This is a genomic window from Dongia sp. agr-C8, from assembly GCF_054658695.1.
The window spans coordinates 773771-829944 of record NZ_BAAGHZ010000003.1; the positions used below are offsets into that span (position 1 = coordinate 773771).

Below are 56174 nucleotides of genomic sequence, written 5' to 3' on the forward strand. Positions count from 1 at the left end.
GGAATTGCCGGTCTGAATGAGGATATGCTTGGCCATGGCGCGGGGCGAGATCAGGGCGGTGATCACGCCGATGATCCGGCCGTCCTTGCGCAGCGGCGCCACGAAGGGCACTCCACTCGAGTGAATGCCCTTGGCGTAAATCGGTGGCGCCCAGCCCGGCTTGTCCATCGACGCCCCGCTGCGGAGTGCCAGGCGGAACATCGGATTGCTGACCTCGTTCTCTACCGCCGTGGCGAAGGCCTCGCCGTTGACGTCCCGCGCGGCCGAAACCACGTGCAGGTCGGCCCGGATGAAGGCCACGGCAAAGATCTGCGGCGCCGAGGCGAGCGACCCCAGCAGCAGGTCAGAGATCCGCTGGTCGTCGTCGATCCGCACCTTGCCGGAGAGGATATACCCCGACAGGAACTCTCCTTGCTCCTCGGCCGGCCGCATCTCCTGGCGCACCGCTTCCTCGATGCCGGTCAGGGCCGCATCGCCGCGGTCGCGCGCATAGGTGTTGGTCGCGCTGAACGCGGAATAGAACAGGCGGAAGCCGATCGCGCCGGCAGTCAGCGTCACCAAGCCGCCGAACACCAGGGCGAACACCAGCCAGATCGGTGCCCGATACCGCTTCACGGAAAAGCCTCAGGGTGCCGCCGCGGCCCACCCTCTCTTCTCGTCAGTCGCGCGCTGCGAAACCGCGCTGCCACTCGTGACCACGATCTTGACCTTCTGCCCGGCCTGCAATTGATCGCTCGGACCGAGATGGTTGAGCACGCGGAACCAGCCCACGGGATCGTCCTCGACCTGCATCTGCTGCGAGAGCGACGCCACCGTGTCGCCTTCCCGGACGGTGATGACGCGGAGTCGCTTCGGCGCATAGCCGGAAGCCTCCTCGGCGCTGATATTGCGGAAGCTCTGCGCCGAGGCGATAAACTGCCGGTCTGCGGCGTTGAAGTTGGCGGGCGGCGTCGCATACATGAACCGGTAGACCGTCTTGGCGCTTTGGCGGATCGCCACCATCCTGATCGCAACCGGCGTGCCGTTGATGCTGCCCTTTGCAATTCCGGTCGCGGCTTCCATGCCGTTCACCTCGAAGGATTGAACGTCGGCGACCGTTGCCCCCTCTTGCCATTGCGATGCGACATACTGCTCGAGCGACCCGCTCGGCGCCGAGGGCGCCAGGTCGAACACCATCGCCGCGCTCTGGCTCTGGCCGACCACCGCCTCGGGCGAGTTCTGCAGCTTCATGCCCGACGGCGCCTCGAAGGCGAATTTTAGCCCCGGATGGATGAAGGTCGTGCCCTCGATCACGCCGTCGCGAGGATCCGGCCCCCAAGCCATGCCGTCGATCTGCTGCAGGAAGCGGTCGCGGTTGATGACGGCGCCTTCGACCGGGACATTGGCCTCAGCAATGGCGCGCTGCACGCGTTCGGGGGTCCGCGGGTGCGACTGCTTCATGCTGTAGGCGTCGGCCGCCGCCTCGTTGCCCGCGATCCGGGCTTCGAGATGGGTCTCGTTGTTGAGGCTTTCGAGGAAGGTGGCCATGGCCTGCGGGTCGTAGCTCGCCCTGGTTAGGTAGCGCACGCCCAGCGAATCCGCCTCGAATTCCTGCTGCTGCGAATAATGCCCGAGATAGTTGGCGCCGATCTCGCCCGCCGCCGCGCCGGCCAGTTGCTGGCCGGTATCGCCGCCGATCCATTGTCCCAGGATCTGCGCAGCGATGGCGCCGTATTGTGCCTTCTGCGCCTGGCCCATGCGTTCGGCAGTGTGCCGGGCGTTGACATGGCCGATCTCATGGCCGAGCACGCCCGCGATCTCCGCCTCGTTGTTGGCGAGCGTCAGCAGGCCACGGGTGATGTAGACATAGCCGCCCGGCAGCGCGAAGGCGTTGATCTGCTCGCTGTTGAGCACCGTGAAGGTATACTGCACGTCCTTGCGCTCGGCATTCGCGGCCACGGCATTGCCCAGCTGGGTCACATAGGCGTTGAGGTTCGGCTTCTCGCTATAGGCGCCGCCGAACTCCGCCAGGATCTTGGGATGCTCCTCGGCGCCGATCTGGTTCTCCTGCGCTTCCGAAATCGGCGACAGGAACTGCCGGCCGGTCGCCGGGCTGGTTGCGGTGGCGCAGCCGGCGAGGGCGACCGATGCCGTCGCGAGGAGCAGGGCGGCCGAGAGAACCTTGCGGGGATCGGCCATGCGGGTTTCGGAGGAACGGCTCATGGGGGTCAAGTCTCCAGCACTTCGATCTGTTCCGGGTGACTGATATCGATTCTCGGACCGTCAAAGAGGTCGAGCCAGCCCCGGCACCGAATCGGCTTCGAGGTTAACGAAGAGACATCAAACATCGCCCGGTAGAACAGGTCCAGGGCTGGCTTTTTCAGAACCAGGGTCAGATCGGTCTCGCGCGCGGGGCCGAAATTTACGTAACCGATGCCGCCGGCCAGCGCCGCCGCGAAGACCTGGCCCTCGATGATCTGGTAGCTGCCAGCATACTGCTCGAGCTGCGGATCGTCGGCCAGGCGCACCGCGAAAGCCGGATGCCGCCAGATCCCTTGCGCGGCGGCGCGGGCTTTTGCTTCCAGCGCCAGCAGCATCCTGAGCCCCGCCCGGTTGCGGCCGTCGCCCCGCACCCGCGCATGCCCGGCGACGACCAGGGCCGCCTGCAGCCAGTCGCCCTTGCTGTTGAAGACCTGCGCCAGGCGCCGGCCGTAGCGGTCCTGCTTGCCGGCGTCCAGGCGGAGTGCGATCGGTTGTGCTGCGATCAGGGACTTCAGCGCGTCCTCGCTCTGCGCCGCCAGCCCGGCCATGGCCGCGTCACCCGGGGCCAGGCCCGGCTTCGGGGTTTCGATGCCGGCAAGGCGCAGTGTCGTGCCGTCCCCGAGCTGCAGCGTATCCCCATCGATGACGGAGGCGACGGTGGCGGTTTCCGGCGGCGACAGCCCCGTCAGGGCGGGAATGTCTTGGCCACGCGCCGGCCGGTCGGAAAGGACAAGGAGTCCGCCGATAATCAGGTTGAGCAGGCCGCGCCGGGACGTGTAAGAAGGCTGATCCACCCTCAAGTTCCCCCTCAAATCACGCGGAATCATCGCTGATGGCGAGCAAAGACCTGTACCCCGAAATCGAGCCCTTCGACACCGGCATGTTCAAGCTGGATAGCCTGCACCAAATGTATTACGAGCAGTCCGGCAATCCCAAGGGCAAGGCCGTCGTGTTCCTGCATGGCGGGCCGGGGGCGGGGGCCAATGCCACCCATCGCCGCTTCTTCGATCCCAGCTTTTACCGCATCATCATCTTCGACCAGCGCGGCTCCGGCCGCTCGCGCCCTTTGGGTGAGATCCGCGACAACACCACGCCGCTGCTGATCGCCGACATCGAGAAGCTGCGGGAGCATCTCGGCATCGACAAATGGGTGGTGTTCGGCGGCTCGTGGGGCTCGACGCTTGCCATCGCCTATGCCGAGCATCATCCCGACCGGGTGCGAGCCTTGGCGCTGCGCGGCATCTTCCTCTGCCGCAAGTCGGAGATCGACTGGTTCCTCTACGGCCTCAGGGAGTTGGCGCCGGAGGCCTGGCGCAACTTCTCGGGTCATATCCCGGAAGCCGAGCGGGGCGATCTGCTGACCGCCTATCACAAGCGCTTGATGCACCCCGACCCGGCGGTCCATATGCCGGCGGCGCGGGCCTGGAGCGTCTACGAGGGTTCCTGCTCGACCCTGCTGCCGAGCCCGGAAACGGTGCGGGCCTTTGCTGGCGATGTGCTGGCGCTGGGGCTTTCGCGGATGGAGGCGCATTACTTCAAGAACGACATCTTCCTCCCCGAGAACTTCCTGCTTCAGAACGTCGATAAGATCCGCAAGATCCCGACCGTGATCGTCCAGGGCCGCTACGATCTGGTCTGCCCGATCCGTACCGCCGATGAGCTGCACCAAGCCTGGCCGGAAGCCACCTATCAGGTGATCCCCGATGCTGGCCATTCCGCCATGGAGCCCGGTATCCGCGCCGCGCTGTGCTCGGCCATGGACCGCTTCAAGGACGTCGCCTAGGCCCTCGGAGGGCGCCGCGCCGAATGCCGCGACCGGCCGTCGCGGCGCGCCGGCGCCTGGGAACTCGGGCTCATGCCTCGAGTTGTGATCCCAGGCGCGCGCCCGTGATACAGCGAGCGATCAAAGGCCTGTGTCCTGCCTGAAGAAAGCCACCGAGTCCCTTGAAAATGGACCGGAAAAAGCCGAATCTGCTGCGGTGCGGTAACGTGCTCAACCGGCAGACAAGCCGGGGCATCGAAGTCGCAATTGCCGGGAATACAAGATGCGGTTGTCCAATTGGCTGATCGGCCTCGTCGCTGCGGCCATTTTTGCCGCGGCTTGGGTTCTGATGAACCGGCCGGTCGAGCAGGATCCCTGGCAGGGCGACATCGCCGGCTTCTCCTATTCGGCCTGGCGCCAGGACCCGAACACGCTCGCCAAGCGCGAGCCGACCATCGATGAGATCAAGCAGGACCTGCAGCTGATCGCCGGCCGCGCTCGCTCGGTCCGCACCTACGAAGCGACCGGCATCAGCGCGCAGATTCCGGCGCTCGCCAGCCAGTATGGCTTGAGCGTCACCGCGGGCGCCTGGATCGACAAGAACCAGGAAAAGGACGAGGAAGAAGTCCGCAACGTCATCGCGATCGCCAACAAGGTCGGCTCGGTCAACCAGGTGATCGTCGGCAACGAGAGCCTGCTGCACAACCTGGTCGAAAAAGCAGACCTGATCCGCTACATCCGCGAGGTGAAGGCGGGCACCGATCTACCGGTCTCGACCGCGGAGCCGTTCCACGTCTGGCTCGACCCGAAGAACGCCGATCTCGTTAACGAAGTCGACTTCCTCGCGGTGCACATCCTGCCGTTCTGGAACGGCGTCCCGGCCGACAAGGCGGTGGACCAGGTGATGGTGCATTACAACGAGCTCCGCAAGGCCTTCCCAGACAAGCGCATCCTGATCGCCGAAGTGGGCTGGCCGAGCGAGGGCCTGACCCGCGTCGACAAGAGCGGTGCCTATGGCGGCGAAGGCGCAGTCGCGTCGCCGATCGAGCAAGGGCGGTTCCTGCGCCAGTTCCTGGTCGAGGCCAAGAAATCCGACCTCGACTACAACATCATCGAAGCCTTCGACGAGCCCTGGAAAATCAAGACCGAGGGCGGCGTCGGCGCCTATTGGGGCATCTGGAACGCCGACCGCGAGCTGAAGCCGGCGCTGCAGGGCACGCTCGTGAACTACGCCAACTGGCAATGGCTGGCGATCGCCACGCTCGCACTGGGTCTGCCCTTCGCGATCTGGATGATGCGCGGCGAATTAGGCCTGACGCGGATCGGCCGCTTCTTCGTCGCCCTGCTCGGCTGCGGCAGCATCATGATCGGCGTCTGGGTCTATGCCCAGTACAGCCAGCTCTATCTCACTTGGCTCGACATCGTGGCGCTGGTGATGATCGCGCCGGCGATCCTGCTGCTGCTGGTCATCTTTCTGGTCGAGGGCCTGGAGATGGCGGTCAACCTCTGGCTCGGCCAGACCATGCGGCGCCTCGCCCCGCCGCCGGTGCCGCGGCGCTGGAAGACACCGAAGGTCTCGGTGCACGTGCCCTGCTACAACGAGCCGCCGGACATGATGATCGAGACCATCCAGGCGCTGGAGCGGCTCCAGTATCCGGATTTCGAAGTTCTCATCATCGACAACAACACCAAGGACGATGCGGTCTGGAAGCCGGTCGAGGCCTATATCAATTCGCTCGGTCGTCCGAACTTCAAGTTCTTCCACCTGCCGAAATGGCCGGGCTTCAAGGCCGGCGCGCTGAACTACGCGCTGACCCAGACCCATCCCGATGCCGAGGTGATCGCGACCATCGACAGCGACTATATCGTGCGCGCGAACTGGCTCTCCGATCTCGCGCCGCATTTCGCCGACCCCACCGTGGCGCTGGTGCAGGCGCCACAGGACTATCGCGACGCCGCCGGCGATCTCTTCAAGCGCATGTGCTTCTGGGAATATGCCGGCTTCTTCTTCCTCGGCATGAAGACCCGCGACGAGAAGAACGCCATCATCCAGCACGGCACCATGGCGCTCATCCGCAAGTCTGCGCTGGTCCAGGTCGGCGGCTGGGCCGAATGGTGCATCACCGAGGACGCGGAGCTCGGCCTCCGTCTCTTCGAGGCCGGCCACCGCGCGGTCTACACCGAGAAGAGCTACGGCAAGGGCCTGATGCCGGACAGCTTCGTCGCCTATAGGAAGCAGCGCTATCGCTGGGCCTATGGCGCGATGATGATCATGAAGCGGCATTGGCGCGAGCTCCTGCCCTTCGGCCAGTCGAAGCTCCACCCGCAGCAGCGCTACCAGTTCCTGGCGGGCTGGCTGCCCTGGATCGCCGATGGCTTGCAGCTCTCCTTCATCCTGCTGGCGCTCGCCTGGACCGCGGGCATGATCCTTGCCCCCAACATGATGCAGCCGCCGCTGACGCTCTATCTCATCGTCACGCTCGGCATGTTCTTCTTCAAGGTCGGCAAGTCGCTCTGGCTCTATTCCCAGAAGGTGCCTTGCGGCTTCCTCGACAATCTCGGCGCCTCGATCGCGGGCCTTGCGGTTTCCTATTCGGTGGCGAAGGCAGTCTGGCGCGGCACCTTCACCAACAACCTGCCGTTCCACCGCACGCCGAAGATGGAGAACGCGCCCGCCTTCGTGCGCGGCTTCGTCGATGCCTGGGAAGAGACCTTGATCGCCGCCGTGCTGATCGGCAGCGGCGTCTGGGTGGTGATGACCCGCGGCGCCTGGGAGCCGGCCGCCTTCCTCTGGGGCATCCTGCTGTTCGTGCAATCGCTGCCCTTCGTCTCGGCGCTGATCATGTCGATGATCGCCGTCCTGCCGAAGAAGGAAGCGGAACCGCTGCCGGGCATCGCGCTCGGCACCGAACTCGGCCGCGCGAAATAGAGGCGAGGACATGCGGGGTATCTTCCTGTGGCTGCCGCCACTGCTCGTGGCGGTCGCACTGACGGTGGCGGCCTGGGCCTGGCTCGGCCGTCCGGTTGACCTGCCGCCCGCTCCGGAAGCCAAGCTGCATTGCGCCAGCTACACGCCGTTCCGCGGCGACCAGACCCCCTTCGATCCGACCATGATCATCCCGAAGGCGCAGATCGAGGAAGATCTGAAGCAGCTGCAGCCGGTCACGGACTGCATCCGCACCTATGCCGTCAACCAGGGCATCGACCAGGCAGTGCCGGTGGCCGCCGAACTCGGCATGAAGGTGCTGCTGGGCATCTGGATCGGCCGCAACCCGGTCGACAACGAGGCGCAGATCAAGACGGCGATCGAACTCGCCAAGGCGCATCCCGAAACCGTCAAGGCTATCATCGTTGGCAACGAGGTGCTGCTGCGAGGCGAGCAGACCGGCGAGACCCTGGCTGAGATGGCCAAGCGCATTAAGGCCGAGAGCGGCGCCAGGGTCACCTATGCCGACGTCTGGGAATTCTGGCTGCGCGCCCCCGACGTGTTGAAGCAGGCGGTCGATTTCATCACCATCCATATCCTGCCTTATTGGGAGGACGACCCGCTCCCGGTCTCGGCGGCGGTGAAGCATCTCGAAACCATCGTCGCCGAGGTTCAGGAGAAGTTTCCCGGCCGCGAGATCGTGATCGGCGAGACCGGCTGGCCCAGCGCCGGCCGGTGGCGCGAGGATGCCGCGCCCTCGATCGTCAACCAGGCGCGCTACCTGCGCGAGTTCCTGGTCTACGCCAAGGCGCACGACCTCGACTACAATTTCATCGAAGCCTTTGACCAGCCCTGGAAGCGCTACCAGGAAGGCACGGCGGGCGGATTCTGGGGCCTGTTCCACGAGGACCGCACGCCGAAATTCTCCTGGGATCAGCCGGTCAGCAACTATCCCAGCTGGCCCAGTCTCGCCGGCGTCTCGCTGGTGCTCGGTCTCGGCATTCTCGTCGTCGCGCGCTTCTGGCGCCATTCAACCGGCAACGCCGCGCGCTTCCTCAGCGCGATCGGCGCGATGCTCGCCGGTGCCGCGCTCGTGCTGCACTTCCCGCATGCCTGGCTCGCTGCGCGCAGCAATTGGGAATGGCTGCTGGAATGCGCCATCGGCATCCAGACGCTGGCGACCGCCGTGCTGCTGATCGCGGTGACTCTGGCCGGCCGTCTGCGCGACAGCGGCGCTTCGCTGTTGGAAGGCATCGCCTGGATCCGCCGCCCGCTGCGCGGCCCCACGATCCGTGAGAGCCTCGCCGTGCTGCGCCTAGCTGCCTTGCTGGGTGCGGCGACGGTGTCGCTGGGTCTGTCTTTCGACCCGCGCTACAAGGATTTCCCGATCGCGGCCTATCTGGTGCCGGCGCTGTTCTTCCTCGCCGCCGATATCGCGCGCGGCGGTCTGTTCGCTGCGCTGGCCGACCGGCGCGAAGAAGCGGGCTTCGCGCTGCTGCTGGCCGGGACCGCGGTCTATGTCTTCGTCAACGAGACGCCGCTCAACCTGATGTCGGATATCTGGGTGGTGCTGACGTTGCTGCTGGCCGTGCCGGGGATCGGCGCCTGGCGCGGGATCTTTCAGCGCCGGACGATCAGCAGCAATCCCGCCAGCAAGCCGACCGCCGCCAGCCCGGTGTTGTAGAGCACCAGGCCGAGCAGCCCGACCACCAGCGCCACCAGCGCCAGCCAATACCAGCGCGTCACCAGGCTGATCAGCCCGGCGGCCAGGGCGACCAGTCCCCAGACGTCGAGCTGATGGGTGCGGATCACGATATAGCGCGGCTCGCACCACCAGGGTGCAGGCGTGGCCGCGCAGGCGAGGCCGATCTCGGTCGATTCGATCCAGACATAGCGGATGACCAGCGCCAAAGTGAGCGCTGCGGCGCCCAGGATCAGCGGCACCAGCCAGGCCTTTCTGACCGACCCGCGGCGTCGGCTATCCTCGATGAGTGTGGTAGAGTTCGGCATCTGGGTCCCTGCGGGGGGCGGCGCTTGAGCGATACCAGGAATTTCACGGGTTGTTAACCCGGCCGCGTCGAAAAGGGTGCCATGACCACGAACCGGTTCATCGCAGAAGTAGCCGATCCGCGGAGCAGCCTCACCGAGGCGCGGCTCGCCGCCCTGCGCATCGCCGTGCTCGTTCCCTGCTACAACGAGGCCGCCGCGATCGAGCAGGTGATCAGCGGCTTCCGCCAAGCCCTGCCGCAGGCCCGCATCCTGGTCTTCGACAACAACTCGACCGACGACACGGTGGCGATTGCGCGCCGGGCCGGTGCCGAAACTCGACACGTGCACCGCCAGGGCAAGGGCAACGTGGTCCGCCGCATGTTCGCCGATGTCGAGGCCGATCTCTACCTGCTGGTCGATGGCGATGCGACTTATGACGCCGCCAGCGCGCCGCGGCTGATCGGGAAGCTGCTGGCCGAAGAGCTCGACATGGTGGTCGGCGCGCGCAAGGACACGGCGGCCGAGGCCTATCGTCCGGGCCATCGTCTCGGCAACCGCGTCCTCACCGAGTTCGTCGCCCGGATCTTCGGCCGCGCCTTCAACGACATCCTCTCCGGCTATCGCGTCTTTTCGCGGCGCTTCGTGAAATCCTTCCCGGCGCTCTCAATCGGCTTCGAGATTGAGACCGAATTGACCATCCACGCCCTCGAGCTCCGCATGCCGATCGCCGAGGTGGAGACGCCCTATTACGCGCGCCCGGCCGGCTCTGCCAGCAAGCTCAACACCTGGCGCGACGGCTTCCGCATCCTGCGCATGATCCTCAGGCTCTATCAGCTGCAGCGCCCGCTCTCGTTTTTTTCCTCCATCGCCGGCGTGCTGGCGGCACTTGCGATCATCCTGTCTATCCCGGTTCTGATCACATACATCGAGACCGGCCTGGTGCCGCGTCTGCCGACCGCGATTCTATCGACCGGCTTGATGCTGCTCGCTTCCCTCTCGCTTACCTGTGGCCTGATCCTTGACAACGTGACCCGGGGGCGCCAGGAGATGAAGCGACTCTTCTATCTCGGCATCGAGGGTATCCGGCGCGACTAGCTGATCCCCCGCGGCTTTTCTGGGGCGAAAGGATCAGTGCCAATGCAGACACCTCTCATTCTCGACGGCGGCATGGGCCGCGAACTCCACCGCAGCGGGGCGCCCTTCCGCCAACCGGAATGGTCGGCCCTGGCGCTGATCGAAGGCCCGGAATTTGTCCGCCGCGCCCATGACGCTTTCATCGCCGCCGGCGCCAATGCGATCACCACCAATTCCTACGCCATCGTGCCTTTCCATATCGGCGAGGACCGCTTCCGCAAGGACGGCCGCGCGCTCGCCGACCGCGCCGGCCGCATTGCCCGTGAGGCCGCGGACACCGCGCCCTCTAAGGTGACGGTGGCGGGCTCGCTGCCGCCGCTGTTCGGCTCCTACCGCCCTGATCTCTTCATCGAGAAGGAGGCGCAGGGCATCGCCGAAGTCCTGATCGCCGGCCTCGCGCCCCATGTCGATGTCTGGCTCGCCGAGACCCAAGGCTCGATCGCCGAGGCGGCGGCGCTGCGTCGCGCGTTGGGTGATGACAGGCGGCCGTTCTGGGTTTCCTTCACTCTTGAGGACGGCGCCACCGCGATACCGCCGAAGCTGCGCTCGCAGGAGCCGGTCGAGCTGGCGGTCAAGGCCGCGCTCGACTGGAAGGCGGAAGCCTTGCTCTTCAACTGCAGCCAGCCCGAGGTGATGGCGGCGGCGCTCGACGTCGCGCGCAAGGCCTTGGGCAGCAATAGCGGGCTGACGCTCGGCGTCTATGCCAACGCCTTCCCGCCCCAGGACGAGAAGGAATCGGAAGCCAATGTCGGCCTGAGCGACATCCGTGCCGACCTCGATCCGCCGCGCTATTTGAAATTCGTACAGGATTGGCTCGGCCGCGGCGCCGGCATCGTCGGCGGCTGCTGCGGCATCGGACCGGAGCATATCGCCGCGATCCGCAAGGCGGTGGGATAGCGTGATGCTGCCCGATGCCCTTAAGAACCTGGAGCTCCCCGACGCCGCCAAGCTGGCGCTGCGTCAGGGCAACAAGGTCGAGGCGATCAAGATCGTGCGCGAGGCCCGTGGCCTCGGCTTGAAGGAAGCGAAGGACGTGGTGGAGGCTTCGGTCGCCCAGGATCCGATGCTGCGCGCCGAACTCGAAGGCTCGGTCAAGCGCGCGCGGCCCGGCGCAGTGGTCTGGCTCGTGGTCTTGGTGATTGCCGCGGGCGTGGCCGTGTACCTATTGGTGCGCTGACCCGCGTCTAGGCCGCGGCGGCGGCCGGAGGAATTGGCGTCCCCGAGAGGATTCGAACCTCCGACCTACGGTTTAGGAAACCGGCGCTCTATCCTGCTGAGCTACGGGGACGCGGCATGCCTTTGGACGGCGTTTCTATAGCAGAAACGGCCGGTTGAAAACACCGCCTCTACCGGTGCCCGCCGCCGGACAGGGCCTCGTTGGTGAGCTGGGAAAGGCGGGTCCGGGGCTGGCCGTCCTCGGTGAAATTCCCCGGCCGGAGCCAGACTTCGAAGGCGGATTTCAAGGTCGGCCATTCGCGGTCGATGATCGAATACCAAGCGGTGTCGCGGTTGCGGCCCTTGTACATGGTCGCCTGGCGGAAAATGCCCTCGTAGCGGAAGCCGAGCCTCAAGGCCGCCCGCCGCGACGGGGCGTTGAGCGCGTCGCATTTCCACTCGTAGCGCCGGTAGCCCAATTCGTCGAAGGCCCGGCGCATCAGCAGATACATCGCCTCGGTTGCCGCGGAGGTCTTCTGCAGCACGGGCGAGTAATGGATATGCCCGACCTCGATCACGCCGACCTGGGCATCGATCCGCAGGTAGCTCGCGATTCCGACTGCCTTGCCGCTGGCTATATCGACGATCGCGTGGAACAGCGGATCGGAGGATTTTGCCGCGGCATCGGCCCAGGCGCGGTAGTCGGCATAGTTGGCGAAGGGGCCATAGCCGAGATAGGTCCAGGTCCGCCCGTCCTTGTCCTCGACATTGGCCTCGTAGATTTCCGCGGCATGGCGCTCGGGGTCGAGGATCTCGATCCGGCAGAAGCGGCCCTCCATGGGAGTGCGCGGCGGCATGGCCCGCGGGGTCCAGTTCGGCACCGGAAAGCCGATCGGCTGGCCGAGATCGTTATGCAGCAGGTCCATGACAAGCGATTTCCCCGAATCTTCCCCTTCGTTCCGCTTCGACTCTCGTCGGGTAAGGCCCGGAAAAGCAAGCGGAATTGCGCAGCGCCTGTCGGCAGCGCCGCGCTGGATTATCACGTTAATAACTGACTGGTCAGTTAGTTATTGACTCCCGCCGGGCTTAGGCGCTAATTCCCGCCGCTCGAAGGAGAGACCCTTGCGCAAGCCCATCCGCAAGAAAACTGCCGCCCGGAAACCGCCCGCAGCGCCGAGCCCGCGCTGGCGCCGGCGCGCCGAAGCGCGGCCGGCGGAGATTCTTGACGCGGCATTGACCGTGTTCAGCGCGCGCGGCTTCGCGGCGGCCAAGCTCGATGACGTGGCGAAGGAGGCCGGCGTCGCCAAGGGCACGCTTTATCTCTACTTCAAGAGCAAGGAGGCCTTATTTGAGGCGATGGCCCTGGAGCTAATGCGCGTCCCGGTGCTGGCGCAGCTCGATACCATCGCCAAGGCCGAGACCGCGGCCGACGCGTTGCGCCAGTTGATCCGGTTCATGACCCGGATGCTGGACGACCCGCGGCGCTCCGCCTTGCCGAAGTTGATCATCGCCGAATCCGCCGGTTTCCCGGAGCTGGCGAAGATCTGGCTGAAGAGTGTCATCCAGCCGGTACGCCAACGCCTGGTGCAACTGATCGAGGCCGGGATCGCCAGCGGCGAGTTTCGCAAGGTCGACCCCTGGGAGACCGCCAAGCTGGTGATCGCGCCTTTCCTGCTGACCGCGATCTGGCGCCAGACCTTCGAACACATCGACAACCGCCGTTTCGATTTCGCCGCGCTGCTGCGGCAACACAGCGAATTCCTGCTGCGTGGCCTCGCCGCCGAAAGACGAGGGGAGTAAGAACAATGCCCCGCCTGATGATCTTGCTTGCTGCATTTCTGCTGCTCGCTGCCTGCGACCGGCCGTCGAGCACCGGCCTGCTCGGCTATATCGAAGCGGACTATGTCTATGCCGCGCCGGTCTCCGGCGGCCGCATCGCTGAAGTCGCCGTGAAGCGCGGCGACACCGTCACGGCTGGTGCAGAGCTCTTCACTCTCGATGCCACGGAGGAAGCCGCCAAGCGCGACCAGGCCAAGGCCGCGCTCGACAAGGCGAAGGCGGATCTCGCCGATCTCATGACCGGCGATCGCCCGGAAGAGTTGGCGATCATCCAGGCTCAGCTCGACGCGGCGAGGGCCTCGATGACCCTGTCGGTGCCGCGGGTCGAGCGCCGGCGCACCATGGTGAAGACCAACATCGTCGGGCGCGAGGATCTGGACGAGGCGGAATCCGCTCTGCTCACGGATCGCGGCCGGATCGCCGAATACACCGCGCGCCTCGCTGCCGCGAAGCTGCCCGCCCGGGCCGACCAGATCGCCGCGGCCGAGCACGCCGTGACCGAGGCGGAAGCCGCGCTTGCCTCGGCGCAATGGGCGCTCGACCAGCGCACGGTCGTGGCTTCGGCCGATGGCCGGATCGAGGATGTGTTTTTTCGCGCGGGCGAGGAGGCGAATGCCGGCGCCGCCGTGCTGCAACTCCTGTCGCCACCCAATCTGAAGCTGCGTCTGTACGTGCCAGAGCCGCGGCTCGGCAGCTACAAGATCGGCCAGAAGCTCGCCATCACCTGCGATGGCTGCACAGCTGGGCAGACGGCGACCATCAGCTTCATCGCCACCACCGCGGAATTCACCCCGCCGGTGATCTACAGCCGCGAGAGCCGCGCCAAGCTGGTCTACCTGATCGAGGCGCGACCCGACGATACGACCCAGCCCTGGCATCCCGGGCAGCCAGTGGAAGCGAGTCCGTTGTGACCGAAGCCACCATCGACGGTCCCATCATAAATGTTAGAGGCCTGACCAAGAGTTTCGAAGGGCGCAAGGTCGTCTCCGACCTCGACCTCACGGTGAACCGCGGCCAGATCTACGGCTTCCTCGGCCCGAACGGCAGCGGCAAGACCACGACCATCCGCATGCTCTGCGGCCTGCTCACCCCTGATGGGGGAACCGGCACCTGCCTGGGCTATGACATCCGCACCCAGTCCGACCGGATCAAGCGCCAGGTCGGCTACATGACCCAGAAGTTCGGGCTCTACGAAGACCTCACCATCCGCGAGAACCTGGTCTTCGTGGCGCGGGTCTACGGCCTCGACCGCATCGGCGCCCGCGTCGATCAGGCGCTGGAGCGCCTCGGCCTTGCCGAGCGCGCGAACCAGTTGGCCGGCAAGCTCTCCGGCGGTTGGAAGCAGCGCCTCGCGCTGGCCGCCTGCATCCTGCACGAGCCGCAACTGCTGCTCTTGGACGAACCCACCGCCGGCGTCGATCCCAAAGCCCGCCGCGACTTCTGGGACCAGATCCACACGCTTGCCCATCAGGGCCTCACCGTCCTGGTCAGCACCCATTACATGGACGAAGCCGAGCGCTGCCACGAGATCCTCTACATCGCCTACGGCAAGCTGCTCGCGCGCGGCACCGTACCGCAGGTGATCGCCTCCGCGCATCTCTCCGCCTGGTCGGTCGAGCCGGTCGGCAGCGACGGCGCCGAGATCGTGGCGCTCTCTCACGCCCTGCAGAGCCGCACGGGCGTCGACATGGTGGCGCCCTTCGGCGCCGTGCTCCATGTCTGCGGCCGTGACGCCGCGGCGCTCGACGCCGCCACCGCCGCCGAGCGCGGTGATCCGAAGTTCCGCTGGCAGCGCGTGGCGCCCAGCCTCGAGGACGTGTTCATCGACCTGATGGGCCGGGCCCAGGACAATTTCCAATGAGTCACAATTTCCAATGAGCATCTTCTCGCTCAAACGCTTCATCGCCGTCTTCATGAAGGAATTCGTGCAGATGCGGCGCGACCGCATCACCTTCGGCATGATGATCGGCGTGCCGATGATGCAGCTCGTCCTGTTCGGCTACGCGATCAACTCCGATCCGAAGAACCTGCCGGCGGCGCTGGTCATGGGCGAGAGCTCGACCTTCACCCGCTCCATCGTGTCGGCGATCGAGAACACCGACTATTTTCGCTTCCTCGACGCCCCGGTCACCGAACGCGAGGCCGACTGGATGCTGAAGACCGGCGAGATCCAGTTCGCGATCACCATCCCGCTGCATTTCAGCGATGATCTCATTCGCGGCCGCCGGCCGGCCGTCGCGGTCGAGGCCGACGCCACCGATCCGGTCGCGACCGTGAATGCCGTCTCCGCGCTCACCAGCTTGGACCGCAGCGCGCTCCAGCACGATCTCAAAGGTCCGCTGGCGGCCTTGGCGCCCAACCCGACGCCCTTCGAGCTCCGGATCCAGCGCCGCTACAACGAGGAAGGCATCAGCCAGTACAACGTGGTCCCCGGCCTGATCGGCGTCGTCCTCACCATGACCATGATCATGATGACCGGGCTCGCCATGACCCGCGAGCGCGAGCGCGGCACCATGGAGAACCTGCTCGCCATGCCGGTCCGGCCGATCGAGGTGATGCTGGGCAAGATCGTGCCCTTCATCTTCGTCGGCTATGTCCAGGTCGCGATCATCCTGCTGGCGGCGAAATTCCTGTTCCAGGTGCCGTTCGAAGGCTCGCTGACGATCCTGAGCATCGCCGCCATCGCCTTCATCGCCGCCAACCTCGCTGTCGGCTTTACCTTCTCGACGCTCGCGACCAACCAGCTGCAGGCGATGCAGCTCTCGGTCTTCTTCTTCCTGCCCTCGCTGCTGCTCTCGGGCTTTATGTTCCCGTTCCGCGGCATGCCGGTCTGGGCGCAGTGGATCGGCGAAACCCTCCCGCTCTCGCACTTCCTGCGGATCATCCGCGGCGTGCTGCTGAAGGGCAACGGCTGGGTGGAGATCTGGCCGGAACTCTGGCCGATCCTGGTCTTCATGCTGCTGGTCTCGGCGCTGGCGCTGCTGCGCTACCGCCGCACGCTCGACTGACGACCAGGTGAGCCGCTACCCGATGGCGCTAGTCTAAGAGCGCTATCGTCACTTGACCACGGTGACCGGGCAGGATGCGTGCGAGACCACTGCGGTCGCGACCGAGCCCAGGAACAACCGGGCGAGTTCGTTGGTCGTGCCGGTGCCGACGATCACGTGATCGGCCTTCTGCTTTTTGGCATAGGACACCACTGCGTCGGCCACGTTGCTGCCGCTGGCGATGACGCAGTCGAAGTTGCCGAATTTGGCCGCCTTCGCCACCTTGGCCGCCGCGGCCAGCTGGCGGTGCGACTGGGCCTCGGCGGCGGCGACCAGGGTCGCATCCCAGAAATAGGTCTTGCGCGACCGCGTCGGCACCACGTTGATGTTCAGGAAACAGAGTTTCGCGCCGCCCGCCTTGGCGAGATCGACCGCGCAGGCCGCCGCCCGGTCGGCGACCTTCGAGCCATCCACGGCGCAGACAAAAAGCTTACCCATCACACCCACTCCTCTTGCGGCTGCGCGGTTCCAGCCGCGCCGCATCAAGACTAGGGGGAAGCGTCCCGGCCGGCGTTGATTCAAGTCAACAGGGCCGGTCAGCGCGCTGCCTGCACCACCGCGCCACTGACGGCACCGGCTGGTGCGCGGGTCAGCACCGGATCGGGCGCGGCGGTCAGCAGCAGGTTGACCGTGCGGTCATAGGCGTCCAGATCGAGCTTGCCCATCGGCCCCTTCTCGAGATCCAGCAGGTCGTCCACCGTCTCGATCGCCTGCCGCAGCAGCACGGGATCGACCGTGGCGAATTTCGGATCGGCGCGGAGCAGGTCGAAGGCTGCCTTCGGCGAGACATGCGCCAGCTGCCAGCCGCGGCGCGCACCTTCCAGAAAGCGCGCAAAGGCCGCGACCCGCTCCGGCTGTGCCAGATCCGCCTCGCGCGCATAGAGTCCGTCTTCCAGCGTCGCCTGCCCGATCTCCTGGTAGCCGTAGGTCTTCAGGCCATCGAAGGCGATCTTCGCCGCGGCGAAGTCCAGCGGTGCGGCATAGTTGAACGTGGTGATGCAATCCGACTGGAAGCGCTGGAAGGATTGCAGCCCGTAATTCTGCCGCAACACTGTGACACTGCCCGGGCCGCCGAACGGGTTGAGCGCCAGCCCGGCGATCCAGGCGTAGAACGAGCTTTCCAGCCCACCGAACCAGACCCCCACCACGTGATTCTTGAGATCGGCGGGCTCGGCGATCGCCGGCCGGCAGACGACTTCCATGCCGGCCTTGCGGAAAATCTGCGCGACATGGACCAGCTTGTCGCCGGCTTCGCGGCGTTTCAAGGCGATCGGCATCAGCTCAACCGCGACATCGGCCTTCTTCTGCGCCAGGGAATCGATCGACCGGCCGTCTGCGCCGGGCGCGGTCAAGTTCACCGTGACGCCTGCCGCCGCGTAATAGCCCTTCTCCTGGGCGAGATAGAAACCAACGGTGCGCGGCGACAGTCCTTCCGGCAGGGCCACGCTCAGCGCCGGCTCCGCCTGCGCACCGCGTGCCAGAACCGGGGTGGCCAGAACCAGGCTCGCCAGCCCGAACAGGAAAATCCGCCTCAACATGCCGCGCCCTTGCCTTTCGATCCGCGCGAGACTACAGCCGGACCCAGGCAAATCAAGCAGACGGTTTTGAGCATGCAGCGCAGCCCGGACGCGGCAACCCGGATCGAGACGGTGGAGATGCATACCGGCGGCGAGCCGGTCAGGATCGTAACCTCCGGCTATCCGGCGATCGAGGGTGCGACCCTGCTCGACAAGCGCCGCTTCGCCCGCGAGAACCTCGACCGCTTCCGCAGCCTCATCATGTTCGAGCCGCGCGGCCATTACGACATGTACGGCGTGCTGCCGGTGGCGCCCGATCACCCGGAAGCCGACATGGCGGTGCTCTTCATCCACAACGAGGGCTATAGCACGATGTGCGGCCACGCGACCCTCGCGCTCGGCCGCTACGCCTTCGACCGTGGCCTGATCCAGGCCGAAGGCAAGAATGCGCGCCTCAACCTGCAATGCCCCTGCGGCCTCGTGCGCGTGACGGTGGCGTTCGAAGGCGGCAAGCCCGGCGCGGTGAGCTTCGTCAGCGTGCCGGCCTTCGCTTTCGCGCTCGATCATGACGTCGAGGTGCCGGGCTTCGGCAAGGTGACGCTCGACATCGGCTATGGCGGCGCCTTCTACGCCTTCCTGCCGGCATCGCGCTTCGGCCTCGACGTGCGTAAATCGCCGACCCGCGACCTGGTCGATGCCGCCGACCGCGTGACCAAGGCGGTGCAGGCGCAGGTGCAGCTCGACCATCCGGATTCGCCCGATCTCGCCTTCCTCTACGGCACCATCCTGACCGACGGCCGAACTGGCGTCACGCAAGGGGGCGGCGTGTCACAAGAGGGCGCCAGCGCCAACATCTGCGTCTTCGCCGAGCGCGAAGTCGATCGCTCGCCCACGGGCAGCGGCGTCACCGCGCGCATCGCGCTGGCCGTGGCGCGCGACCCAGCGCTGATGCCGGCGGACTTCACCTTCGAGAGTGTCACCGGCAGCCGATTCACCGGCCGCGTCGCCGAGCAAACCAGCGCCGGCCGCTTCGCCGCGATCCGGGCCGAGGTGTCGGGGCGCGCCTATTATACCGGTCGCTCGGTCTTCACCGTCGAGCCCGAAGATCCGCTCGCGGGCGGATTCCTGCTCCGATGAAGATGCAGCGCATTTCCATCATCGGCGCGGGCGCCTGGGGCACTGCGCTGGCAATCCTGGCGCAGCGCGCCGGCTGCGCGACCATGCTCTGGGTCCGCCGCCCCGAGCAGGCCGCCGAGCTGGCGCGAGACCGCGAGAACGCGGCCTATCTTCCGGGCATCGCCCTCGGTCCCGCGATCCGCGTCGAGACCGATCTCGGCCTGGCGCTCGATGCCGATGCCGTGCTCTATGCCCAGCCGGCGCAGCATTTCCGCGACTTCTGCCGCAAGGCTTCGCCGCTCTGGAAGGGCGCCGCCCTGGTCATCACCGCCAAGGGCATCGAATGCGAGACCGGCGCGCTGTTGAACGAGATCGCGGCGGAGGCGCTCGCCGCGGTGCCGACCATCATCCTCTCCGGCCCGAGCTTCGCCGCGGAAGCGGCCCGCGGCCTGCCGACCGCCGTGGTCCTGGCCGGCGAACGCGCCGACCTGGTCGAGGCGCTGATGAATGCCTTGGCGCAGGGCGCCTTCCGTCCCTACGGCTCCGACGATCCGGTCGGCGTCGAAGTCGGCGGGGCGGTCAAGAACGTGCTCGCGATCGCCTGCGGCATCGTGCTCGGCCGGGGCCTGGGCGAGAATGCGCGCGCCGCGCTGATCACCCGCGGCATCGCGGAGGTGGCGCGTCTCGCACTGGCAAAGGGCGGACGCGCCGAGACCTTGATGGGCTTGGCCGGTATCGGCGATCTCATCCTGACCGCCACCAGTCTGAAATCGCGCAACACCTCGCTCGGTTTTGATCTAGGGCAAGGCAAGGCGCTTGCCGACATTCTTGCATCGCGCCGCAGCATCGCCGAAGGCGTCACCACCGCTGCGGCGGTCAGCTTGCTTGCCAAGCAGATCGGCGTCGAGATGCCGATCGCCGATGCCGTGAATCGAATCCTCCAAGATGCAACGGCGATCGATGATGCGATCCGCGCCCTGCTCTCGCGACCGTTGAAGCACGAATCCTGAGCCCGCTTCGCGTGCCGGCGTGTTTCTTTAGAGGAAAATTGATTTCAGGCTAGTAAACTTCCTTTCGCGGTGATAAAAGGCTTTTCCCAAGTCCAGTTCTGCGAATCGCGAATTGGACCGGGCAAGAAATTCGTTCGACCGGAATACCGGCGGGCGGCGCGCGGAAGAGAATCCGCGCGGGAGGAAAGAGGGGAGAGCAAATGGCGAACGACCTCGAGTCGCGCATCGACGCGATGTATTCCAGAGACCGTATCTTTGCTTGGGGCTTCGTGATCGCGCTGTGGGCGACCGTGCTCTTCGTGTTGCTGGCGGTCCGAGCCCACATCCCGAATCCCGCGGTCGAGACCGTCTGTTGGATCGCAGCGGCCGTGCTGCTGCTGTTCAACACCGCGTCGATCGGCGCCATGGTGCGCCATTACGGCCACGACAAGACCCACATCTACGGCACCGACATCAAGCATCTCGACGCCGGTCGCTGACGCGGCTTTCAGGGGAGAGAGAGACCATGGCGCAGCGCTACAACCCGCCTCAGCAGAGCCGCGGCGGGCAGATTTTTGACGTCATCCTTCTGCTGATTCTTGTCTTCGCGGCGCTCTGGCTGCCGCTCTGGCTGCAGATCGCGGTGCCGTCGCGCGTCGAAAAGCTGCCGGACGGCGTCACCTACCAGACCGCGACCGATGCCGCCGGCGCCGAGACCAAGACCTGGACCGGGTTGAGCTGGGAATCGCTGGGGCAGAACCCGACCATGGCCCAGCAATGGGAAAAGCTCGGCTACACGCCGGAGAGCGCCGCGGAAATCATCACCCATCCCTTCGAATACGACATTGACGTGATGGGCCTGGTCCTGACCGCGGTCGTGATTCTCGGCTACTACGTCTTCGTGCTCTGGGCCTCGAAGAAAGAATACCGCGAAGTCATTCGCGAAAAGTTCGAATAGGGGACGGAAGCCATGTGGCAGATCTTGGAATACATCGCCTGGGCGCTGTCGGCGATCATGCTGCTCTGGATGGTGGCCGACGCCTGGAAGGTCGGGACGCAATATTCCGAAGAGCAGTTGCTGAGTTCGAAGGAAGGCGTGGACGAGCTCTTCGCCGCCGAGCAGAAGCGGGGGCATTGACATGGCCGATATCGCATCGACACAGCCGAAAGGCGCCAGCCTCAACCTCTTGAAGGTGCTGGGCCCGGTCCATGTCTGGGCCCTGGGCGTCGGCATCGTCCTGGTCGGCGAGTTCATGGGCTGGAACTACGCGGTCGGCAAGGGCGGCGCCTTCGGCGCGCTGATCGCCGCCTGGGTGATCGGCCTGCTCTATACCTGCGTCGCCATGATCGATTCTGAGGTGACCTCGACCGTCGCCGCAGCCGGCGGCCAGTATGCCCAGGCCAAGCACACGATCGGGCCCTTGATGGCCTTCAACGTCGGCCTCTACCTGGTGCTGGCCTATACCATGCTGGAAGCGGCCGACGTCCAGGTCGCAGGCCTCCTGGTGCAGATCGGCGTCAACCGCCTCAATCCCGCGGAGCCGCTCGGGATATACGGGCCCGATACCGATCACTTCTGGTGGGCCTTCACCGTCTTCACCCTGGTCGCCCTGGCCTGGCTGAACTATCGCGGCGTCTTCATGACCCTGACGGTAAACTTCATCATCACCGCGGCGGCGTTTGCGTCGATCCTGATCCTGTTCTTCGGCACCCTGTTCTCGACCGCGCTCGGCCATGCCGATGCCACGCTGCTGCACCACGATCTGCTGACGCCCCTACCTTACGGCTGGATCGGCGTGATCGCGGCGCTGCATTTCGGCATCTGGTACTATCTCGGCATCGAGGGCACCTGCCAGGCGGCGGAGGAAGTCCGCTCACCGGGCCGCGCTTTGCCGCTCGGCACCATGACCGGCATCATCACCCTGCTGATCGCCGCGGCGCTCACTTGGTACATCGCCTGCGGCCTGTTGCCCTGGGAATATGTCGGCTGGGATCTCGAGCTGGCGCCGCTCTACGACGCCGCGAAGATCATCAATTGGCCGACCATGGAGGTCATTCTCTTCATCGGCACCTTGTTCTCTGCTATTGCCTCGGCCAACGGCTGCATCAACGACGCGGCGCGCGCATGGTTCTCCATGGGCCGCGACCGCTACCTGCCGGCCTGGTTCGGCGCGGTGCACCCGAGATACCGTACACCGTTCCGGGCGATCATCTTCCTGATCCCGATCGCGGCGATCTTCGCGCTCAAGGTTCCGCTGGCCCAGATCATCACCTTCTCCATCCTCTCCGGTCTGCTGAACTACACCTTCATGCCGATCAACATCTATCTGTTCCGCAAATATTGGCCGGTCGGCACCATCCGCCGCGGCTTCGAGCACCCGTTCCACCCGATCCCGGCGATCGTGCTCCTGGTGCTCTGCGTGACGACGATGTTTGCGGTCTACCTCGGCTATGGCCGCCAGCTGCTGGCGATGATGGCCTTCTACTGGATCGTCTCGCTGTGGTTCCACCTGTTCCGCTACAAATACGTCCGGCGCGCAGACCAGTTCACCATGAACTGGCCGAAGCCCCAGGGCTATTGATCGCAGTCTGGTTCGCAACGAAGGCCGGGCATTTGCCCGGCCTTTTGTTATGATGGAGCCATGCGCATCGACATCCTCATAGCCTGCCTCGCGGCGATCGCGGTCCTGGTCTGGATCTACCGCCGCGATAAGCGCCGCCTGGAGCGCGAGCGGGCGCAGCTGTTCGAGGATGTGCGAGGTCTACTGGGCGAGGCCGAGATCAGCCGTGCCGCCAACGAATACCCGAAGCTGCGCGGCCGTTATTGCGGCCACGAAGTGGCGGTCGATGCCATCATCGACCACATCGCCGTGCGCAAGCTGCCTTCGCTCTGGCTGCGGGTGACCGTGATGGCCGATCTTCCGGTGCCCGGCGCCTGCGATGTCATGGCCCGCGCCCATAACGTCGAATTCTTCTCGCCGCACGGCGACTTCGATCACGTCCTGAAGCTGCCTGCCGGCTGGCCCGATCACCTGACGGTGAAATGCGAGGATCCCGACGCGATCCCGCCCGAGGAAATCCTCACCCGGCATATCAGCGTCTTCGACGACCTGCGGATGAAGGAGCTGCTGGTGACCCAGCGTGGTGTCCGCCTGGTCCGCCAGGCGGCCCAGGGCGCGCGCGCCGAATACATGGTGCTGCGCCAGGCGCTGTTCGGGCCGGTGCGCATCCCACGCGAGCAGCTCGCCGCCATGCTCGACGCCGCGATCGCCCTTGTGGAAGATCTGAAGCAACCTGCCGCGCCGCACAGCAACGGAGCCGCCGCATGAGCGAATCCACGCAGTCCAGGGCGCCGTTGCATCCCTACCTGGTGATGCTGATCGCGGTCCTGGCGCCGGGCAGCGGGCATTGGGCGGTCGGCAACATTCAGCGCGGGATGATGTTCGCCTGGTTCATGTTCATCCTCGGCTGGGTCACCTGGCGGATCACCGGGCCGGAGGTGAGTGCGATCGGCAAGCTCTCCGGCGGCCTCATCGTCTATGCGGTCTCGATCCTGGATGCCTATCGCATCGCGCGCTTCCGCTGGGCGAACTTCAAGTCTGGGCGCGCGGCAGGATAGATATCCGCGCCGGCCGTGAGTTGCCGCGCCGGATCCCGTTTCAAGACAGGAAACTTACCTGCAATCTGGTAAATCGGCGGCGGCTGTGGTAACCAAGCTGTCGCCTGTCAGCCACGCGCGAGTCGCGAAAGGCTGGCCACGCGCGGGGCCCGGCATTGCCGGAGGCGCGGCTGGGGGTGTGTTGATGGCGTGCGTTTTGCAGCCGCGCCTAGATGCGGCTCATGACCTTGACCATGACGATCGGGCGCGGCGCTTCCGGCGCTGCCGTCTCTCTCTGCCATTTCTCATTGGTTTCAACACCCCATCGGCGGCCCCTGCTGCGGCCGGCCGAAGCATGAACACGGGACAATCAGGCATGTGAAAGGACCGGCGCGGGCGCGCCGGTCGCGGGTGACATAGGGGAAAGGAGCCGGTCATGAGTGACCCAATGGTGGCAATGCAGGTACTCTTCACGGAGACCTATTACTGGATCACCGTCGTCATGATGTTCCTCATTCATGTCGGCTTCTGCACCTACGAGGTCGGCGTCTCGCGCCGGAAGAATCACCTCGCGACCCTCCTGAAGAACACCATGGTGATCCCGACCGTGGGCGTCACCTTCTATCTCTTCGGCTGGTGGTTCTATTCCTCCATGGTCAACGGCCCGGGCATCACCGGCGGCCTGGTCGCAGCACCCTTCGCCGAGCCGTGGAACGAGCTGATGGCCGCACATATGGGCGGCAAGCCGGCCGGCACCGACATCACCGAAGCCGACACCGCCCTCTGGGCGCGGCTGAACGGCGTGTTCTGGGCGGCTTTCCTGCTGTTCTCCTGGACCACCGCCTCGATCGTCTCGGGCTCGATCATCGAGCGGATGAAATCCGGTGCGTTCTGGATCATCGCGGTGATGGTCGGCTCCTGCACCTGGATCATCGACGCCGCCTGGGGCTGGCACCCCGCCGGCTGGATGGTCAAGGTGCTCGGCTATCACGACGCCTATGCCTCGGGCGTCGTGCACGCGATCGCCGGCGGCACCTGCCTCGCGGTGCTGATCAACCTCGGGCCACGCATCGGCAAGTTCGCGCCGGACGGCACCCCGCGCAACATCCCGCCGCAGAATCCCTGGCTGGTCTGCATCGGCCTATTCCTGATCTATACCGGCTTCTGGGGCTTCTACGCCGCCTGCAACATCCCGATCTACGACGTCCAGGCGGGCGACGGCGTGTTCTACTCGGCGACCAATATCTACCTGCAGCCGACCACGCTTTCCGCCATCACTTTCAACTTCATCATGGCGCTCTGCGGCGGCCTGATGGCGGGCTATGTCGTTTCCAGGGGCGATGCCTATTGGACCTTCTCCGGTGGCCTCGCCGGCGTCATCGCAACCTCGGCCGGCAACGATCTCTACCATCCGATCCAGGCCATGCTCATCTCGGCAATCATCGTCGCCGTCATCTACAAGATGCACTACTGGGTCGAGCGCCGCTTCAAGATCGACGACGCGGTGGGCGCAGTCGCGGTCCACGGCTATGCCGGCTTCCTCGGCGTGGTGGCCGCGGGCTTTGTGCTCTGGGGCTATCCCTCCTCGCCGGACGCACTGCTCGGGCATACCGAACCCTTCGCCAAGGTGACGCCCTGGGGTCAGTTCATCGGCGCCGTGATCATGTTCTGGGTCCTCGGCTTCATCCCGGGCTACGTCGCGAGCTGGGCCCTGAAACAGCTCAACATGCTGCGTATCCCGCGCGAGGTGGAGCTCGCCGGCCTCGACCACGTGTCGCTGATCAACACAGCGCGCGAGGATGACGAAATTCGGACCATCGGCCTCTCGGAAGCCAACCCGAGGCCCGCGGAATAATCGGATAGGAGCGCGTCATGAATACCGGAAGAATAGAAAGCTGGGACGGCAACATCACTGACATCGGCCCACTGTATCCGTTCGTCGGCACCGAAATGCTGATGGTGATTCTCTGCCTGGTGTTCTGGATCGGCTGGCATGTGCTGCAGATCCGCATGGAGAACCGGCAGTTGGAGGACGAGGCGCGGCGCCTGCGCCAGGGCGATACCCTGCGCAAGGTGCTGGATGCCGAACACTCGCCGGAGCGCATGTAGCGAGAAGCGGCGCGGGGGCGGCATCGCGCCGCCCCGCCTGGCGGGGCCGAGGCCTAGGCCGCGCGCAAGGTGAAGTGGAACGTCGCGCCCTGTTCGGCGCCGTCCTTGTCGACCCAGAGCCGGCCGCCATGGGCCTCGATGATCGTGTGCGACAGAGCGAGTCCCATCCCCATGCCTTCGGCCTTGGTGGTGAATAGTGGGTCGAAGATGCGGTGGACGATGGTGCTGGGAACGCCCGGGCCCGAATCCCGCACGCAGACTTCCACCTCGCCCTTCGCCAGGTCGGCGCGCGCCTCGACGACGATCTGCCTGGCGCCGATCGGGCGGGATTGGACCGCCTGAATGCCGTTCATCAGCAGATTGAGCAGCACCTGCGAGAGATGGATGGAATCGCCGGAGACCGGCGGCATTCCCGGCGGAATGCGCAGCTGCAAGTCTACGTTCTTGGCCTTCGCCTCGGGGTTGGCGAGCGAGACGGCATTTCTCACCGCGTCATCAATCCGGATCGGATTGAGTTCGATGGCCCGCAGCTTGAAGAGCTGCCGCATCCGGTTGATGATCTCGATGGCACGGTCGTTGTCGGCATCGACGTCCCTGAGGATAGCCTCGAGCTCGGCGGCGTCGAGTGGCGCTCGCTTCAACTGCTTCAGCGCCGCGCCCAGGTTCAGGGACATCGCGCTCATCGGCTGGGACAATTCATGGCTCAGCGCCGAGGCCAGCCGTCCCAACAGGTTGACCCGCTCGATCTGCGCCAGCTGGCTGCGCAGCTCCGCCGCCTCCAGCCGCGCCCGCCGGCTCAGCACGAAATCGCGCCCGGAGACATAGCCGATAATCAGCAGCGCGCCCAGGAACCAGGGGATGTTCGAGATCGGTCCGCCCAACACGCCGAAAAAGACCAGTTGGCCGTAGACGATCGTGCAGAGCATCGGCAGACCCTCGGCCAGCCCGACGGCGAGCGCCTTACGCTTCTGCTCGCCACCGCCCTTCCGCCAGCAGCGGACGGCGGCGCTCGCGACGTAGGAGAACAGCAGCACCAGGCTCAGCACGGCGATCCACTGCAGGCCGCGGCGCGGCACGGCGTGTTCGATGGCGGCCACCTGGGTGCCCAGCACCGACACGAAATGCAGGCTTTCGATGCTCGAGAAGTGATAGTTCGGCTGCAGCAGGAAGTTGGCGATGAGGATGAAGCTGCGCGTCAGGATGAAGCTCCACATCAGCCATTTCGTGCTGCTTTCGAGATAGAAATGCACGAAGAACACCTGCGCGACCAGGGCCGGGAACAGCGGCAGGTGGTACCAGCGGATCCAGGCGCCGAATTCCGCCGGCGTGCGTGCATGCATCAGGCCGAGTTCCACATAGGCTGCGGCCGCAGTCGAGATCCCGAGAATGCACAGCATGAGGGTGGCGGTGTCGCGCCGGTCCAGCAGCCACATCAGCCCGCAGAGCACGGCCAGCACCATGGCGGCGGCTACGGCGGCGGACCAGAGGAGGATCACGCTTTCCATCGAAGATGCTTTGCCCCATCCGCAGCTCGGTCTGCTCAGCCGGTTATGCGCAAGCACGGAATGACGGAATGGTGGGAAACAATCCCCCGCCTGTCAATTCGCAAGGACCCCAAGGCCAACCCGGCGCATCCGGGCGGCGCGCGCGGGGCTGCGACAAATCTGCTAGACTCAGGGCCGTCGACTCGCAATCGCACGCCCGTATTGGCATGGCCGATCAGAAAATCCTCTGCGCAACCGACGGCTCGGCGCCTTCCGAGAAAGCGGTGATTCAAGCCATCCAATGGGCGGGACAGCTCAACCAACCTCTTGCCTTCATCACCGTCACCGACGGACCGGACCTGAAATACCTGACCTGGGACGAGGCGAAGATCGCGGCCAAGGATCTGCCGGTCGATAAGCCGCTGCTGATGGCGCTGGAACGCGCGCTGAAAGACGGTCTGAAACGCGTCACCTGCGTTCGCGCGATGAGTTCCGACATCGCGTCGGCCGTCGTGACCTATGCCGAGAAGAACGGCTATCACCACATCATCGCCGGCAGCGTCGGCCGCACCGGGATCGCCCGCCATCTGGTCGGCTCGGTGGCGGAGGACATCGTCACCCGCGCGCACTGCCCGGTCACGATCGTGCGGTGATGCGCGGGGAGGCCGCCTCAGGCTCCCCTGACAGTATCCTGACCAATCTGGATACCGTTCCTAGACTCACAGCAACCAATTCCATACCAAATTATAATCATTGTGCTGGATTGGGCGGTCATTTTGTCGCATCATGGTCATACGTGCTTCGATGACTGGTCGGCGAGGGGGAAGGTCGCTTGGCTGAGTTACCATCGGTGCCTTTGACCGCTTTGTTCGGTCGCCGGCTCTATAAGGGGCCGCGGCAGTGGCCGTGCTGCCTTCTCCATCATTTGGATGAGACGCTGAGTTGATGAGCGACCCCGGGGGCGAGAGCCGTCCCGGGGTTTTCGCTTTCTGCGAAGGTTTGCACCCGGCACGGTTGGTCACCGTCCCGGGCGAGAGACCCAAACAAAGACCATTTGAACGAGGGAGTGTTCGATGACGGCGATTACCGAAGGGTCAGGTGCCAACCTGCACCGCACGATTGATTGGAAGGGGGCATTCTGGGTTGCGAGCGGCGTCCCCGCGCTCGTGCTGTTCTCCATCGGGGGCATCGCCGGCACGGTCGGCAACGTGGCCTTCGCGGTCTGGGCGGCGTCGATGCTGATGGGTTTCATTCAGTCCTTCACCTATGCCGAGATCGCCGGCCTGTTTCCGAACAAGTCGGGCGGCGCCTCGATCTACGGCGCGGCAGCCTGGCTGAAATACGGCAAGTTCATCGCGCCGCTCTCGGTCTGGTGCAACTGGATCGCCTGGACGCCCGTGCTTTCGCTCGGTTCAGCGATCGCCGCCGGCTATATCCTGGCCATGATGGAGCCAACACCGGCCGCCGACGTCATCGCCCAGTACATCACAACGCAGGCCGCGGCCGGCGTAACGCTTGACGAGGCCGGCGCGACCGCCGCCCTGATGCCGATCCACAACTGGTCCCTGTTCACGGTTGATCTCGGCGTGGTGACCATGTCGATCAACTGGACCTTCTTCATCGGCACCTTGCTGATGCTGCTGGCCTTCGCCATCCAGCACCGCGGCATCCTGAGCACCGCGCGGGTTCAGACGGTCGTCGGCGTGATCATTCTCGCGACCTTGCTCATCATCGGCTTGGTGCCGCTGGTCAACGGCAACTTCAACTGGGCCAACTTCTCGCCCTTCGTCCCGTTGGGCGCGGCCTACGTGCCGGAGCCCGGTTCCTGGAACATCCCCGGCTGGACCCTGGTCCTCGGCGGCATGTTCATCGCCGCCTGGTCGACCTATGGGTTCGAGACTGCGATCTGCTACACCAGCGAGTTCAAGAACCCGGCGACCGACACCTTCAAGGCCATCTTCTATTCCGGCCTGATCTGCATCGTGCTCTTCATCCTGGTGCCCTTCACCTTCCAGGGCGTCCTCGGGCTGAACGGCATGCTCGATCCGGGCGTGGTGGCCGGCACCGGCGTCGCCGACGCCATGGCGCGGATGGTGGGCGGCGGCGCGATCATCAACTTCATCTGCGTGTTGCTGATGATTGCATCGCTGATCCTGATCATCATCACCGCAATGGCCGGCTCCTCCCGCACCCTCTACCAGGGCTCGGTGGACGGCTGGCTGCCGAAGTACCTGAGCCGCGTCAACCATCACGGCGCGCCGACGGCGGCGATGTGGACGGACCTGGTGTTCAACCTGTTCCTGCTCTCGATCGCCTCCACCGACGCCACCGCCTACTTCTTCATCCTGGCGGTGTCGAACTGCGGCTACATCATCTTCAACTTCCTGAACCTCAATGCCGGTTGGATCCACCGCATCGACGCCGGTCACGTGAAGCGGCCGTACAAGGCGCCGACCTTCATCCTCGCCTTGGGCGGCATCTTCGCCTTCGTGAACGCCATGTTCATGGGCGCCGGCGCCGAAGTCTGGAACCCGAACGCGCTGATCGCGGGCGTCATTGCCGCGGCGATCAGCGTGCCGGTTTTCGCCTGGCGTCATTACATAGAGGACAAGGGGCAATTCCCGCCGCGGATGCTCTCGGACCTCGGCGTCACGGAAATCGGCGGCCTCGGCGAGAAGAAGGCGGGCATGCTGCCGTACCTGGCGCTCGCCGGCGGCGTCGCCGTGGTGATCGCCTCGGCGCTGGTCTTCCACCAGTAGCCGAACTGTGATCGCTATCTGACTGGCGGGCGGGGTTATTTCTTGACCCCGCCCGCTTTTTCACTATATACCCCAGTCATTGCCAACAGCCGAAAGGCTACAAGGTTGTCCAGTCTGCGCCTCCGACGACGATACATGGCGCCCGTTGCTACGGGCCGCGAAGTCGGGTGCGCGCATGACTGTGGGAGAACCTTGAGCTGACCGCCCTCGGCGGGATCCCACAGCGGCGCACCGGCTCCAAAGCCCGGTCCGATCACCGCTTTAAACCAGAGGATCCCGAGATGAACGCCACCGAAGCCCAGTTCACCATCAAGCCTGAATCCGCCGCGCTGGCCCCGCGCGTCGAGCTGCTGCTCGACCGGGTGTTTGGCGCGGAACGACGCGAGAAGGCCTCCTATCTTTTCCGCCAGGGCGTCGCCCCGGTGGCGGCCCTCAGCTGGGCGGCGTTCGACCACAACAAGAAGCTGGTCGGCTCGATCCGCTACTGGCCGATCCAGGTCGGCGAGACCGGACATCCCGCGCTCCTGCTGGGCCCGCTGGCGATCACGCCGCAGCTCGCCGGCAAGGGCATCGGCCGGGCGCTCACCTTCCGCACGTTGGAGATCGCCGCCGAGATGGGCTACGACCTCGTGCTGCTGGTCGGCGACTATGACTACTACAAGAGATTCGGCTTCGTGCCCGCGACGCCCTACGGCTTCGTCATGCCGACCGAGAAGCGGCCTGAACGCCTGCAGGTGACCGAGCTCCGCCCCGGCGTGCTCGGCCGTGTCAGCGGCGAGATCCGCCACGTGAAGGAAGAGAACGGCTCGGTGGTTGCGATGCCGGTCCAGCCCCGGAGGCGGGTTCGACGAACCGCCGCGCGGGCCTAAGTAGGACGGTGCGGGAGCCGAGCCCGGCTCGGCTCCTAACCGCCTGACACCCCGAACCGCTCCACCCAGCCGGCGACGTCGCTGAAGGCGACGTTGCCGCCGCAGATCACGAGGCCGAGCTTGGCCTCGGGTCCCACGCGTTCGATTACTTGGCGGGCCGCCGGGATCAGACAGCCGGCGGCCGGCTCGGCCCAGAGCTTGGCCTCCTCCGCCAGGGTGATGACGCCGCCGACCGCTTCGGCATCGCTCACGGTGATCACCGTCTCGACCAAAGCCTGCACGTGAGAAAGCGTGCGGTCGGTGACCGAGGGCGCGCCCAAGGTGGTCGCGATCGAGGTTACCTGGATCTTCTCCGGGGCACCCTTCGCCAGCGCCTTGGTCATCGCATCGGCGCCTTCGGTCTCGACGCCCCAGATCCGGATCTGCGGGTTTGCCGCCTTCAAAGCGACGGCGCAGCCGGAGATCAGCCCGCCGCCGCCGATCGAGACCAGCACGTCGGAGAGGTCCGGCTGGTCGGCGATGAACTCCCGCCCCACCGTGCCATGCCCGGCGATGATCTTCGGGTCGTCGTAGGAATGGATATAGGTCATGCCCTTTTCGGCGCATTCCTTCTCCGCCAGCTCGAAGGCGGTGCCGGCATCGGGGGTGAGCAACAGGGTGGCGCCGCTCGCCTTGATCCGCGCCTGGGAGCGCAGCGGCGCCTTCTCCGGCATCACCACCGTGACGGCGATTCCCATCTCCTTGCCGATTGCGGCGATGGCGATGCCGTGGTTCCCGCCGGAGACGGTGATGAGCCCGCGCTTCTTCTCCGCGTCGCTGAGGGAGAGCAGCTTGTTGGTGATGCCGCGCGGCTTGAAGCAGCCCGTTTTCTGCAGCAGCTCCAGTTTCAAGGCGACGCGCGCGCCCAGCCTGGCACCGAGCGCCGGGCTCTTGACGCTCGGCGTGCGCTCGACCCAGCCGTCGATGACGCGCTCCGCCGCCACGATGTCGTCGACCGAAACCAGATGCGTTGCTGACATTCATACCCCCCACCCCGGCCCTCCCCCGAATCGGGGGAGGGGGATTGTAGCGAGCAACTGGCTGGAAGAGAAAACCCTCCGACGCGGCAGGGGTGAACGCGATGCAGTCCCCTCCCCCGATTCGGGGGAGGGCTAGGGTGGGGGTACGAGACAGCAGTCTGTCGCGCTGCTTCTACGCCGCCTGAACCTTGGCCAGGAAGGCTTCGACCGCTTGCTTCAGGTTGGCCTGCTCCTTCAGCATGCTTTCGACCGAGCCCACCAGCTCGGTCGCGGCCCCGCCGGTGCGCTGGCTGGAAGCGGCGACCACGGCGATCGTCGACGTCACTTCCTGCGTGCCGCGGGCGGCCTGCTGGACCGAGTTCGCGATCTCGTGGGTGGCCGCTCCCTGCTCCTCGACCGCGGCCGAGATCGCGATCGTGTCCTCGCTGATCCTGCCGATGGCACTGGAGACGCCCTTGATCGCCGAGACCGCCGACTGCGAGGTCGATTGGATCTCGTTCACCAGCCCGGCGATCTCTTGCGTCGCGGTCGCGGTCTGGTTGGCGAGGTTCTTCACCTCCTGCGCCACCACCGCGAAGCCGCGCCCGGCCTCGCCGGCGCGGGCCGCCTCGATGGTCGCGTTGAGCGCGAGCAGGTTGGTCTGCGAGGCGACCTGCTCGATCAGGCTGACCACATCGCCGATCCGCGAGGCCGCCGAGGCCAGGGCGTCGAAGATCCGGGTGGTCTGCTCGGCCTCGCTCACCGCGTTCTTGGCGCCGTCGGAGCTGGCGGTAACGCGGCGGGTGATCTCGGAGATCGAGGCCGAGAGTTCCTCGGTCGCCGCCGCCACGGTCTGCACGTTGACCGCCGCGTCGTTGGCGGCGGTGGAGACCGCGGTGGCCTGGCTGCTCGATTCCGCGGCCACGGTCTGCAACCCGTCGGCGGTCGATTTCAGCTGGTCGGTGGTGGCGGTGATGGCGGTCAGCGACCGCTTCACCAGCGCGTCGAAGCTCTGGCAGAGCGCCTGCAGCTCGCGACCGCGATGGAGTTCCGCCTCGCGGGTCTTGGCCGCCTCGCCCTCCAGCCGCTCGGCCTCCAGGGCGCCCACGCGCAGCGATTCCAGCGCGGTCGAGAGCTTGCCGAGTTCGTCCGGGTTCTTGGCGGGCGGGACCGGTGTCGCGTAGTCGCGGGCCGAGAGCTTGGCGACGGCGCCCATCAGCACGCCGGTCGGCTTGCTGAAGCGCCGCACCACCGCGGCGATGGCCAGCACTGAGAGCAGCAGCGCCAGCATGAGCGCCATGCCGGACACCATCAGCACGACCAGCGCGCTTTCGCGCTTCGTCGTGGCGTAGGCCACGGCCTCGTCCAGAGCCGCGTAGCCGACCGCCAGGATCTGCGGGAAGGGGCTGTTGCACAGCTTGTTGTAGTCGGCAACCGGCATGGCCGGCTGGCCGCTGCCATTGAAGTCGGCCACCAGCTTGTTGATCTGCCCCTGGACGTCATCGACCGAAGCATGTGCGGCCTTGACGGTCTCGGTGATCTTGGCGGGCTCGCCCGGGCGGTCGATCAGTTCATCCAGCAAGCCGAACCCGCTCTGGTAGGCGCCGTTGCCGGCCTGCCACTTGCCGAGCGCCTCGGGGGTCAGGGCCTCGCTCTTGACGACACTCGGCCGCAGCAACGAGCACTGGTTGCCGAACTGGTCACGGATCAGCCAGGCGATGCGCCGCACCTGGACCATCTCCGCAACGAAAGGATCCTGCATGCGCACGTCGTTGCCGATCCGGACGGAAATCGCCGAGAGCGAGCTGTTGACCTTGTTGATGGCGGCACGCCAGTCCGCCGGCACGACGCTGTCGCGCTGGTCAACCGGCAATGCCAGGGCCTGGTCGGCCAGGCTGTCCTTCGCCTTCATGTCCTTCCAGGCGGCGTCCAGCGCCCCCAGCATCTTCTCCCCGTCAGCCAGCGCGGTGTCGCCCAGCGTCGCCACCGCCGCCTGGTAGTCGGCATCGACCTTGGCGCGCATCTCCTTGACCGCATCCGCTGAATTGCCCTCGGCCAGCATCATCGCTGTCAGCTTCGCCAGCTGGCCGCGCGTGGTCAGAATCGAGGTGAAGATCGCGCGATCGGCCTCGGTCGCCGCCAGCGTCTGGGTCGCCGAGCGGAAGTCGCTGAGACCACCCCAAGCGACGATCGCCGTCACCGTCACCAAGCTGAGGAGGATCAGGCTCTGAATAGAGATGAGGAGTTTGGAAATCGAAGTCCGAAACATGGTGGCCCCGCCGCTGCCGATTGGTGATGGCGCGCCGCCGATCCTGCCCCGTCCCGGCATCGCCCGGGTGGTATCCTGCCCCGGTTCGATTAACAAACCCTCACCGTGCATTGCGGGATATGCAAGGCAAGAATACTGACATATCTGGATCAAGAGCATGAGATGTCACACCCCTGACCGCGCGCTGGCACAGGGATTGGAATCCTGGATAGAATGCACCACGCTCGGGAGGCCAGCCATGTCATGCGCAACTGCTGGGATACCCTCGGCGCCGGGGGATTGAGGTGTCGCGACATCAGGGTGGACGTGAGCCGACGAGCGCAGAGGCTCGGCTCGCCGCGAGCGAGACCTGGCTGTTCCGCGCCATTTTCGAGCAGGCGGCGATCGGCATGTGCTGCTGCGATTTCGAAGGCCGCTTCCTGCTCGCCAATCGCCCCTTCTGCGCGCTGACCGGCTACAGCGAGGCCGAACTGGCAAGCCGCACCTTCGCCGACATCACCCATCCCGACGATCTTCCATCCAATCTCCAGCTGGTCGAAGAACTGCAAGGCGATCGCCGCGAGACGGTGAGCATCCAGAAGCGCTACATCCGCAAGTCGGGCGAGACGGTTTGGTCGCGTACTTCCCTGTCGCTGGCCCGGGTGCCGGGGGAGCGGCCGCGCTACGTGATCGTTACGGCCGAGGATATCACCGCCCAAAAAGCGGTCGAGCAGCGTCTCGCCGCAAACGAGGCCCGGCTGGCCAGCATCCAGCGGATTGCCGCCGTCGGTTCGTGGGACCTGGACCTGGCGACCCGGCGCGTGACGCTCGACGAGATCGGCATGCAGATCTACGACCTCGAGCCGGAAAGCTTCGACGGCAGCTACGAGGCCTTCATCAATCTGGTGGATCCGATCGATCGGGAGCGTATCCGCAGCGCCGACATGCGCGCGATCGAGACCGGGGCGTCGGCGCAGAACGAATACCGCATCACCGACCGGCGGGGACGGACACATTATGTGGTGGAGCGCAGCGGACCGGATTTCGACGCGCAGGGCAGGCGGGTCGCGGTGCGCTGCACGGTTCTGGATGTGACGGAGCTGCACCGCATCGAGGCGGCATTGCGCGAGCGCGAAAGCCTGCTGCGCCAGGGCGCCGCGCTAGCCAGCTTCGGCACCTGGGTGTGGGATACCACCGCGGACCACTGCCTCTATTGCTCGGACGAGCTGGCCGGCCTGTTCGGGATGTCTCCGGGAGAGTTCATGCTGGAACGGGGCAGCAGCCGGCAGATGCAAGCGGCTGCGCCGCCGGAGGACCGCGCCACCTTCGATGCCATCATGGCGATGGATGCCGGGCAGACCTATGACGTCGAGTTCCGGAACCCGACCAAGGACGGCGCGCTCAGGCACTTTCGCGAGGTCGGGCGCACCTATCGCGACGAAGCCACGGGGCATGTCCATAGCCTGGGCGTCACCCAGGACATCACCGCGGCGAAGCAGACCGAGCTCGACCTGCGGCGCGCGCTCAGCGACACCGAAGCGGCAAATCGGGCGAAATCGGAATTCCTGGCGACCATGAGCCATGAGCTGCGCACGCCGCTCAACGCCATCATCGGCTTCTCGGACATGCTGCTGACGCTTGGCGGCGGCCTGGCGCCGGAAAAGCTGCAGGACTACTACCAGAGCATCCACGAGAGCGGGCAGCATCTGCTGGCGGTGATCAACGACATCCTCGACCTCGCGCGGATCGAAGCCGGGCGGATCGAGACCAGCCACGAAGCGGTCGATCTCGCCGCGGTGGTCGGCGAATGCGCCGGCTACCTGGAAGGGCTGGCCGAGGAGCGGCAGGTCGCGATCGAGACCGACATCGATTGCGCGCCGCCGACCAGCGACCGTCGCCTGGTCAAGCAGATCATCCTCAACCTCATGGCCAATGCGGTGAAGTTCAACCGCACGGGCGGCAAGGTCCGCGTTGAGGCGCGGCAGGCCGGGCCGAGTGCGGTCATCACCGTGTCCGATACCGGCATCGGCATGACGGCGGAGGAGATCGCGCGCGCCCGGCAGCCCTTCGTCCAGCTCGATCCCACCTACAACCGGCGCCAGGAGGGCAGCGGGCTCGGCCTCACCCTGGTCGATCGCTTCGCGCGCCTGCTCGGCGGCCAGCTCGATATCCGCTCCGAGAAGGGCGTCGGCACGAGGATGACCGTTACCCTGCCAGTCGGCGCGCCCCAATGAGAACGGGCGGGACCATGGGTCCCGCCCGCTTGCACCAGACTCCGGCCGATCCTAGCCGAGATGCATCCAGACCGACTTGGTCTGGGTGACCGTGGTCAGCGTCTCCAGGCACTTGTCGCGGCCCATGCCGGACTGCTTGAAGCCGCCCCAGATCGAGGTCATGTCGCCGTGGTCGAAGCAGTTGACCCAGACGATGCCGGCCTCGATGTCGCGGGCCGCCTTGTGCGCGGTCGAGACGTCCGAGGTCCAGATCGAGGCCGCCAGGCCGTAGATCGAATCATTGGCGATGGCGATCGCGTCTTCGAGCTTCTTGTACGGAATGACGCCGGTCACCGGGCCGAAGATCTCCTCCTTGGCGATCCGCATGTCGTTCTTCACCCCGGTGAAGAGGGTGGGGGAGACATAGCAGCCGGCATCGAGCCCCTTCGGCTTGCCGCCGCCGAGCGCCACCTTCGCACCTTCCTTCTTGCCGATGTCGATATAGGAGAGCACGCGCTTCTGCTGCTCCTTGGTGACCAGCGGGCCCATGGTGGTCGCGGGGTCCAGCGGGTCGCCCGGGTTGAAGCTGGCCTTGGCCTTCTTCAGGAAGAGATCGACGAAGTCGTCGTGGATCTTCTGATCGACGATCAGCCGCGAGCCCGCGTTGCAGACCTCGCCCTGGTTGCCGTAGATGCCGTTGACCGCGTATTGCACCGCGGTCTCCAGATCGGGCACGTCGCCGGTCACGATCTGCGGGGTCTTGCCGCCGCATTCCGTCGTCACGCGCTTCATGTTGGACTGGCCGGCATAGACCATCATCAGCTTACCGATCTCGGTCGAGCCGGTGAAGCCGATCTTGTCTACGTCCATATGCAACGCCAGCGCCTTACCGGCCTCCTCACCCAAGCCCTGGACCACGTTGAAGACGCCGGCCGGGCCGCCAGCTTCCATGAACAGCTTCGCCATCAAGGCTCCCGAGAGCGGCGACTGCTCGGCGGGCTTCAGGATGACGGAGTTGCCGGCGGCCAGAGCCGGCGCGACCTTCCACGAAGCCATCATCAGTGGATAATTCCAGGGCACAATGCAGCCCACCACACCCAGCGGCTGGCGCAGGATGTAATGGAACTCGCTCGAAGCCGTCGCAGTGACCTGGCCCTCGATCTTGTCGACCGTCTCACCGAAGTAGTTGAAGGTCATCACCGCGCCGGGGATATCGATGTTCAGCATCTCGCTGATCGGCTTGCCCATGTCGGTGGTGTCGAGCAGCGCGAATTGCAGCGCGTTGTCCTCGATCAGCTTGGCGAACCTGTAGATCACGCTCATCCGGTCGCGCGGCGCCATCTTCGACCAGACGCCCGACTTGAACGCCTTGCGCGCGGCCTTGACCGCGGCGTCGACGTCCGAGGCATCGGAACGGGCGACGCTTGCGATGATTTCGCCGGTCGCGGGATTGATGGTCTCGAACTTGCGACCCTTCTTCGCATCGACGAACTTGCCGTCGATGAAGTTGCGGGTCTCCGGCTTCAGCTTGCCGGCGAATTTCTGGAATGCCTTCTTGTCCAAGCCACGCGCTTGTTCAAGGTTCATGATGGTCTCTCCTCTCCGAAAAGCGTCTCCGTTATTCCCAGCCGTACATATTGAAAGTCGGCGGCGGAGATCGCAAGCCTTGGCAGGCGCAGAGCTTATAGCACCCACCCTCGAAGTCGTCATCGCGGCAAAAAGACCGTCATGCCCGGGCTTGACCCGGGCATCTGTCGCCCATTGTCACGAGATCGCCGGGTCAAGCCCGGCGATGACGATTAAGATTTAAGGGCTTTATTTCGCCGCAGCGACGCTGACCCCAAGGCGCTGGTTGGCGACGCTTTCGATCTGCGCCTTCAAGGCCGGGTCCTTGGCCAGCAGGGCGCGGAAATCGGCGGCGCCCAGTTCCAGCAGCTGGCAGAAGCCGAGCGAGACCACGTCGGTGACGCGCGGCCGCCCGGTGATGAGGGCAAGCTCGCCGAAGAAGTCGCCGGAACCGAGCTCGACGTCGCTGCCCTGGATGACGATCCGGACCGCGCCCGAGGCGATGAAGAACATCGACTCGCCGCGCTCGCCTCTGCGCACGATCAGCTCCTCGGGCAAGGTCAGCCGCGGCCGCAGCTGGCGCACGATGCGGTTCGAGGCGTCCTCGGAGAGGTTGGCGAAGAGCGGAACGCGCGCGACCAACTCGCGGGCGCTCATCCGCGTGTCGAGATGCGGCCGGCGGTCAATATCCGGATATCGGTCCTTCGCCTCCTCGGTCAGCGCTTGGGCGACCTCGCCGCTGACGACGCCTTGCGAGAGCAGCGCTTGGTAGCCCCGGTCTTCCCAGACCCGCGCCACGCGTTCGAGATGCTGGCGCTGCAGCGCCTCGGCATAGCTCGGGTATTGCAGCTTCAAGGCCAGCAATGCGTCCTCCACCGCCTTCGCGCGGTCGGCGTTGAGCTGGATCAGCTTCTCGGTCGCCTCCTCGCCCAGCAGCGCACCCAGCCGGTCGCGGGCGAACGGGCCCATCTCGGCCAGCAGCCGGCGCTGGTTGACCAGCAGCTCGAAACGCTCGGCCAGCGCGTTCGCCAGCACGCGGTCGAAGCCGAGCCGGTTCTGCAGCAGCAGTGCCAGCCGGAAATGCCAGCCATAGCGCAGGTTGCGCTTCCAGGTTCGGGCGAAGGCCTTGTCCGCCTCCCAGCGCTTGCGCTCGGTCCCGGCGCTGCCCTGCGGCCGCACCGCGTCGCGCAGCTTCTGCGCATGCGCCAGCATCTGCTCGGCGATCCGCCGGTCGACCACCCGGGCATGCAGGAAGTCGAGACAGCGCGCACTCTCCCGCGCGGTCATGACGGTCAGCCCGACGCGCATGGTCTGGCGCTTCCCCAGCACGCCTTCGGCTGTGCCCCCCTCTGCACTGCCAAGGGGAGCGCAGGTCGAACGCTCGACCGCGAGGCGGGCGTCGAGATCGCCCAGCACCGCATCGGTCACATTGCGATCGAACCGGCCGCTTTCCGCCGCATCCGCCACGTGGTCGCGGACCTCGGCCAGGGTCATCACCGCCGCGCGGTCGCGCACGCCCGCGCCCACCGGCGAAAGCCGATTCAGCTGGAACAGCCGGATCAGCGGCCGCAGTGTGGTGCCGTTGATGAACAGCGTCATCAGCACCAGGCCGGTGACCGAGGCGGCGACGAAGTCGCGGATCGCCTCCGGCAAGGCGCGGTTCTCCGTCACCGCCAGCGCCAGGGCCAGGGAGATCGCGCCCCGCAACCCGCCCCAAAGCATCGCACCCTTGAAGCGCGTGTCGATCTGCTGCGAGAGGCGCAGCCGTTCGAACAGGGGCAGCAGGCCGAACACGGTGGCGGCGCGCGCGGCCATGGTCGCGAAGTAGAGCAGGATCACCAGGCCGATATCGGTCCAGGTCATGTTGCCGACGAAGCGCGGCACGAACATTGCAGCGAGCAGGAAGATTAGGGAATTCGCCCAAAAGCCGATCTGGCCCCAGGCACCTTCGAGCTGCTCGGACGTCTCCTGGGTGAGGCGGGTCTTGCGTGCCGCGCCGATCACCAGACCTGCGGCGACGCAGGCGACCACGCCGGAGAGATGCAGATAGTGCTCCGAGATGAAATAGGAGAGATAGGCGAGCGCGATGGTGAGCGTGATTTCTGCCCGCGGCCAGCCGGAGAGGATGCGGAACAGGCTGGTGGTCGCGAACCCCATGCCGGTGCCGACGACAGCGCCGCCGATCGCACTGATCAGGAAGGAGACCACCGCGCCCGCCGGACCGACCGTGCCGGGATAGAGGATGGCGGCCACCAGCAGGGTGAAGATCGAGATCGCCGCGGCGTCGTTCAGCAGCGATTCACCCTCGACCAGGGTCAAGAGCCGTCGCGGTGCGCCCACCTCCTTGAAAATGCCGATGACCGCGGCGGGATCGGTGGTGGCGACGATGGCGCCCAGCAGCAGGCAGGCCAGCAGACCGTAATCGGAAGCGCCCGCCATCGAGAAGCCGACCACAAGGGTGCAGATCACCACCGCGACCACCGCCATGGTGAGGATCGGCGCGATGTCCTCGAGCAGGCTCCGGAGATCGACCGAGAGCGCCGCCTCGAACAGCAGGGCGGGCAGGAAGATGACGATGATCGCCTCGGCCGAGATCTCGAACTGCTGCAGCGCGGTCATGAGATCGCTGGCGACCGCGGAATGGGATTGCGGCTGGACCTGGATCAGCAGCCCGAGCGCGCAGCCGGCCAGCGCCAGCAGCACCGAATAGGGCAATTTCACCTTGGCCGCGAGTGGCGGCAACAGGCTGACCAGGCCGAGCAGGGTGACCAGGCCAAAGACGATGAGCGCGGCTGAGGACATCTTATCCTTCCTCCCCCGTCCGCGAATGCGGACATGCGTCCGCGGGTTTCGGGGGAAGGCCCTTATCTTCTCCCTCCCCGGTCTTCGGGGGAGGGCTGGGGTGGGGGTGCCACACACTCAATTTCAACAAGCTACCTCACCCGGTCTTCGACTGTGCGACGTAGACGCCATCCCAGCCCGGTCCGGGCGGGTAGAGCTTGAACTCGCCGATCCGCGTGCCGTAGAGCGCGTAGAACGGATGCAGCCGCTCCGGTGCGACCTTCAGGCATTCGTCGCGCGCGGCCTCGGCATCCTCCCAGTCCTGGCGGCGATAGGCTTCCAGCATCCGGTCGTGCTGCGCGCGCAGGGTCCGGTATTCCGGGCGCGCGGCATAGCCTTCGGTGCCGAGACAGGTGAAGATCCGGATCGGGATCGCCTTGCCCTTAACCTTCACCTGGTCGAGCTCGAGCAAAGCAAAGTCCTGGACGTCGGCGGCGGTCTCCTCGCCGAGCACCAGGTCGACGAAATAGGCCGGCGACAGCGATTCCAGGCGGGACGCGGTGTTCACCGTGTCGCCGAGCGCCGAATAGGCCAGCCGTTCCTCCGACCCCATGTTGCCGACGCAGCCGATGCCGGTGTTGAGCCCGACGCCGGCGCGGAGCTTGACCGGCTTGCGTCCGGCAGCGGTGGCTTCCGCCGCGAACTGCTCGTTCAGGCGCTTCAAGGTGCGGCGCATTTCGACCGCGGTCCGCACCGCCTCGCGGGCGTGATGCGGGACGTCGAGCGGCGCGTTCCAGAAGGCCATGATGCAGTCGCCGATATATTTGTCGATCGTGCCTTGATGATCCTTGATCAGCTTGCTCATCGGCGTGAGAAAGCTGTTGATGACGTGGGTCAGTTCCTGCGGGTCGAGCCCTTCCGAGAGCTTGGTGAAGCCGCGGATGTCGGAGAACATGACGGTGAGCTCGCGATTCTCGCCGCCGAGCTTCGCGAGCTCGGGCCGCTCCGCCAGCTGCTCGACCATCGCCGGCGAGAGATACATGGAGAAGGTGCCGCGGATGCGCGCCTTGTCTTGCTCGGTGCGGATGAAGTTGATGGTGGTCGCGGCCATGACCATGACCAGGGCCGTTCCAGCCGGGTAAAGCGGATCCACCAGCCAGCCGCGGGTGTGGAACAGGTACCAGCTCCCGCCGATGGCGACAGCGATGGAGCCCACGGCGACGGCGATGCCGAGAATGGCCCCGGCCCGGAAGGCGAGGCCGATCACCAGCAGACCGAACAGGATCAGCAGGCTCTTCTCGACGAAATCGCTCCAGTAGGGACGCCAGAGGCCCATCCCGCCCCCCATCGCCGTTTCCAGGATCTGCTCGATGGCCTCGGCATGGATCTCGACGCCGGCAATGCGGGCTTCCAGCGGCGACGTCTGGATATCCTTCAGCCCTTCCACCGTCGTGCCGATCAGGATGATCCGCCCTTCAACCTCGCTGCGCGGGAAATCGGCCTTGAACAGGTCGGCGATCGAGATGAAGCGTTGCGCCTGGTGCCCGGTGTCGTGCAGCAACAGTTGCCCGGCGCGGTCGGTCCGGATCACCACCGGCGTGTCCTCGATGCGCAGCGCGCCGATGCCGTTCGCGACGGCGCTGGCCCAGATGTCGCCGCTCGCACTGGACGAGCGGATCGTATAGCCGGACGCCTTGTTGTTCGGATCGACCAGGGCGACGCGGATCGCCTCGAGCGACAGCGCCGGCAACAGGCCGTCGGGCGGGCTGTCCACCTTGTCGCCGTTGTAGTTCAGGATCAGCGGCACGCGGCGGATGACCCCGTCGCGGTCGGGATCCGCGTTGACGGCGCCGTTGCCGAGCGCCGAAGCCTGCAGAACCGGCAAGGCAGCGACCACATAGGGCAGCTTCAGCGTGAAATCGAGCGGGCTGTCCCCGGCCGCGGCGAAGCCGCCGACCGGCTTGGGCCGAGCCTGCGGCCGCTCCGGATCGTAACCCAGCAGGGCGAATCCCAGGACGGTCCGGACGCGCGCAATGGACTCGGCCAGCTGGGCATCCGGATCCGGCAAGGCGGTCATTCGGGCCTTTACATCGGCGAAAGCGGGATCGGCCGGAAGATTGGCGATCAGGGCCTGCGGCGAAGTGCGATCGGGTTCACCGTAGAGAACGTCGAAGGCAATCACTGCCGCGCCGAGTTCGCCCAGCCGGTCCACCACCTTGGCCATGGTCGCGCGTGACCACGGCCATTGGCCGAAGGTCTGCAGGCTCTTCTCGTCGATGTCGGCGATGCGGACCGGCAGATCGGCATTGTAGGGCCGGGGCTCCAGCCGCTGGTAATTGTCGAAGACGAAGTTGCGGACGGCTTGGATCGGCGTCGGATCGGCCTCACGCAGCATCCAGGCGCCGACCAGCAGCAGACCCGGTATCGCAATCCCCCAAGCTTTGTGCATCCGGCCTGATTCGTCTCGCTATTTCAGCTCGCGCCGCAGTCTAGACAGGCCCCGGGGCAAAGGACAGTGGCCCCCATCACTCCGCCGTATTCGCGATCCGGGTGATCGACAGGTATTTGCCGGGGAACAGGTCCAGGGTGGCGCCGGTGATATGGTCCTTGTCGGTGCCATAGAGCTGGCCGCAGGTCACCTGCGCCCGGCCGTCGATCGAATCGACGCAGACCTTGTCGCCCTTCAAGGACCAAGTCGCCTGGTGGAACCCGTCGCCGGTGTCCCAGAGATAGGCCCGGCCGTCGGCCCGGAGGCTGATGATCATCTGCCCGTCGGGCGTCATTGCCGCAAAACGGCCGGGGGCGATCTCCGCCGGATCCTTGACCGCGAGCACCGGCGGGTTGGGGTTCGGCATGTCGAAATCGCCGTCGCTCCAGGTGCGATAGGGCTGGTTGACCTTGCCGTTGCGGTCGAAGACCAGGCAGCGGTTGTTGGGATCCTTCTGCGGCACGCCGAGATTGCAGCGGGAGATCGCCCGTTCCGCGACCTCGTCGTCGGAGAGCAGGCAGTCCGGGTGGCGGCAGAAGCGGTACTCCGCCCGGTTGCCGTTGGGCGAGATCGCGAAGACGCCGGTGACGTCGGGCGTGAGCTGCTCGAGATATCCGGCATAGATACCGGCCACCCGGGGGCTGATCTGGATCGGCGCCGGCGCCTGCCTTGCAATGTCGGCGGGGCTGATCTGCAGCTTCGGGGCGGGCGGCGATCCGCAGCCGGCGAGCAGGAGGGTCGCGAGGAGGCCGAGAGCCGCAATTTTCCTAAGCAATTGAGTGCATTCCTGTTTGTTCTTCCGCCGGGCTGCTTCTGCAGCAGACAGTTCCTGGCCCGGGCGGGGCCCTTGAGAGCCGGTCATACCCATGCCATAACAGCCGCCGCTTTGTCACCGGAAGGCGCTCTAAAGATGGACAAGTTCAAGACCTTGACCGGGGTTGCGGCCCCGCTGCCGATGATGAATGTCGATACCGACATGATCATCCCGAAGCAGTTCCTGAAGACCATCAAGCGGACCGGTCTCGGCAAGAACCTGTTCGACGAGATGCGCTACACGCCGGAGGGCAAGGAGATCCCGGACTTCGTCCTCAACAAGCCGGCCTATCGGCAGGCGAAGATCCTGGTGACCGGCGACAATTTCGGCTGCGGCTCCTCGCGCGAGCACGCGCCCTGGGCGCTGCTGGATTTCGGCATCCGCTGCGTGATCTCCACCAGCTTTGCCGACATCTTCTACAACAACTGCTTCAAGAACGGCATCCTGCCGATCAAGGTCTCCAAGGAAGAGCTCGACAAGCTGATGGACGATGCCTCGCGCGGCTCGAACGCGATCATCAGCATCGACCTCGAGAAGCAGGAGATCACCGGCCCCGACGGCGGCCGCATCCGCTTCGAGATCGACGCCTTCCGCAAGCATTGCCTGCTGAACGGCCTGGACGATATCGGCCTCACGCTGGAGAAGCGCAAGTTCATCGACGGCTTCGAGGAGAAGAACCAGCTCTCCCAGCCCTGGCTCTGGCAAGGCACCGCCGCCTAACCAACCTGTTTGATATCCATCGGCCCGGCGCAATGCCGGGCCTTTTCTTTGAAGATCGGAACAAGATGGCTGCCAACAAGAAACTGTTGATCGTCGCCGGCGACGGCATCGGCCCGGAAGTGATGACCCAGGTGAAGCGGGTCATCCAATGGTTCGACAAGCGCCAGGGCCTCTCCTTCGACGTCGGCGAAGAGCTGGTGGGCGGCATCTCCTACGACAAGCACAAGACTCCGCTGACCGACGAAGTCATGGAGAAGGCGCTGCAGGCCGACGCGGTGCTGCTGGGCGCGGTGGGCGGGCCGAAATGGGACAACCTGCCCTTCGAAGTGAAGCCGGAGCGCGGGCTGCTGCGCTTGCGCAAGGACATGGAGCTCTTCGCCAACCTGCGCCCGGCGCTGGTCTTCGACGCCCTGGCCGAGGCCTCCTCCCTGAAGACCGAGCTGGTCAAGGGCCTAGACATCATGATCGTCCGCGAGCTGACCGGCGGCGTCTATTTCGGCAGCCCGCGCGGCATCGAGACCTTGCCGAACGGCGAGCGCCGCGGCATCAACACCCAGGTCTACACCACTTCGGAGATCGTGCGCGTCGCCCGCGTCGCCTTCGAACTCGCGCAGAAGCGCAGCAAGAAGCTCTGCTCGGTCGAGAAGGCCAATGTGATGGAGAGCGGCGTGCTCTGGCGCGAGGAAGTGACCAAGCTCGCCCCGGAATACAAGGACGTCGCCCTGAGCCACATGTATGCCGACAACTGCGCCATGCAGCTGGTCCGCCAGCCCAAGCAGTTCGACGTCATCGTCACCGACAACCTGTTCGGCGATCTCCTGTCGGATTGCGCCGCGATGCTCACCGGCTCGCTCGGCATGCTGCCTTCGGCGTCCCTGGGCGCCGCCGACCAGCAGGGCCGCCGCCGCGCGCTCTATGAGCCGGTCCATGGCTCGGCGCCGGATATCGCCGGCCAGGGCAAGGCCAATCCACTGGCCGCCCTGCTCTCCTATTCGATGATGCTGCGCTATTCCTTCGATCTCTCGAAGGAAGCCGACCTGCTCGACACCGCCGCCAAGAACGTGGTGGCCAAGGGCTTCCGGACGGGAGACATCATGAGCCCCGGCGCCACCCTGGTCTCGACCGTGGGCATGGGCGACGAGATCCTGAAAGAGCTGGATCGCCTGGGCGCCTGACGGGTTCGGCGTACACTCGCCTCGGCATGTTGATTTATGTCAAGATGCGGGGCGACGGCATTGTCTAAAAAGAATCGGACTCCCGATCCCATTGCCCCGCCCACGTCGGAGGACGAACATGGCTTTCAAGCATATCCTGGTTCCGGTCTTCGGTTATGACGCCGATCGCACCGCGCTCGACGCTGCGCTGACCCTGGCCAAGCGCGGCGGCGCGCATATCTCCGCCCGCCACATCAAGGTGGACCCGATGGAATCGGTGCCGCTGATGGTCGATGTCGGCGTGGCCGCGACCGAGCTGATCGAAGCGGTCGAGCGCCATGCCGAGACCCGCGCCAAGGCGGCTGCTGCGACCTTCGAGGCCTGGCGCAGCGCCAACAACCTGAACGTCGATGACACGCCGAGCCTGCGCACCAACACCATCTCCACCGCCTTCAAGCTGCTGGAAGGCGCGGAAGACGAGCTCATCATCAAATACGGCCGCCTCACCGACATCGTCGTCATGGGGCGCCCCAGCGGCGAGGAGGCCGGCGACCAGGTCCTGAGCCGTATGGAAGACGCGCTGTTCGGCGCCGGCCAGCCGGTTCTGCTGGTGCCGAACGGCATGGCGCAAGGGGCACTCGACAAGCTGGTCACCGGACCCGCGCTGATTTCCTGGAACGGCAGCATCGAGGCGACGCGGGCGATCTCGCAGGCGCTGGATCTCCTGCGCGGCATGAATGACGTGCGCGTGCTCTCGGTGGTCGAGGGCAAGAAGGACCGCCACCCGGCCTCCGATCTCGTCCGCTACCTGGCCTGGGAGGGCGTCACCGCCGCGATGATCGAATCCATACAAAGCACCGGCAGTGCCGCCGAGCAGATCCTGGCGACCGCGAAGGGGCTCGGCGCCGGCTTCGTGCTGATGGGCGGCTACAGCCATGGCCGCCTGCGCCAGCTGATGTTGGGCGGGGTCACCAGCCATATGATGGACCATGCCGATCTACCGGTGCTGATGGCGCATTGAGGACACAGCGATGACCTCGAAGCTGAAGACGGTCCGCCTGGAGCTCGCGCGGACCAAAGAGAATCCGGAAGGTCGGAGCGACACCGGCTATGAGTTCACCGCGCCCTTGACCGCCGACGGCCATCTCGATGCCGAGGCCTGGAAGCAGCATCGCACCGAATGCCGGGTGCGCCGTTTCTTCCCGGGCGAGAAGATCGAGCAGGGTGTGTTGCTGCATCTCGGTCCGGACCGGTGGGTCTTCTCCTATGAGAAGGGTGCGGCGGACGATGAGCCGGCCTTCAAGTTAGACCGCCACCGCTTTCTCGCCGGAGAATATGTCTCGGTCACCGAGCATGACGGGGTGACCCGGACCTTCCGCGTCGCTTCGGTGCGCTGACCGGCGATATTTGCATGGCAAACCCGGCGAATCGCCGGGTTGACCGTCAAAATAACGCTTCTCCCACCGGGCGGCGGGGGCTAGACTGCACGCCCTAAGAGATCAGCCCCTGTAACCAAAGGAGAGGGCCGGATCATGGTGCGTAAACTCGTTCTTGGGCTCGTGACGCTGCTGGCTTTGGCCGGCGCCGCCTCTGCTTGCCCCTACAGCGCGTCGAACACCACCGACGACACGACGTCGACCAGCCAGCTGCCGACCACCACCGACACGGGGACCAAAACCGGAGGGTGACCTGCGGCCTGTCGAGTTTTCGAACGGCCGCACCCTCGTGCGGCCGTTTTGCTTTGCATGAAAATGATCTGAGAGAGATGTGTGAGGAAGAGATGAGTTACCGAGTGGCAGTGGTTGGCGCGACCGGCAATGTGGGTCGCGAAATGCTGAATATCCTGGCCGAGCGCCAGTTTCCGGTGAAGGACGTGATCCCGCTGGCGTCCGAGCGTTCGATCGGTTCGGAGATCTCGTTCGGCGAGGACGATGTCCTCAAGGTCCGGGCGCTGGACAAGTTCGACTTCAAGGGCGTGGACATCGTCCTCTCCTCGGCGGGCGCTAAGATCTCGGCGGATTTCGCGCCGCGCGCGGCGGCGGCCGGTGCGATCGTCATCGACAACACCAGCTACTTCCGGATGGACCCGGACGTGCCGCTGGTGGTGCCCGAGGTCAATCCCGAGGACATCGCGCTCTATCGCAAGAAGGGCATCATCGCCAACCCGAACTGCTCGACCATCCAGATGGTCGTGGCGCTGAAGCCGCTGCATGATCTCGTCAAGATCAAGCGCGTCGTGGTCGCGACCTATCAGTCGGTCTCGGGCGCGGGCAAGGAGGGCATGGACGAGCTCTTCAACCAGACCCGCAACGTCTTCACCAACGGCTCGCTCGAGCACAAGAAGTTCACCAAGCAGATCGCCTTCAACGTGATCCCGCACATCGACGTCTTCATGGAGGACGGCTACACCAAGGAAGAGTGGAAGATGGCGGTCGAGACCCGGAAGATTCTCGATCCCGATATTCCGGTCTCGGCGACCTGCGTGCGGGTGCCGGTCTTCATCGGCCATTCCGAGGCGGTCAATGTCGAGTTCGAGAGCGAGATGTCGGTCGAGCATGCCCGCGCCGCGCTGAAGACCGCGCCGGGAGTGAGCGTCATCGACCACCGCGCGGACGAAGGTTACGTCACCCCGGTCGAGAGCGCCGGCGAGGACAAGGTCTATGTCAGCCGCATCCGCAAGGATGCGACGGTGAAGCACGGCCTCAACCTCTGGGTGGTCTCCGACAACCTCCGCAAGGGCGCGGCCTTGAACGCGGTGCAGATCGCCGAGGTGCTGGTCCGCGACCACCTGAAGAAGGCGGCCTGAGATGACGGGACGGCGCCGGCAGTTCCTGGCCGGCGCCGCCCTTCTTCTTCTCTCGCCGCATGGCGCCGAAGCGGCGCAGCTCTGCAGCGAATCCATCGCCCGTCAGCGTCTGGCCGAGCTGCAGGCGACGCTGATGCGGCCGGAGGCGATGGCGGCGATGGATTCCGCCAAGGCGGATTTCGCGGCGGACGGGGATTTCGACAACCTGCGCAATGCCCGCACCCTCGCTGCGGCCAGGCTCTACTTCAAGGTGGAAGACCGGCTCGACGCCGGTGCCGTGCCGGATGCCTGCCTGTTGCTGGAACAGGGCCGCAAGCTGATCGACCAGGTCATGACCGGCCAATGACCCTCATTGTCATCCGTCCGGCAGCCGCGCCCGATCGCGCATTTCTCGAATCGCTGAATGAGCGACTGATCGCGGAAACCGCGGGGCCGGGCCTCACCCGCGAGAACTTTCAGGCCTTCCAGGCGGGCTACACGAAATCCGCGCTGGACGCGCCTTCGCCCCGCTCGGCGACATTGATTGCAGTCGACGAAGCCGGCGCGCCGCTCGGCTACATCCACCTGGAATCGACCGACGACATTCTGTCGGGCACGACCGCCGGCTATGTCTCGATCCTGGCGGTCACCGCCGCAGCGGAAGGCAAGGGCGTCGCGAGCCGGCTGATGGAAGAAGCCGAAGGCTGGGCGCGGGCCCAAGGCTATCGCTTCCTGCTGCTCGATGTCTTCAGCAGCAATGCGACGGCGCGGCGCTTCTACGAGCGCAAAGGCTATGTCGCGGATTCGCTGCGACTGCGCCGGCCGATTGCTTAGCAGATTCCCCGACTAACCGATCTTGATCGCGACCGCGTTCGGATCCTGCTTCGACCAGGTTTCCTGGCTCTCGACGATTCGAAGTTCGTCGGCATTGGTGGATGCGGTCAGCGCCGCGATCTTGCTCATGCCCTCGACCGCATTGCCGAGTGCCACCGGGAGGTCGCGATGCCCGAGATAGCGGCCGAGAAACAAGGCCGCGAAACAGTCGCCGTTGCCGGAGGCGCCCATCGGATGCCGCTTCGCTTTGGCCTGCCAGAAGCCGCTGTCGTCGAGCGCCAGCGCGGTGATCAGCCCGCGATCCGTCTCGTCGGGAATGCCGGTGGCGATCACCAGCGCGTTGCGGGTCCGCCTGCGCAAGGCCTCCATTGCCGGCCGCACGTCCTTCAGGCCGGTGACAGTCAGCCCGGTCAGGTGCTGCAGCTCGAAGATGTTGGGAAACAGGATGTCGGCCCGCGGCACCAGGTCGCGGGCGATCGATTCCGCCAGCGCCTGTGAGACATAGAGCGCGCCGTCGTCGCCCATCACCGGATCGCAGGCGAACACCACCTCCGGCTTGGCGGCCCGCGCCGCCTCCAGCGCCGCGATCGCCATCGGCACGATCGGCGCGTCGCCGAGATAGCCGGTCAGCACCGCGTCCAATCGCCCCAGCAGGTCGAGCTTCCGCAGGCCCTCCAGCAGCTCGTCAATGAAATGCGCGTCGAGCTTCCGCCCGGTGAAGGAGGGATGCGCCAGGTGGTTGGAATAGAGCACGGTCGGCAGCGACCAGACCTCGTGCCCCAGCCGCTGCAGCGGAAAGGTCGAGGCCTGATGCCCGACATGGCCATAGACCACGTGGGACTGGACGGAGAGGATGTTCATGATCGAGCGGGCGGTCCTTGGGGCGCCTTGGGATGGACGGGCGAGGGCTTGGCGAAACACCCCGCACTGTTTAGAAAGTCCGGGGCGATTTCAAGCGGGCTATTGTCCGCAGACAATGGAGCCTTTGGGGGCGCAGATGGGGCGCGGATGAAGACCAATCCCGGGAACTTCTTCGAGGATTTCAAGCTCGGCCAGGTGATCCGGCATGCGGTGCCGCGCACCGTGACCGCGGGCGATGTGGCGCTCTACATTGGCCTCACCGGCTCGCGTTTCGCGGTGCCGTCGTCCGACAGCTTCGCCCAGTCGATCGGCTATGCCCGGGCGCCGCTCGACGATCTGCTGGTCTTCCACATGGTGTTCGGGCGGACCGTCGCCGACATTTCGCTCAACGCCGTCGCCAATCTCGGCTATGCCGACTGCCGCTTCGGCGCCCCGGTATTTCCCGGCGACAGCCTGACCGCGACCTCGATCGTGATCGGCCTCAAGGAGAATTCCAACAAGGAGACCGGAGTCGTCACCGTCCGCTCGACCGGCGTCAACCAGTGGGACGAGACGGTGCTGGACTACATCCGCTGGGTGATGGTGCGGAAGCGCGACAAGGCGGCAGCCGCGCCGGAGGCGGTGACGCCGGATCTCCCGCCGGAAGTCGGGGTGCAGAATTTCACCCTGCCGGCCGCGCTGGATTTCCAGGATTACGACCTCGACCTCGCGGGCTCGCGGCATCTCTGGGACGATTACGCGATCGGCGAACAGATCGACCATATGGACGGAATGACGCTCGAGGAATCCGACCACATGACCGCGACCCGCCTCTACCAGAACAATGCCAAGGTGCATTTCAACCAGCATTCCGAGGCCAAGGGCCGGTTCGGCAAGCGGCTGATCTACGGCGGCCATATCATCTCGCTGGCCCGGGCGCTCTCCTTCAACGGCCTCGGCAATGCCTTCCGGATCGCGGCGATCCATGGCGGCCGGCATGTCGCCCCGAGCTTTGCCGGCGACACGGTCTATGCCTGGAGCGAGGTCACCGCCAAGACCGAGCTCCCCGGGCGCGGCGACGTTGGCGCGTTGCGGCTGCGGACCATTGCCGCCAAGGACCACCCTTGCACGGATTTTCCGAAACCGGGCAGCGATGGAAAATATCCCGAGCCCGTGGTGCTGGACCTCGACTACAGCGTGCTGATGCCCCGTGGGCGACTGGGGGGCGCAAAGGGCGCTGAGGAAATCGGCGGTTAACCGGAGGTTTACCATCTTCCCCCGTATGATTGACGCTCTGAGGTGAAAGGCGTATCTGTCGTGGGCTTTGCTGCACTGCAATCGCGCCTGTCCGGCGCATCACTGCCTAACCCCCGAATTGCCTTAAAGGGACGAGCAGAAGCACGATCATGGCCGGCCATCCCAGACCGCTGTCGCCGCATCTCCAGATCTATCAGCGCCAGCTCACTTCCGTCACGTCGATCCTGCACCGCTTCACCGGAATCGGTCTCGCGATCGGTTTGCTCTATCTGGTCTGCTGGCTCACCGCCGCGGCGAGCGGGCTCGAGGCCTTCGACAGGCTGCAGAGCTTCAACGGTTCGATCATTGGCCGGCTGCTGCTGCTCGGCTGGACCGTCGCCTTCTTCTATCACCTGCTGAACGGGATCCGGCACCTCGCCTGGGATGCCGGCTGGGGCTTCGAGCTCCCCGCCGCCTACAAGACCGGCTACGCGGTCCTGATCGGCACGGCCGTGCTGACCATCGCCGCCTGGGTCATCGGCTATTACCAGATGGGTGCGTTCTGATGGCCGAGGCATCTCACAAATCTCTCCGTACCCCGATCGCGCGGGTGCGCGGCCTCGGCGCCGCCAAGGAAGGCGTCGGCCATTGGTGGATGCAGCGCATGACCGCCTTGGCGCTGATCCCGCTGGGGCTCTGGTTCGTCGCCTCTGTGGTGTGCCTGGCCGGCGCCGACCACGCGGCGATCACCCAATGGCTGAGTGCGCCGTTCACCTTGGGCGCGCTGGCGCTCACCCTGTTCGCGGCTTTCTATCACGCGGTGCTGGGCTTGCAGGTGGTGGTCGAGGATTACGTCCACGGCAAGTTCGCCAAGCACGCGCTCGTCATCCTGATCCAATTCGCCGGTTTCGGCTTTGCGACCGCGGCGACCATCGCGCTGCTGGTGGCGGCCTTCGCCGGCTGACAACAACGAAGTCCTGACCTGCCATGGCTGACCAAACCCCGATCAACGGCGCACCTAGAATCAACGGCGATGCCTATCCCTTCGTCGATCACCAGTATGACGTGGTGGTCGTGGGCGCCGGCGGCGCCGGCTTGCGCGCGACCTTCGGCATGGCGGAGAAGGGACTGAAGACCGCCTGCATCTCCAAGGTCTACCCGACCCGCAGCCACACCGTCGCCGCCCAGGGCGGCATCTCCGCCTCATTGGGCAACATGGGGCCGGATGACTGGCGCTGGCACATGTACGACACCATCAAGGGCTCGGACTGGCTCGGCGACCAGGACGCGATCGAATATATGGTGCGCGAAGCCGTGCCCGCGATCATCGAGCTCGAGCATTACGGCGTGCCCTTCAGCCGCACCGCGGACGGCAAGATCTACCAGCGCCCGTTCGGCGGCATGACCACCGAGTTCGGCAAGGGCATCGCACAACGAACCTGCGCCGCCGCCGACCGCACCGGCCACGCCATCCTGCACACGCTCTACCAGCAGGCGCTCCGGCACCACGCCGAGTTCTTCGTCGAGTATTTCGCCATCGACCTCATCATGGATGAGAGTGGCGCTTGCGTCGGCGTGGTCGCCTGGAACCTCGACGACGGCTCGATCCACCGCTTCCATGCCAAGCTGGTGGTGCTGGCGACCGGCGGCTACGGCCGCACCTTCTTCTCCTGTACCTCGGCCCATACCTGCACCGGCGACGGCAATGCCATGGCCTTGCGCGCCGGCCTGCCGCTCCAGGACATGGAATTCATCCAGTTCCACCCGACCGGCATCTACGGCGCCGGCTGCCTGATCACCGAAGGGGTGCGCGGCGAGGGTGGCTATCTCACCAATTCCGAGGGCGAGCGCTTCATGGAGCGCTATGCCCCCTCCGCCAAGGACCTTGCCTCGCGCGACGTGGTCAGCCGCTCGATGACCATCGAGATCCGCGAGGGCCGCGGCGTGGGCGAGCACAAGGACCATATCCATCTGCACATCGAGCACTTGGATCCGAAGGTGATCCACGAGCGCCTGCCCGGCATCGCAGAGACCGCGCGGATCTTCGCCGGCGTCGACGTGACCCGCGAGCCGATCCCGGTGCTGCCGACCTGCCACTACAACATGGGCGGCGTGCCCACCAATTATCGCGGCGAGGTCGTGACCAAGGCCGGCGACGATGCCAACGCGATCGTCCCCGGCCTGATGGCGATCGGCGAGGCAGCCTGCGTCTCGGTGCACGGCGCTAACCGCCTCGGCTCCAACTCGCTGCTCGACCTCGTGGTGTTCGGCCGTTCGGCCGCGATCCGCGCCGCCGAGATCCTCTCGAAGAACGAGCCGCACCGGCCGATGCCCAAGGACGGCGGGCAGTATGCGCTGCACCGTTTCGACAAGCTCCGCAATGCCAAGGGCGACATCCCGACCGCGAAGCTCCGGCTCGACATGCAGAAGACCATGCAGAACGACTGCGCGGTGTTCCGCACCGGCGAATCGCTCGGCGTCGGCGTCAAGAAGATGCGCGAGATCTTCGGCATGAAGGACCGGGTCAAGGTCGAGGACCGCTCGCTGATCTGGAACAGCGACCTGATGGAGACCCTGGAACTCGACAACCTGATGGTCCAGGCGGTGGTCTCGATCGAATCGGCGGCGAATCGGGAAGAGAGCCGCGGCGCCCATGCCCGCGAGGACTTCCCGGAGCGCAACGACCAGACCTGGATGAAGCATACGGTGGCCTGGATGGACGAGCAGGGGAAGACCCGTATCGACTATCGCCCGGTCCACCTGCAGCCCTTGTCCAACGACGTGCAATCCTTCCCGCCCAAGGCGCGGGTTTACTGAGTCGAAGATCATGGCCGAACTCCTCCTCCCCGCTGAGAGTCGTCCCAAGCCCGGCAAGACCTTCAAGGCGCCGGCCGGGGCGAAGCGCGTCAAGACCTTCAGGATCTACCGCTGGGATCCCGACCGAGGCGGCAACCCGACGATCGATTCCTACGAGATCGATCTCGACGCCTGCGGCCCGATGGTGTTGGACGCTCTCATCAAGATCAAGAACGAGATCGATTCCACGCTGACCTTCCGCCGCTCCTGCCGCGAGGGTGTCTGCGGCTCCTGCTCGATGAACATCGACGGCGCCAACACGCTCGCCTGCACCAAATTCATCAGCGAGATCAAGGGCGACGTCCGGATCTACCCGCTGCCGCATATGTCGGTGATCAAGGATCTGGTGCCGGACCTGACAACGATCTTCGCCCAGTACCAGTCGATCGAGCCCTGGCTGAAGACCGAGACCCTGCCGCCGGAACGCGAGCGGCTGCAGACCCCGGAGGACCGGGCCAAGCTCGACGGCCTCTGGGAATGCATCCTCTGCTTCTCCTGCTCCACCGCCTGCCCCAGCTACTGGTGGAACGGCGACCGCTATCTCGGCCCCGCGGTCCTGCTGCAGGCCTACCGCTTCATCGCCGATTCCCGCGACGAGGCGACCGGCGAGCGGCTGGACCAGCTCGAGGATCCATTCCGGCTCTACCGCTGCCACACCATCATGAACTGCACCAAGACCTGCCCCAAAGGCCTCAACCCGGCGAAGGCGATCGCCGAGATCAAGAAGCTGATGGTGGAGCGGCGCTGAGCCGCCTCTCGGGATACCGGCACGGTTGCGCCGGCTGAGCCGCGCGGCGTTGACATCGCGGAACGGATGCTTATGTGTAAGCCATCATGTTGCGCATCGCTGCCTTTCACCGAGGCCTGTCTCACGCAGGCAATCTGATCGCGGGCTATTAGCCCCGGGCTCAGCGCGCGCCGTCGCACCCCGAGCTCGGGGGCTCCACGTTCCAGGCTAAGTCTCTCCGGCCGTCTCTGGCGGATCCGGCATGCCTGCACGGCGCAGCATCCAGAAAGACGTGATCGGCTTCGGACCGTGTCCGCCAAGCGGGGGCGCTCCCTCGCGATTCTCAGACGGCGCGAGGAGCGCCGAAGAAAGGAAACGAAATTGATGTCGATGAAGCACAAGGCGACGACGGTCGGCGGCCGGGTCAAGCCGCGGATCCTCCTGACCGCCGAGGATTACGACCGGCTCTCGGATCTCGCGCGCGCCGCAGCCGACGCCATGCCCGACCAAGCCTCGGTGCTGACCGAGGAGTTGGAGCGGGCCGAGATCATTGCGCAGGGCCGCCCGGAACAGACCGTCTGCATGGGGTCCAAGGTCACCTTCCGCGACGATTCCACGGGCAAGATCGAGACCGTGACGCTGGTCTATCCGGGGGACGCGGACATTTCGCGGCACCGGATCTCCGTGATGACGCCGATCGGCACGGCGCTGATCGGACTCGGGACCGGCGACTCCATCACCTGGGCGACACGCAGCGGAGAGGTTCGGCTGCTGACGGTGCTCGATGTCGGGATGCCGCAATCCGCTTGAGAACGCGCGGCGTGCAGATCGCGCCGGCGGGCCGGGCCGTGAACCCTTCGCCCGCCGGCGCGACAATTCTCGAGGCTGGGCGCCAAGTGAGCGCGATTAACCAAGGCTGAGAGTGACGGGCATCGCTAGGATGTGGCGGGGGCTTTGCTATAGTGCCGCCGAATCGATAACGCAGCCTGCGCCTCCGGCTTCAATGGGGACCAGGCTTTTTCTTTGGGGATTTGGAATGCTCTACCTTGAAAGCGGGATCCACCACCGGATCGGCGGCAAAGTCTGGCGCGGCATGGCCGCTGCGAGCCTCGCGGCCCTGCTCCTCGCCGGCTGCGGCGATTCCGGGGCCGAGCGCCAGAAGGAGGCGGCCGAAATCGCCAAGGGCATCGAGGATTACCTGGCCCTGATTGAAGTCCCCAGCCAGCCGATCCGCATCCGCCACGACAAGGTCACCGTCACCCCGACCGTCGAGGGCAAGGGCTTCGACGTGGCGATCACCGGCATCCGCTACGGCTCGGAGAAGCAGGTCCAGGCGACCTTCGGCGAGATCGACTACCGCCTCACTCCCGACGGCGCCGA

The 56174-nt window shown here is 65.7% G+C and carries 54 protein-coding genes and 1 tRNA gene (2 of these 55 running past the window's edge); 39 read left to right on the forward strand and 16 right to left on the reverse strand.

Annotated elements, in window-relative coordinates; translation table 11 throughout:
- The 3 genes in view from ACYQ4T_RS17905 to ACYQ4T_RS17915 are tightly spaced (at most 9 nt apart) and all read right to left on the reverse strand, a layout consistent with a single transcriptional unit that may run on beyond the window.
- On the reverse strand, positions 1 to 615 hold the beginning of the coding sequence (locus ACYQ4T_RS17905) for an adenylate/guanylate cyclase domain-containing protein (RefSeq protein WP_459856958.1). The gene continues 1236 nt to the left of window position 1, outside the view; the window shows 615 of its 1851 coding nt (coding positions 1–615); it begins with the start codon at positions 613 to 615; the stop codon falls past the left edge of the window.
- A gap of 9 nt (positions 616 to 624) precedes the next feature.
- Complete coding sequence (locus ACYQ4T_RS17910; RefSeq protein WP_459856961.1) at positions 625 to 2202, reverse strand: M48 family metalloprotease; 1578 nt, start codon at positions 2200 to 2202, stop codon at positions 625 to 627.
- A gap of 5 nt (positions 2203 to 2207) precedes the next feature.
- A complete protein-coding gene (locus ACYQ4T_RS17915; RefSeq protein ID WP_459856963.1) occupies positions 2208 to 3035 on the reverse strand; it encodes a thermonuclease family protein in 828 nt (275 codons plus the stop codon).
- A gap of 38 nt (positions 3036 to 3073) precedes the next feature.
- On the opposite strand from ACYQ4T_RS17915, the gene pip reads away from it, so the two are divergent.
- The 3 genes from pip to ACYQ4T_RS17930 all read left to right on the forward strand — a co-directional run bounded on the left by pip (position 3074) and on the right by ACYQ4T_RS17930 (position 8613).
- Complete coding sequence (pip, locus tag ACYQ4T_RS17920; protein ID WP_459856966.1) at positions 3074 to 4024, forward strand: prolyl aminopeptidase; 951 nt, start codon at positions 3074 to 3076, stop codon at positions 4022 to 4024.
- Between the two features lie 262 nt (positions 4025 to 4286).
- On the forward strand, positions 4287 to 6932 hold the full coding sequence (locus tag ACYQ4T_RS17925; protein ID WP_459856968.1) for a glycosyltransferase family 2 protein: 2646 nt from the start codon (positions 4287 to 4289) through the stop codon (positions 6930 to 6932).
- Between the two features lie 10 nt (positions 6933 to 6942).
- Complete coding sequence (locus tag ACYQ4T_RS17930) at positions 6943 to 8613, forward strand: glycoside hydrolase family 17 protein (protein ID WP_459856970.1); 1671 nt, start codon at positions 6943 to 6945, stop codon at positions 8611 to 8613.
- On the opposite strand, the gene ACYQ4T_RS17935 is transcribed toward ACYQ4T_RS17930, so the two are convergent.
- A complete protein-coding gene (locus tag ACYQ4T_RS17935; protein ID WP_459856973.1) occupies positions 8550 to 8939 on the reverse strand; it encodes a hypothetical protein in 390 nt (129 codons plus the stop codon). The two genes, ACYQ4T_RS17930 and ACYQ4T_RS17935, sit on opposite strands and share 64 nt — an antisense overlap.
- Before the next feature lie 81 nt (positions 8940 to 9020).
- On the opposite strand from ACYQ4T_RS17935, the gene ACYQ4T_RS17940 reads away from it, so the two are divergent.
- Genes ACYQ4T_RS17940 through ACYQ4T_RS17950 form a run of 3 tightly spaced genes read left to right on the forward strand, consistent with a single transcriptional unit; the run spans position 9021 to position 11229 of the window.
- Positions 9021 to 10013: a glycosyltransferase family 2 protein gene (locus tag ACYQ4T_RS17940; protein WP_459856976.1), complete on the forward strand. Its 993-nt coding sequence runs from the start codon at positions 9021 to 9023 to the stop codon at positions 10011 to 10013.
- 42 nt (positions 10014 to 10055) lie between these two features.
- Positions 10056 to 10949, forward strand: a complete 894-nt coding sequence (locus ACYQ4T_RS17945) for a homocysteine S-methyltransferase family protein (protein WP_459856979.1) — start codon at positions 10056 to 10058, stop codon at positions 10947 to 10949.
- 4 nt (positions 10950 to 10953) lie between these two features.
- Positions 10954 to 11229 (forward strand): ribosomal protein L7/L12, encoded by a 276-nt coding sequence (locus ACYQ4T_RS17950; RefSeq protein WP_459856982.1) that lies wholly within the window; start codon positions 10954 to 10956, stop codon positions 11227 to 11229.
- A 34-nt stretch (positions 11230 to 11263) separates the two neighbouring features.
- Here ACYQ4T_RS17950 and ACYQ4T_RS17955 read toward each other — a convergent pair.
- Positions 11264 to 11340, reverse strand: a tRNA-Arg gene (locus ACYQ4T_RS17955).
- A gap of 58 nt (positions 11341 to 11398) precedes the next feature.
- Positions 11399 to 12133: a GNAT family N-acetyltransferase gene (locus ACYQ4T_RS17960; RefSeq protein WP_459856985.1), complete on the reverse strand. Its 735-nt coding sequence runs from the start codon at positions 12131 to 12133 to the stop codon at positions 11399 to 11401.
- 196 nt (positions 12134 to 12329) lie between these two features.
- Here ACYQ4T_RS17960 and ACYQ4T_RS17965 point away from each other — a divergent pair, with 196 nt between their 5' ends.
- Genes ACYQ4T_RS17965 through ACYQ4T_RS17980 form a run of 4 tightly spaced genes read left to right on the forward strand, consistent with a single transcriptional unit; the run spans position 12330 to position 16054 of the window.
- Entirely contained in the window at positions 12330 to 13007 is a 678-nt protein-coding gene (locus tag ACYQ4T_RS17965; protein ID WP_459856989.1) for a TetR/AcrR family transcriptional regulator, read from the forward strand.
- A gap of 5 nt (positions 13008 to 13012) precedes the next feature.
- A complete protein-coding gene (locus tag ACYQ4T_RS17970; protein WP_459856992.1) occupies positions 13013 to 13957 on the forward strand; it encodes an HlyD family secretion protein in 945 nt (314 codons plus the stop codon).
- Positions 13954 to 14907, forward strand: coding sequence for an ABC transporter ATP-binding protein (locus ACYQ4T_RS17975; RefSeq protein WP_459856995.1), 954 nt, complete (start codon positions 13954 to 13956; stop codon positions 14905 to 14907). The genes ACYQ4T_RS17970 and ACYQ4T_RS17975 overlap by 4 nt, the downstream gene beginning before the upstream one ends.
- A 13-nt stretch (positions 14908 to 14920) precedes the next feature.
- Positions 14921 to 16054, forward strand: a complete 1134-nt coding sequence (locus ACYQ4T_RS17980) for an ABC transporter permease (RefSeq protein WP_459856998.1) — start codon at positions 14921 to 14923, stop codon at positions 16052 to 16054.
- 48 nt (positions 16055 to 16102) lie between these two features.
- Here the strand turns inward: ACYQ4T_RS17980 and ACYQ4T_RS17985 are convergent, their stop codons facing one another.
- Both ACYQ4T_RS17985 and ACYQ4T_RS17990 read right to left on the reverse strand, forming a co-directional pair.
- Positions 16103 to 16531 carry a universal stress protein gene (locus tag ACYQ4T_RS17985; RefSeq protein ID WP_459857001.1) on the reverse strand — a complete coding sequence of 143 codons (429 nt, stop codon included), beginning with the start codon at positions 16529 to 16531 and terminating at the stop codon, positions 16103 to 16105.
- A gap of 98 nt (positions 16532 to 16629) precedes the next feature.
- Positions 16630 to 17631 carry an ABC transporter substrate-binding protein gene (locus ACYQ4T_RS17990; protein WP_459857004.1) on the reverse strand — a complete coding sequence of 334 codons (1002 nt, stop codon included), beginning with the start codon at positions 17629 to 17631 and terminating at the stop codon, positions 16630 to 16632.
- A gap of 72 nt (positions 17632 to 17703) precedes the next feature.
- On the opposite strand from ACYQ4T_RS17990, the gene ACYQ4T_RS17995 reads away from it, so the two are divergent.
- From ACYQ4T_RS17995 to ACYQ4T_RS18040, 10 genes are all read left to right on the forward strand, one after another.
- Positions 17704 to 18747 carry a proline racemase family protein gene (locus ACYQ4T_RS17995; RefSeq protein WP_459857007.1) on the forward strand — a complete coding sequence of 348 codons (1044 nt, stop codon included), beginning with the start codon at positions 17704 to 17706 and terminating at the stop codon, positions 18745 to 18747.
- On the forward strand, positions 18744 to 19736 hold the full coding sequence (locus ACYQ4T_RS18000; protein WP_459857010.1) for an NAD(P)H-dependent glycerol-3-phosphate dehydrogenase: 993 nt from the start codon (positions 18744 to 18746) through the stop codon (positions 19734 to 19736). Before ACYQ4T_RS17995 ends, ACYQ4T_RS18000 begins: the two co-directional genes overlap by 4 nt.
- 200 nt (positions 19737 to 19936) lie before the next feature.
- Complete coding sequence (locus tag ACYQ4T_RS18005; protein WP_459857013.1) at positions 19937 to 20215, forward strand: hypothetical protein; 279 nt, start codon at positions 19937 to 19939, stop codon at positions 20213 to 20215.
- Positions 20216 to 20241: 26 nt separating this feature from the next.
- Entirely contained in the window at positions 20242 to 20673 is a 432-nt protein-coding gene (locus tag ACYQ4T_RS18010; protein ID WP_459857016.1) for a hypothetical protein, read from the forward strand.
- 12 nt (positions 20674 to 20685) lie between these two features.
- Positions 20686 to 20853, forward strand: coding sequence for a hypothetical protein (locus tag ACYQ4T_RS18015; protein ID WP_459857018.1), 168 nt, complete (start codon positions 20686 to 20688; stop codon positions 20851 to 20853).
- A gap of 1 nt (position 20854) precedes the next feature.
- The gene (locus ACYQ4T_RS18020; protein ID WP_459857020.1) at positions 20855 to 22297 is read left to right on the forward strand and encodes an APC family permease; all 1443 of its coding nucleotides are present in this window, start codon (positions 20855 to 20857) and stop codon (positions 22295 to 22297) included.
- A gap of 60 nt (positions 22298 to 22357) precedes the next feature.
- Complete coding sequence (locus tag ACYQ4T_RS18025) at positions 22358 to 23044, forward strand: hypothetical protein (protein WP_459857023.1); 687 nt, start codon at positions 22358 to 22360, stop codon at positions 23042 to 23044.
- On the forward strand, positions 23041 to 23334 hold the full coding sequence (locus tag ACYQ4T_RS18030; protein ID WP_459857025.1) for a hypothetical protein: 294 nt from the start codon (positions 23041 to 23043) through the stop codon (positions 23332 to 23334). Before ACYQ4T_RS18025 ends, ACYQ4T_RS18030 begins: the two co-directional genes overlap by 4 nt.
- 415 nt (positions 23335 to 23749) lie before the next feature.
- A complete protein-coding gene (locus ACYQ4T_RS18035) occupies positions 23750 to 25168 on the forward strand; it encodes an ammonium transporter (protein WP_459857028.1) in 1419 nt (472 codons plus the stop codon).
- 17 nt (positions 25169 to 25185) lie between these two features.
- Positions 25186 to 25422: a hypothetical protein gene (locus ACYQ4T_RS18040; protein ID WP_459857031.1), complete on the forward strand. Its 237-nt coding sequence runs from the start codon at positions 25186 to 25188 to the stop codon at positions 25420 to 25422.
- Between the two features lie 53 nt (positions 25423 to 25475).
- Here ACYQ4T_RS18040 and ACYQ4T_RS18045 read toward each other — a convergent pair whose 3' ends face one another.
- Entirely contained in the window at positions 25476 to 26918 is a 1443-nt protein-coding gene (locus ACYQ4T_RS18045; RefSeq protein WP_459857033.1) for a sensor histidine kinase, read from the reverse strand.
- 215 nt (positions 26919 to 27133) lie between these two features.
- On the opposite strand from ACYQ4T_RS18045, the gene ACYQ4T_RS18050 reads away from it, so the two are divergent.
- The 3 genes from ACYQ4T_RS18050 (at position 27134) to ACYQ4T_RS18060 (ending at position 30534) form a co-directional block, all read left to right on the forward strand.
- Positions 27134 to 27559 (forward strand): universal stress protein, encoded by a 426-nt coding sequence (locus ACYQ4T_RS18050; RefSeq protein ID WP_459857036.1) that lies wholly within the window; start codon positions 27134 to 27136, stop codon positions 27557 to 27559.
- Between the two features lie 420 nt (positions 27560 to 27979).
- Positions 27980 to 29665 (forward strand): APC family permease, encoded by a 1686-nt coding sequence (locus ACYQ4T_RS18055; RefSeq protein ID WP_459857038.1) that lies wholly within the window; start codon positions 27980 to 27982, stop codon positions 29663 to 29665.
- Between the two features lie 281 nt (positions 29666 to 29946).
- On the forward strand, positions 29947 to 30534 hold the full coding sequence (locus ACYQ4T_RS18060) for a GNAT family N-acetyltransferase (protein WP_459857041.1): 588 nt from the start codon (positions 29947 to 29949) through the stop codon (positions 30532 to 30534).
- A 35-nt stretch (positions 30535 to 30569) separates the two neighbouring features.
- On the opposite strand, the gene ACYQ4T_RS18065 is transcribed toward ACYQ4T_RS18060, so the two are convergent.
- Both ACYQ4T_RS18065 and ACYQ4T_RS18070 read right to left on the reverse strand, forming a co-directional pair.
- A complete protein-coding gene (locus ACYQ4T_RS18065; RefSeq protein ID WP_459857044.1) occupies positions 30570 to 31553 on the reverse strand; it encodes a threonine ammonia-lyase in 984 nt (327 codons plus the stop codon).
- Between the two features lie 172 nt (positions 31554 to 31725).
- A complete protein-coding gene (locus tag ACYQ4T_RS18070) occupies positions 31726 to 33801 on the reverse strand; it encodes a methyl-accepting chemotaxis protein (protein WP_459857046.1) in 2076 nt (691 codons plus the stop codon).
- Between the two features lie 284 nt (positions 33802 to 34085).
- On the opposite strand from ACYQ4T_RS18070, the gene ACYQ4T_RS18075 reads away from it, so the two are divergent.
- Positions 34086 to 36014, forward strand: a complete 1929-nt coding sequence (locus ACYQ4T_RS18075; protein ID WP_459857049.1) for a sensor histidine kinase — start codon at positions 34086 to 34088, stop codon at positions 36012 to 36014.
- 51 nt (positions 36015 to 36065) lie between these two features.
- Here ACYQ4T_RS18075 and ACYQ4T_RS18080 read toward each other — a convergent pair whose 3' ends face one another.
- The 4 genes from ACYQ4T_RS18080 to ACYQ4T_RS18095 form a co-directional block, all read right to left on the reverse strand.
- Positions 36066 to 37580, reverse strand: a complete 1515-nt coding sequence (locus tag ACYQ4T_RS18080; protein WP_459857051.1) for an aldehyde dehydrogenase — start codon at positions 37578 to 37580, stop codon at positions 36066 to 36068.
- Between the two features lie 228 nt (positions 37581 to 37808).
- Entirely contained in the window at positions 37809 to 40361 is a 2553-nt protein-coding gene (locus ACYQ4T_RS18085) for a cation:proton antiporter (RefSeq protein WP_459857053.1), read from the reverse strand.
- 136 nt (positions 40362 to 40497) lie between these two features.
- Complete coding sequence (locus ACYQ4T_RS18090) at positions 40498 to 42789, reverse strand: CHASE2 domain-containing protein (protein WP_459857055.1); 2292 nt, start codon at positions 42787 to 42789, stop codon at positions 40498 to 40500.
- Positions 42790 to 42865: 76 nt separating this feature from the next.
- Positions 42866 to 43603 carry a hypothetical protein gene (locus ACYQ4T_RS18095; RefSeq protein WP_459857058.1) on the reverse strand — a complete coding sequence of 246 codons (738 nt, stop codon included), beginning with the start codon at positions 43601 to 43603 and terminating at the stop codon, positions 42866 to 42868.
- 135 nt (positions 43604 to 43738) lie between these two features.
- On the opposite strand from ACYQ4T_RS18095, the gene leuD reads away from it, so the two are divergent.
- The 8 genes from leuD to ACYQ4T_RS18135 all read left to right on the forward strand — a co-directional run bounded on the left by leuD (position 43739) and on the right by ACYQ4T_RS18135 (position 49135).
- The gene (leuD, locus tag ACYQ4T_RS18100; protein ID WP_459857061.1) at positions 43739 to 44362 is read left to right on the forward strand and encodes a 3-isopropylmalate dehydratase small subunit; all 624 of its coding nucleotides are present in this window, start codon (positions 43739 to 43741) and stop codon (positions 44360 to 44362) included.
- A 65-nt stretch (positions 44363 to 44427) separates the two neighbouring features.
- Positions 44428 to 45537, forward strand: coding sequence for a 3-isopropylmalate dehydrogenase (gene leuB, locus ACYQ4T_RS18105; protein ID WP_459857064.1), 1110 nt, complete (start codon positions 44428 to 44430; stop codon positions 45535 to 45537).
- A 118-nt stretch (positions 45538 to 45655) separates the two neighbouring features.
- Positions 45656 to 46537 (forward strand): universal stress protein, encoded by an 882-nt coding sequence (locus tag ACYQ4T_RS18110; RefSeq protein WP_459857067.1) that lies wholly within the window; start codon positions 45656 to 45658, stop codon positions 46535 to 46537.
- 10 nt (positions 46538 to 46547) lie between these two features.
- Positions 46548 to 46913: a hypothetical protein gene (locus ACYQ4T_RS18115; RefSeq protein ID WP_459857069.1), complete on the forward strand. Its 366-nt coding sequence runs from the start codon at positions 46548 to 46550 to the stop codon at positions 46911 to 46913.
- Positions 46914 to 47048: 135 nt separating this feature from the next.
- Positions 47049 to 47204, forward strand: a complete 156-nt coding sequence (locus ACYQ4T_RS18120; RefSeq protein ID WP_459857071.1) for a hypothetical protein — start codon at positions 47049 to 47051, stop codon at positions 47202 to 47204.
- Positions 47205 to 47296: 92 nt separating this feature from the next.
- Positions 47297 to 48322 carry an aspartate-semialdehyde dehydrogenase gene (locus ACYQ4T_RS18125; RefSeq protein WP_459857073.1) on the forward strand — a complete coding sequence of 342 codons (1026 nt, stop codon included), beginning with the start codon at positions 47297 to 47299 and terminating at the stop codon, positions 48320 to 48322.
- Between the two features lies 1 nt (position 48323).
- A complete protein-coding gene (locus tag ACYQ4T_RS18130) occupies positions 48324 to 48668 on the forward strand; it encodes a hypothetical protein (protein WP_459857077.1) in 345 nt (114 codons plus the stop codon).
- Positions 48665 to 49135, forward strand: coding sequence for a GNAT family N-acetyltransferase (locus tag ACYQ4T_RS18135; protein ID WP_459857079.1), 471 nt, complete (start codon positions 48665 to 48667; stop codon positions 49133 to 49135). The genes ACYQ4T_RS18130 and ACYQ4T_RS18135 overlap by 4 nt, the downstream gene beginning before the upstream one ends.
- A gap of 12 nt (positions 49136 to 49147) precedes the next feature.
- On the opposite strand, the gene pdxY is transcribed toward ACYQ4T_RS18135, so the two are convergent.
- Positions 49148 to 49996, reverse strand: coding sequence for a pyridoxal kinase (pdxY, locus tag ACYQ4T_RS18140; RefSeq protein WP_459857082.1), 849 nt, complete (start codon positions 49994 to 49996; stop codon positions 49148 to 49150).
- A gap of 147 nt (positions 49997 to 50143) precedes the next feature.
- Between pdxY and ACYQ4T_RS18145 the strand changes: the two genes are divergently transcribed.
- The 7 genes from ACYQ4T_RS18145 to ACYQ4T_RS18175 form a co-directional block, all read left to right on the forward strand.
- Positions 50144 to 51232 (forward strand): MaoC family dehydratase, encoded by a 1089-nt coding sequence (locus ACYQ4T_RS18145; RefSeq protein ID WP_459857084.1) that lies wholly within the window; start codon positions 50144 to 50146, stop codon positions 51230 to 51232.
- 149 nt (positions 51233 to 51381) lie between these two features.
- Entirely contained in the window at positions 51382 to 51777 is a 396-nt protein-coding gene (gene sdhC, locus ACYQ4T_RS18150; protein WP_459857087.1) for a succinate dehydrogenase, cytochrome b556 subunit, read from the forward strand.
- Positions 51777 to 52175, forward strand: coding sequence for a succinate dehydrogenase, hydrophobic membrane anchor protein (gene sdhD, locus ACYQ4T_RS18155; protein ID WP_459857089.1), 399 nt, complete (start codon positions 51777 to 51779; stop codon positions 52173 to 52175). The genes sdhC and sdhD overlap by 1 nt, the downstream gene beginning before the upstream one ends.
- 23 nt (positions 52176 to 52198) lie before the next feature.
- Positions 52199 to 54028 carry a succinate dehydrogenase flavoprotein subunit gene (sdhA, locus tag ACYQ4T_RS18160; RefSeq protein ID WP_459857091.1) on the forward strand — a complete coding sequence of 610 codons (1830 nt, stop codon included), beginning with the start codon at positions 52199 to 52201 and terminating at the stop codon, positions 54026 to 54028.
- 10 nt (positions 54029 to 54038) lie between these two features.
- Positions 54039 to 54815: a succinate dehydrogenase iron-sulfur subunit gene (locus tag ACYQ4T_RS18165; RefSeq protein ID WP_459857093.1), complete on the forward strand. Its 777-nt coding sequence runs from the start codon at positions 54039 to 54041 to the stop codon at positions 54813 to 54815.
- A 363-nt stretch (positions 54816 to 55178) separates the two neighbouring features.
- Positions 55179 to 55604 (forward strand): nucleoside diphosphate kinase regulator, encoded by a 426-nt coding sequence (gene rnk / locus ACYQ4T_RS18170; protein ID WP_459857095.1) that lies wholly within the window; start codon positions 55179 to 55181, stop codon positions 55602 to 55604.
- Positions 55605 to 55830: 226 nt separating this feature from the next.
- A protein-coding gene (locus ACYQ4T_RS18175) for a YdgA family protein (protein ID WP_459857098.1) crosses the window boundary here: on the forward strand, positions 55831 to 56174 show its beginning. It continues 1225 nt past the right edge of the window; the window shows 344 of its 1569 coding nt (coding positions 1–344); its start codon is at positions 55831 to 55833; its stop codon lies beyond the right edge, outside the window.

Coding starts and splice junctions, on each gene's coding strand:
- ACYQ4T_RS17910 (WP_459856961.1), bottom strand. CDS start 2,202: ATGAGCCGTTCCTCCGAAACCCGCATGGCCGATCCCCGCAAGGTTCTC.
- pip (WP_459856966.1), top strand. CDS start 3,074: ATGGCGAGCAAAGACCTGTACCCCGAAATCGAGCCCTTCGACACCGGC.
- ACYQ4T_RS17925 (WP_459856968.1), top strand. CDS start 4,287: ATGCGGTTGTCCAATTGGCTGATCGGCCTCGTCGCTGCGGCCATTTTT.
- ACYQ4T_RS17930 (WP_459856970.1), top strand. CDS start 6,943: ATGCGGGGTATCTTCCTGTGGCTGCCGCCACTGCTCGTGGCGGTCGCA.
- ACYQ4T_RS17935 (WP_459856973.1), bottom strand. CDS start 8,939: ATGCCGAACTCTACCACACTCATCGAGGATAGCCGACGCCGCGGGTCG.
- ACYQ4T_RS17940 (WP_459856976.1), top strand. CDS start 9,021: ATGACCACGAACCGGTTCATCGCAGAAGTAGCCGATCCGCGGAGCAGC.
- ACYQ4T_RS17945 (WP_459856979.1), top strand. CDS start 10,056: ATGCAGACACCTCTCATTCTCGACGGCGGCATGGGCCGCGAACTCCAC.
- ACYQ4T_RS17950 (WP_459856982.1), top strand. CDS start 10,954: ATGCTGCCCGATGCCCTTAAGAACCTGGAGCTCCCCGACGCCGCCAAG.
- ACYQ4T_RS17960 (WP_459856985.1), bottom strand. CDS start 12,133: ATGGACCTGCTGCATAACGATCTCGGCCAGCCGATCGGCTTTCCGGTG.
- ACYQ4T_RS17970 (WP_459856992.1), top strand. CDS start 13,013: ATGCCCCGCCTGATGATCTTGCTTGCTGCATTTCTGCTGCTCGCTGCC.
- ACYQ4T_RS17980 (WP_459856998.1), top strand. CDS start 14,921: ATGAGCATCTTCTCGCTCAAACGCTTCATCGCCGTCTTCATGAAGGAA.
- ACYQ4T_RS17985 (WP_459857001.1), bottom strand. CDS start 16,531: ATGGGTAAGCTTTTTGTCTGCGCCGTGGATGGCTCGAAGGTCGCCGAC.
- ACYQ4T_RS17990 (WP_459857004.1), bottom strand. CDS start 17,631: ATGTTGAGGCGGATTTTCCTGTTCGGGCTGGCGAGCCTGGTTCTGGCC.
- ACYQ4T_RS17995 (WP_459857007.1), top strand. CDS start 17,704: ATGCAGCGCAGCCCGGACGCGGCAACCCGGATCGAGACGGTGGAGATG.
- ACYQ4T_RS18000 (WP_459857010.1), top strand. CDS start 18,744: ATGAAGATGCAGCGCATTTCCATCATCGGCGCGGGCGCCTGGGGCACT.
- ACYQ4T_RS18005 (WP_459857013.1), top strand. CDS start 19,937: ATGGCGAACGACCTCGAGTCGCGCATCGACGCGATGTATTCCAGAGAC.
- ACYQ4T_RS18010 (WP_459857016.1), top strand. CDS start 20,242: ATGGCGCAGCGCTACAACCCGCCTCAGCAGAGCCGCGGCGGGCAGATT.
- ACYQ4T_RS18015 (WP_459857018.1), top strand. CDS start 20,686: ATGTGGCAGATCTTGGAATACATCGCCTGGGCGCTGTCGGCGATCATG.
- ACYQ4T_RS18020 (WP_459857020.1), top strand. CDS start 20,855: ATGGCCGATATCGCATCGACACAGCCGAAAGGCGCCAGCCTCAACCTC.
- ACYQ4T_RS18025 (WP_459857023.1), top strand. CDS start 22,358: ATGCGCATCGACATCCTCATAGCCTGCCTCGCGGCGATCGCGGTCCTG.
- ACYQ4T_RS18030 (WP_459857025.1), top strand. CDS start 23,041: ATGAGCGAATCCACGCAGTCCAGGGCGCCGTTGCATCCCTACCTGGTG.
- ACYQ4T_RS18035 (WP_459857028.1), top strand. CDS start 23,750: ATGAGTGACCCAATGGTGGCAATGCAGGTACTCTTCACGGAGACCTAT.
- ACYQ4T_RS18040 (WP_459857031.1), top strand. CDS start 25,186: ATGAATACCGGAAGAATAGAAAGCTGGGACGGCAACATCACTGACATC.
- ACYQ4T_RS18050 (WP_459857036.1), top strand. CDS start 27,134: ATGGCCGATCAGAAAATCCTCTGCGCAACCGACGGCTCGGCGCCTTCC.
- ACYQ4T_RS18055 (WP_459857038.1), top strand. CDS start 27,980: ATGACGGCGATTACCGAAGGGTCAGGTGCCAACCTGCACCGCACGATT.
- ACYQ4T_RS18060 (WP_459857041.1), top strand. CDS start 29,947: ATGAACGCCACCGAAGCCCAGTTCACCATCAAGCCTGAATCCGCCGCG.
- ACYQ4T_RS18065 (WP_459857044.1), bottom strand. CDS start 31,553: ATGTCAGCAACGCATCTGGTTTCGGTCGACGACATCGTGGCGGCGGAG.
- ACYQ4T_RS18070 (WP_459857046.1), bottom strand. CDS start 33,801: ATGTTTCGGACTTCGATTTCCAAACTCCTCATCTCTATTCAGAGCCTG.
- ACYQ4T_RS18080 (WP_459857051.1), bottom strand. CDS start 37,580: ATGAACCTTGAACAAGCGCGTGGCTTGGACAAGAAGGCATTCCAGAAA.
- ACYQ4T_RS18085 (WP_459857053.1), bottom strand. CDS start 40,361: ATGTCCTCAGCCGCGCTCATCGTCTTTGGCCTGGTCACCCTGCTCGGC.
- ACYQ4T_RS18090 (WP_459857055.1), bottom strand. CDS start 42,789: ATGCACAAAGCTTGGGGGATTGCGATACCGGGTCTGCTGCTGGTCGGC.
- leuD (WP_459857061.1), top strand. CDS start 43,739: ATGGACAAGTTCAAGACCTTGACCGGGGTTGCGGCCCCGCTGCCGATG.
- leuB (WP_459857064.1), top strand. CDS start 44,428: ATGGCTGCCAACAAGAAACTGTTGATCGTCGCCGGCGACGGCATCGGC.
- ACYQ4T_RS18110 (WP_459857067.1), top strand. CDS start 45,656: ATGGCTTTCAAGCATATCCTGGTTCCGGTCTTCGGTTATGACGCCGAT.
- ACYQ4T_RS18115 (WP_459857069.1), top strand. CDS start 46,548: ATGACCTCGAAGCTGAAGACGGTCCGCCTGGAGCTCGCGCGGACCAAA.
- ACYQ4T_RS18120 (WP_459857071.1), top strand. CDS start 47,049: ATGGTGCGTAAACTCGTTCTTGGGCTCGTGACGCTGCTGGCTTTGGCC.
- ACYQ4T_RS18125 (WP_459857073.1), top strand. CDS start 47,297: ATGAGTTACCGAGTGGCAGTGGTTGGCGCGACCGGCAATGTGGGTCGC.
- ACYQ4T_RS18130 (WP_459857077.1), top strand. CDS start 48,324: ATGACGGGACGGCGCCGGCAGTTCCTGGCCGGCGCCGCCCTTCTTCTT.
- ACYQ4T_RS18135 (WP_459857079.1), top strand. CDS start 48,665: ATGACCCTCATTGTCATCCGTCCGGCAGCCGCGCCCGATCGCGCATTT.
- pdxY (WP_459857082.1), bottom strand. CDS start 49,996: ATGAACATCCTCTCCGTCCAGTCCCACGTGGTCTATGGCCATGTCGGG.
- ACYQ4T_RS18145 (WP_459857084.1), top strand. CDS start 50,144: ATGAAGACCAATCCCGGGAACTTCTTCGAGGATTTCAAGCTCGGCCAG.
- sdhC (WP_459857087.1), top strand. CDS start 51,382: ATGGCCGGCCATCCCAGACCGCTGTCGCCGCATCTCCAGATCTATCAG.
- sdhD (WP_459857089.1), top strand. CDS start 51,777: ATGGCCGAGGCATCTCACAAATCTCTCCGTACCCCGATCGCGCGGGTG.
- sdhA (WP_459857091.1), top strand. CDS start 52,199: ATGGCTGACCAAACCCCGATCAACGGCGCACCTAGAATCAACGGCGAT.
- ACYQ4T_RS18165 (WP_459857093.1), top strand. CDS start 54,039: ATGGCCGAACTCCTCCTCCCCGCTGAGAGTCGTCCCAAGCCCGGCAAG.
- rnk (WP_459857095.1), top strand. CDS start 55,179: ATGTCGATGAAGCACAAGGCGACGACGGTCGGCGGCCGGGTCAAGCCG.